General features: G+C 37.5%; 44 protein-coding genes, 6 tRNA genes and 1 pseudogene (1 of these 51 only partly in view). 24 read left to right on the forward strand and 27 right to left on the reverse strand.

All coding sequences use genetic code 11. The features are described from left to right. Positions 1 to 299: 299 nt before the first annotated feature. Together fadJ and fadI are read right to left on the reverse strand one after the other, a co-directional pair. The gene (fadJ, locus tag D1094_RS14255; RefSeq protein ID WP_118960789.1) at positions 300 to 2,483 is read right to left on the reverse strand and encodes a fatty acid oxidation complex subunit alpha FadJ; all 2,184 of its coding nucleotides are present in this window, start codon (positions 2,481 to 2,483) and stop codon (positions 300 to 302) included. Then, positions 2,483 to 3,790 carry an acetyl-CoA C-acyltransferase FadI gene (fadI, locus tag D1094_RS14260; RefSeq protein WP_118960790.1) on the reverse strand — a complete coding sequence of 436 codons (1,308 nt, stop codon included), beginning with the start codon at positions 3,788 to 3,790 and terminating at the stop codon, positions 2,483 to 2,485. Before fadI ends, fadJ begins: the two co-directional genes overlap by 1 nt. A gap of 388 nt (positions 3,791 to 4,178) precedes the next feature. On the opposite strand from fadI, the gene D1094_RS14265 reads away from it, so the two are divergent. From D1094_RS14265 to D1094_RS14290, 6 genes are all read left to right on the forward strand, one after another. After that, positions 4,179 to 5,156, forward strand: a complete 978-nt coding sequence (locus tag D1094_RS14265) for a MoxR family ATPase (protein ID WP_118960791.1) — start codon at positions 4,179 to 4,181, stop codon at positions 5,154 to 5,156. Positions 5,157 to 5,226: 70 nt separating this feature from the next. Further along, positions 5,227 to 6,276, forward strand: a complete 1,050-nt coding sequence (locus D1094_RS14270; protein WP_118960792.1) for a DUF58 domain-containing protein — start codon at positions 5,227 to 5,229, stop codon at positions 6,274 to 6,276. Continuing rightward, the gene (locus D1094_RS14275; RefSeq protein WP_118960793.1) at positions 6,276 to 6,875 is read left to right on the forward strand and encodes a DUF4381 domain-containing protein; all 600 of its coding nucleotides are present in this window, start codon (positions 6,276 to 6,278) and stop codon (positions 6,873 to 6,875) included. Before D1094_RS14270 ends, D1094_RS14275 begins: the two co-directional genes overlap by 1 nt. Next, a complete protein-coding gene (locus D1094_RS14280; protein WP_118960794.1) occupies positions 6,868 to 7,929 on the forward strand; it encodes a VWA domain-containing protein in 1,062 nt (353 codons plus the stop codon). The genes D1094_RS14275 and D1094_RS14280 overlap by 8 nt, the downstream gene beginning before the upstream one ends. 1 nt (position 7,930) lies before the next feature. Further along, the gene (locus tag D1094_RS14285; protein ID WP_118960795.1) at positions 7,931 to 9,985 is read left to right on the forward strand and encodes a VWA domain-containing protein; all 2,055 of its coding nucleotides are present in this window, start codon (positions 7,931 to 7,933) and stop codon (positions 9,983 to 9,985) included. Further along, positions 9,979 to 11,742, forward strand: a complete 1,764-nt coding sequence (locus tag D1094_RS14290) for a BatD family protein (protein ID WP_259337971.1) — start codon at positions 9,979 to 9,981, stop codon at positions 11,740 to 11,742. Before D1094_RS14285 ends, D1094_RS14290 begins: the two co-directional genes overlap by 7 nt. Positions 11,743 to 11,798: 56 nt before the next feature. On the opposite strand, the pseudogene D1094_RS18985 reads toward D1094_RS14290, so the two are convergent. After that, positions 11,799 to 11,987, reverse strand: a pseudogene (locus D1094_RS18985) (hypothetical protein). 222 nt (positions 11,988 to 12,209) lie between these two features. Here D1094_RS18985 and D1094_RS14300 point away from each other — a divergent pair. Next, positions 12,210 to 12,725, forward strand: coding sequence for a sigma-70 family RNA polymerase sigma factor (locus D1094_RS14300; protein ID WP_118960796.1), 516 nt, complete (start codon positions 12,210 to 12,212; stop codon positions 12,723 to 12,725). Beyond that, on the forward strand, positions 12,718 to 13,431 hold the full coding sequence (locus D1094_RS14305; protein WP_118960797.1) for a DUF3379 family protein: 714 nt from the start codon (positions 12,718 to 12,720) through the stop codon (positions 13,429 to 13,431). The genes D1094_RS14300 and D1094_RS14305 overlap by 8 nt, the downstream gene beginning before the upstream one ends. Before the next feature lie 89 nt (positions 13,432 to 13,520). On the opposite strand, the gene putP is transcribed toward D1094_RS14305, so the two are convergent. Next, positions 13,521 to 15,008, reverse strand: a complete 1,488-nt coding sequence (gene putP, locus D1094_RS14310) for a sodium/proline symporter PutP (protein ID WP_118960798.1) — start codon at positions 15,006 to 15,008, stop codon at positions 13,521 to 13,523. 181 nt (positions 15,009 to 15,189) lie between these two features. Between putP and D1094_RS14315 the strand changes: the two genes are divergently transcribed. Further along, complete coding sequence (locus tag D1094_RS14315; protein WP_118960799.1) at positions 15,190 to 16,410, forward strand: EAL and HDOD domain-containing protein; 1,221 nt, start codon at positions 15,190 to 15,192, stop codon at positions 16,408 to 16,410. Positions 16,411 to 16,549: 139 nt separating this feature from the next. Here D1094_RS14315 and galE read toward each other — a convergent pair whose 3' ends face one another. The 7 genes from galE to D1094_RS14350 all read right to left on the reverse strand — a co-directional run bounded on the left by galE (position 16,550) and on the right by D1094_RS14350 (position 24,011). Then, positions 16,550 to 17,572, reverse strand: a complete 1,023-nt coding sequence (gene galE, locus D1094_RS14320; RefSeq protein ID WP_118960800.1) for a UDP-glucose 4-epimerase GalE — start codon at positions 17,570 to 17,572, stop codon at positions 16,550 to 16,552. Positions 17,573 to 17,612: 40 nt separating this feature from the next. Beyond that, positions 17,613 to 18,572: a DHH family phosphoesterase gene (locus D1094_RS14325; RefSeq protein ID WP_118960801.1), complete on the reverse strand. Its 960-nt coding sequence runs from the start codon at positions 18,570 to 18,572 to the stop codon at positions 17,613 to 17,615. 91 nt (positions 18,573 to 18,663) lie between these two features. Then, positions 18,664 to 19,266 carry an adenylyl-sulfate kinase gene (gene cysC, locus D1094_RS14330; RefSeq protein ID WP_118960802.1) on the reverse strand — a complete coding sequence of 201 codons (603 nt, stop codon included), beginning with the start codon at positions 19,264 to 19,266 and terminating at the stop codon, positions 18,664 to 18,666. Between the two features lie 23 nt (positions 19,267 to 19,289). Beyond that, entirely contained in the window at positions 19,290 to 21,017 is a 1,728-nt protein-coding gene (locus tag D1094_RS14335; protein ID WP_118960803.1) for an SLC13 family permease, read from the reverse strand. 47 nt (positions 21,018 to 21,064) lie between these two features. Beyond that, positions 21,065 to 22,468: a sulfate adenylyltransferase subunit CysN gene (gene cysN, locus D1094_RS14340; protein WP_118960804.1), complete on the reverse strand. Its 1,404-nt coding sequence runs from the start codon at positions 22,466 to 22,468 to the stop codon at positions 21,065 to 21,067. A gap of 111 nt (positions 22,469 to 22,579) precedes the next feature. Further along, the gene (gene cysD / locus D1094_RS14345) at positions 22,580 to 23,479 is read right to left on the reverse strand and encodes a sulfate adenylyltransferase subunit CysD (RefSeq protein WP_118960805.1); all 900 of its coding nucleotides are present in this window, start codon (positions 23,477 to 23,479) and stop codon (positions 22,580 to 22,582) included. 205 nt (positions 23,480 to 23,684) lie between these two features. Next, a complete protein-coding gene (locus D1094_RS14350) occupies positions 23,685 to 24,011 on the reverse strand; it encodes a ComEA family DNA-binding protein (protein WP_182440199.1) in 327 nt (108 codons plus the stop codon). A gap of 555 nt (positions 24,012 to 24,566) precedes the next feature. On the opposite strand from D1094_RS14350, the gene mfd reads away from it, so the two are divergent. The 4 genes from mfd (at position 24,567) to D1094_RS14370 (ending at position 33,443) form a co-directional block, all read left to right on the forward strand. Further along, the gene (mfd, locus tag D1094_RS14355) at positions 24,567 to 28,124 is read left to right on the forward strand and encodes a transcription-repair coupling factor (RefSeq protein WP_118960807.1); all 3,558 of its coding nucleotides are present in this window, start codon (positions 24,567 to 24,569) and stop codon (positions 28,122 to 28,124) included. Between the two features lie 83 nt (positions 28,125 to 28,207). Beyond that, a complete protein-coding gene (locus D1094_RS14360) occupies positions 28,208 to 29,932 on the forward strand; it encodes a CsiV family protein (RefSeq protein WP_118960808.1) in 1,725 nt (574 codons plus the stop codon). A gap of 73 nt (positions 29,933 to 30,005) precedes the next feature. Then, the gene (locus D1094_RS14365) at positions 30,006 to 30,296 is read left to right on the forward strand and encodes a DUF1244 domain-containing protein (RefSeq protein ID WP_118960809.1); all 291 of its coding nucleotides are present in this window, start codon (positions 30,006 to 30,008) and stop codon (positions 30,294 to 30,296) included. 483 nt (positions 30,297 to 30,779) lie between these two features. Continuing rightward, positions 30,780 to 33,443: a collagenase gene (locus D1094_RS14370; RefSeq protein WP_182440200.1), complete on the forward strand. Its 2,664-nt coding sequence runs from the start codon at positions 30,780 to 30,782 to the stop codon at positions 33,441 to 33,443. A gap of 107 nt (positions 33,444 to 33,550) precedes the next feature. Here the strand turns inward: D1094_RS14370 and D1094_RS14375 are convergent, their stop codons facing one another. The 3 genes from D1094_RS14375 to gltX form a co-directional block, all read right to left on the reverse strand. Continuing rightward, positions 33,551 to 34,900 carry a DEAD/DEAH box helicase gene (locus D1094_RS14375; RefSeq protein ID WP_118960811.1) on the reverse strand — a complete coding sequence of 450 codons (1,350 nt, stop codon included), beginning with the start codon at positions 34,898 to 34,900 and terminating at the stop codon, positions 33,551 to 33,553. Positions 34,901 to 35,015: 115 nt separating this feature from the next. Next, on the reverse strand, positions 35,016 to 35,537 hold the full coding sequence (locus tag D1094_RS14380) for a hypothetical protein (RefSeq protein WP_118960812.1): 522 nt from the start codon (positions 35,535 to 35,537) through the stop codon (positions 35,016 to 35,018). 121 nt (positions 35,538 to 35,658) lie between these two features. Further along, on the reverse strand, positions 35,659 to 37,071 hold the full coding sequence (gltX, locus tag D1094_RS14385) for a glutamate--tRNA ligase (RefSeq protein ID WP_118960813.1): 1,413 nt from the start codon (positions 37,069 to 37,071) through the stop codon (positions 35,659 to 35,661). Positions 37,072 to 37,368: 297 nt separating this feature from the next. Here gltX and D1094_RS14390 point away from each other — a divergent pair. The 8 genes from D1094_RS14390 to D1094_RS14425 all read left to right on the forward strand — a co-directional run bounded on the left by D1094_RS14390 (position 37,369) and on the right by D1094_RS14425 (position 40,266). After that, positions 37,369 to 37,444, forward strand: a tRNA-Val gene (locus D1094_RS14390). Between the two features lie 30 nt (positions 37,445 to 37,474). Further along, positions 37,475 to 37,550: transfer RNA gene (locus tag D1094_RS14395), tRNA-Val, on the forward strand. A gap of 30 nt (positions 37,551 to 37,580) precedes the next feature. Next, positions 37,581 to 37,656: transfer RNA gene (locus D1094_RS14400), tRNA-Val, on the forward strand. 31 nt (positions 37,657 to 37,687) lie between these two features. After that, positions 37,688 to 37,763 (forward strand) — tRNA-Val (locus tag D1094_RS14405). Between the two features lie 31 nt (positions 37,764 to 37,794). Further along, a tRNA-Val gene (locus D1094_RS14410) sits at positions 37,795 to 37,870 on the forward strand. Between the two features lie 31 nt (positions 37,871 to 37,901). After that, a tRNA-Val gene (locus D1094_RS14415) sits at positions 37,902 to 37,977 on the forward strand. Between the two features lie 654 nt (positions 37,978 to 38,631). After that, the gene (locus D1094_RS14420; protein WP_118960814.1) at positions 38,632 to 39,720 is read left to right on the forward strand and encodes an ISAs1 family transposase; all 1,089 of its coding nucleotides are present in this window, start codon (positions 38,632 to 38,634) and stop codon (positions 39,718 to 39,720) included. Positions 39,721 to 39,852: 132 nt separating this feature from the next. Further along, a complete protein-coding gene (locus D1094_RS14425) occupies positions 39,853 to 40,266 on the forward strand; it encodes an RNA-binding S4 domain-containing protein (RefSeq protein ID WP_118960815.1) in 414 nt (137 codons plus the stop codon). 13 nt (positions 40,267 to 40,279) lie between these two features. Here the strand turns inward: D1094_RS14425 and D1094_RS14430 are convergent, their stop codons facing one another. Beyond that, positions 40,280 to 40,765 (reverse strand): GNAT family N-acetyltransferase, encoded by a 486-nt coding sequence (locus D1094_RS14430; protein WP_118960816.1) that lies wholly within the window; start codon positions 40,763 to 40,765, stop codon positions 40,280 to 40,282. 69 nt (positions 40,766 to 40,834) lie between these two features. On the opposite strand from D1094_RS14430, the gene D1094_RS14435 reads away from it, so the two are divergent. The 3 genes from D1094_RS14435 (at position 40,835) to D1094_RS14445 (ending at position 45,109) form a co-directional block, all read left to right on the forward strand. Further along, entirely contained in the window at positions 40,835 to 41,833 is a 999-nt protein-coding gene (locus D1094_RS14435; RefSeq protein WP_118960817.1) for an ion channel, read from the forward strand. A 141-nt stretch (positions 41,834 to 41,974) separates the two neighbouring features. Continuing rightward, a complete protein-coding gene (locus D1094_RS14440) occupies positions 41,975 to 43,675 on the forward strand; it encodes a proline--tRNA ligase (protein ID WP_118960818.1) in 1,701 nt (566 codons plus the stop codon). A gap of 213 nt (positions 43,676 to 43,888) precedes the next feature. After that, a complete protein-coding gene (locus D1094_RS14445; protein WP_118960819.1) occupies positions 43,889 to 45,109 on the forward strand; it encodes a pyridoxal phosphate-dependent aminotransferase in 1,221 nt (406 codons plus the stop codon). Positions 45,110 to 45,403: 294 nt separating this feature from the next. Here D1094_RS14445 and D1094_RS14450 read toward each other — a convergent pair whose 3' ends face one another. The 12 genes from D1094_RS14450 to D1094_RS14505 form a co-directional block, all read right to left on the reverse strand. Beyond that, positions 45,404 to 46,438: an IS110 family transposase gene (locus tag D1094_RS14450; RefSeq protein ID WP_118960820.1), complete on the reverse strand. Its 1,035-nt coding sequence runs from the start codon at positions 46,436 to 46,438 to the stop codon at positions 45,404 to 45,406. Between the two features lie 280 nt (positions 46,439 to 46,718). Then, positions 46,719 to 48,005 carry an acetyl-CoA hydrolase/transferase family protein gene (locus D1094_RS14455; RefSeq protein WP_118960821.1) on the reverse strand — a complete coding sequence of 429 codons (1,287 nt, stop codon included), beginning with the start codon at positions 48,003 to 48,005 and terminating at the stop codon, positions 46,719 to 46,721. Positions 48,006 to 48,166: 161 nt separating this feature from the next. After that, positions 48,167 to 48,757 (reverse strand): NapC/NirT family cytochrome c, encoded by a 591-nt coding sequence (locus tag D1094_RS14460; protein ID WP_118960822.1) that lies wholly within the window; start codon positions 48,755 to 48,757, stop codon positions 48,167 to 48,169. 24 nt (positions 48,758 to 48,781) lie between these two features. Continuing rightward, a complete protein-coding gene (locus D1094_RS14465) occupies positions 48,782 to 49,237 on the reverse strand; it encodes a nitrate reductase cytochrome c-type subunit (protein WP_118960823.1) in 456 nt (151 codons plus the stop codon). Positions 49,238 to 49,239: 2 nt separating this feature from the next. Next, entirely contained in the window at positions 49,240 to 50,100 is an 861-nt protein-coding gene (gene napH, locus D1094_RS14470) for a quinol dehydrogenase ferredoxin subunit NapH (RefSeq protein ID WP_118960824.1), read from the reverse strand. Beyond that, complete coding sequence (gene napG, locus D1094_RS14475; protein WP_118960825.1) at positions 50,101 to 50,862, reverse strand: ferredoxin-type protein NapG; 762 nt, start codon at positions 50,860 to 50,862, stop codon at positions 50,101 to 50,103. A gap of 45 nt (positions 50,863 to 50,907) precedes the next feature. Beyond that, positions 50,908 to 53,397: a nitrate reductase catalytic subunit NapA gene (gene napA / locus D1094_RS14480; protein ID WP_118960826.1), complete on the reverse strand. Its 2,490-nt coding sequence runs from the start codon at positions 53,395 to 53,397 to the stop codon at positions 50,908 to 50,910. Beyond that, on the reverse strand, positions 53,394 to 53,684 hold the full coding sequence (locus D1094_RS14485) for a chaperone NapD (RefSeq protein ID WP_182440201.1): 291 nt from the start codon (positions 53,682 to 53,684) through the stop codon (positions 53,394 to 53,396). The genes napA and D1094_RS14485 overlap by 4 nt, the downstream gene beginning before the upstream one ends. 93 nt (positions 53,685 to 53,777) lie before the next feature. Then, on the reverse strand, positions 53,778 to 53,915 hold the full coding sequence (locus tag D1094_RS14490) for a TIGR02808 family protein (RefSeq protein ID WP_118960828.1): 138 nt from the start codon (positions 53,913 to 53,915) through the stop codon (positions 53,778 to 53,780). Position 53,916: 1 nt separating this feature from the next. Next, complete coding sequence (gene napF, locus D1094_RS14495) at positions 53,917 to 54,438, reverse strand: ferredoxin-type protein NapF (protein ID WP_118960829.1); 522 nt, start codon at positions 54,436 to 54,438, stop codon at positions 53,917 to 53,919. Positions 54,439 to 54,854: 416 nt separating this feature from the next. Beyond that, positions 54,855 to 57,449: a glycoside hydrolase family 3 C-terminal domain-containing protein gene (locus tag D1094_RS14500; protein ID WP_118960830.1), complete on the reverse strand. Its 2,595-nt coding sequence runs from the start codon at positions 57,447 to 57,449 to the stop codon at positions 54,855 to 54,857. Positions 57,450 to 57,660: 211 nt separating this feature from the next. Next, a protein-coding gene (locus D1094_RS14505) for a sugar-binding protein (RefSeq protein ID WP_118960865.1) crosses the window boundary here: on the reverse strand, positions 57,661 to 57,671 show its 3' portion. The gene runs 742 nt beyond the window's last position; 11 of the gene's 753 nt are visible here — the last part of the coding sequence; the start codon falls outside the window, past its right edge; the stop codon is at positions 57,661 to 57,663.

Consider the following 57,671-nt stretch of genomic DNA (forward strand, 5'->3'; position numbering starts at 1 on the left):
TAACATTTTCAGCAATAAGCTGTTTTATCAATAGCAAAGATAAACAGATCCTAAGTCAACACAACACAGTTAATAAATGAAAAATTTATAACTGTAACCCAAAAAACACGGCAATATAAAGAAAAATCAACCTGCTTGCAAGGTTAAATCACAAGCAATACCCTTTGTATTATTTGCCCTTTTTAATCTTATTATACTGAAATAAACAAGGGGCAAATCAATGCCCCTTGTAAGGTTTGAAAACTTTATGTTTTGGCAAAAATTTACCCTAATATCCATAAAGTTATATAGTAAATTAGTTAACTATAGTATTTTTCACCTTTTTCAGCCATGGCAATTAATGCTTCACATGGAGCAAAACGTTCACCCTGCTCTTTTGTCCATTGATTTAGTTGGCTCACAATATGCTGAGCACCAAGGGAGTCAATATATCTAAATGGTCCACCTAAAAATGGAGGGAAGCCAATACCAAATATCGCACCTATATCGCCATCTCTCGCATTGCGAACAATACCTTCATCTAAACATCGAGCAGCTTCATTAAGCATCATATACGTACAGCGCTTGGCAACTTCTTCTGAATCGAGTTTACCTGATGGGGTAATGTTTAGAAGCGTGTAAATTGACTCATCAACTTGTTTACCTGATTTCTTTAATAGTTTTTTCAGTGGTGAAACTTTCGCTGTAGAATAGGTATAAAAACCTTTGCCTGACTTTTTACCTAAACGACCATCTTCAAGTAACTTACCGAATGCATCTGGTGGTGAAAATCTGTCACCTAAATCAGCTTGTAAAATTGGTCCTATTTTCGCGCCTACATCAATACCTACTTCATCTAATAATTGCATTGGCCCAACAGGGAACCCAAATGAAACTAGCGCTTTATCAAGCTTATCAATCGGCTCACCAGATAACAGTAATATAGCCGCTTCATTCATATAAGGAGCCAGAATACGGTTCACATAAAAACCAGCCTTATCTTTGACAACTATCGGCGTTTTCCCTTGTTTTTTAGCGAAAGCAACAGTGCTTGAAATGGTTTTATCTGACGTCCCTTCATGCGGAATAATTTCTGCTAATGGCATTTTGTCGACAGGAGAAAAGTAATGCAACCCAATAACATTTTCAGGTCGAGATGCTTTTGCAGCAATTTTTCCAATAGGTAAACTTGAGGTATTACTGGCAAAAATGGTACTTTCTTTAGCATTTTCTTCAACATCCGTTACCATTTTTTGTTTTAAAGATAAATCTTCAAATACTGCTTCAATAACAATATCTAAGTTTTTAAACCCTTTATAATCAACAGTACCAGTGATCATAGCTAATTGTTTTTGCATTTCGCTTTTAAGCATAAAGCGACGTTTAACTTTTTTATTTAATAGATCATAGCTATATTTTAATGCGTGACTAATCCCATTATGGTTAATATCTTTAATCCTAGCAGGTACATTCGCTTTTGTTGCGGTAACAAAAGCAATTCCACCTCCCATTAAACCACCACCAAGTACACCAGCATTAGAGATTTTATCAGGCATTACATCGGCAACACCCTGCTCTTTTTTCATGTCAGTCGTTGCAAAAAACAACTGCCTTAATTGTGCTGATACACTGGTCATTGCTAATTCACCAAAATGATCAGCTTCAACTTGATAACCTTGAGCATTTGAAGATTCAACACCTGTTCTAATACAGTCAATTATTTTGATGGGTGCAGGATAATTGCCTTTTGTTTTAGACAGCACTGATTTAGTCGCTTGTTTAAAAACGATGTTACGTCCTACACCATTATTTTCTAATAATTTATCAACGAGACTAACTTTACGAGCAGATGAACCTTGTGTTTTTTTAGATACTTTACCTGACAAGGCTAGTTTTTCAGCCGTTTCAAGTAAAACACTGCTCGGTACAACATCATTCACTAATCCCGCTTTTAACGCTTGTTTTGCACGTAACTGTTTACCTGTTAGCATCATATCAAGCGCTTTTTGTATACCAACAAGTTTAGGTAACCTTTGTGTACCGCCACTACCGGGTAGTAAACCTAATTGTACTTCAGGTAACCCTAATGCGGTTTTAGGATTATCACTACATACTCTTCCATGACAAGCTAGAGCCAACTCTAAACCACCACCTAAACATGGGCCGTCAATTGCTGCAACTACAGGTATTTCTAACTGTTCAAGTTGAGAAAATATCATCTGCCCTTGTCTTGATAACGCAACGACTTCTTCTTGAGATTCACAGCTATCTATCATATTGATATCGGCACCCGCCACAAAAGAGCCTTTTTTGCCGCTACAAATAACAACGCCTGTAATCGTTTTATCCGCTTTAATTTCTGCTAATACTTCAGCAACTTGTTCAGCAAATTCTGCTTTTAGTGTGTTCATTGTTTCACCGACAACATCCATCACTAAATGCACTACTCCATTTTCTTGCTTTACTAATGTAAAAGCACTTTCTACCGTATTATTATCAGTCATTAATCTGTCTCCACAACCATTGCAGCACCAAGGCCACCTGCAGCACAAGCTGTTGTTAAGCCTACACCACCACCACGTCGTTTAAGTTCATTCAAGGTTTGTGTTATTAATCTTGCACCCGTTGCCGCAAAGGGATGGCCGTAAGCGATAGAGCCCCCCATTACGTTAAATTTTGTCATGTCAATTTCACCAATGGCTTTATCTCTACCTAAATGCTCCTGAGCAAACTTTTTACTAGCAAACATTTTCACATTCGCTAATGCTTGTGCTGCAAAAGCTTCATGCATTTCAACTAAATCTAAATCAGCTAATTCCATACCTGCTCTTTTTAAAGCAATAGGTGTCGCATGGCTAGGTCCCATTAGCATGTCTTGCCACACATCAATCGCTGCAAAACCATAACTGCGGATATAACCTAATGGTTGATAGCCTAACTCTTTGGCTCGACCTTCTCGCATTAACATAATCGCAGCAGCGCCATCGGTTAACGGTGTACTTGTTGCGGCAGTAACTGTGCCGTGCTTTCTATCAAACACCGGTCGCAATTTACTATAACTTTCTAGTTCTGAGTTTTCACGAATACAGTTATCTTTTTCTATAAAGCCTTTATACGGTTCACTGTGAGCAACCATGACTTCGTCAGCTAATTTTCCTTCAGCCCAGCTTTGTGTTGCCAATGTATGAGAACGATGCGCCAATGCATCTTGATCTGCGCGTGATATTTGATAAGTTTTAGCCATTTGCTCTGCTGTTTGACCCATTGATATTCCCGTTGAGTATTCTGCTACAGCAGGGGCAACAGGAAGAATATCTTTAATGCCAAGCTTTCGTATTAACGCTATTTTTTGCCCTAAGGTTTTTGTTTTACTTAAATCTAATAATGTTTTAGCAAACTTTTTAGAGACACCGATAGGCGCAACAGAAGATGAGTCAGCACCACCAGCAATACCAACATCGACAATACCCGCCATAATAGACTCAGCAACATTAACCGTTGATTGAAAGCTCGTTGCACACGCTCTTGATACACTATATGCGTCAGTATGAACGTTCATACCTGTACCTAAAACAATTTCACGAGCAATATTTGGTGCCTCAGGCATTTGCACCACTTGACCAAAGACCAACTGCTCTACAATGTTAGGGTCTATATCATGCTTTTTCATTAATTCATTAACAACAATTTTACCAAGGTCTACTGCCGGCACACCATGAAAGGCTGTTGCTTGCTTAGCAAATGGGGTTCTAAGCCCTGCTACAATAGCAATGCGTTCCCCATTTGAAGTGGTTAGTTTATTTACTGTCATCAAATACTCCGTTATGCTTTCATGGCCAGGCCATACCTTAGCGTTAAGTTACAAGGCTTTGGTCATTTAGACTCTTAAATTTATGTAAATGAATGTCACAAAACAAGAGGTCTGACCTGTTAATTATCATTGATTCTATCTAATTGTCAGAAAAATACAATCCCCTTTTTGTTTCAAAAGTATCTTGATAACCTAAAGCCACATCATAGCAATGAGTTATTTACTTCCCTGTCTTTAAGTAAAGTGTTGTTACAAAATACCAATTAGTGTCTTATTTATACTTGTTTTTTTTAATTTCGGTCCTATGTATACTGGTACATCATTCATTAATGATTATACCTTGACGTTTAACACAGTAATTAGCTCCTAATAGAAAGATAGAACAAGTATGGCAATAGAACACTTTTCCGCATTAAAACAACATTTATCAACACAAATTATTGGCCAACAAGCGTTAGTTGAAAACCTATTAATTGCTTTACTCGCTGATGGTCATCTTATTGTTGAGGGGCCACCAGGACTTGCTAAAACGAGAGCCGTCAATGCACTTGCACAAGGCCTTGAAGCAGACTTTCATCGTATTCAATTTACACCTGATCTATTACCTGCTGATTTAACCGGTACAGATATATACCGCCCTGAAGATGGCAGCTTTGTATTTCAGCAAGGCCCTTTATTCCAAAACCTTGTTTTAGCCGATGAAATTAACCGTGCTCCGGCAAAAGTTCAATCAGCTCTTTTAGAAGCGATGGCAGAAGGACAAATCACGGTTGGCAGAAAAACCTATCAATTACCTGAGTTGTTTCTTGTTATGGCAACTCAAAACCCTATTGAACAAGAAGGGACTTATCCTCTTCCTGAAGCTCAGTTAGACCGATTTTTAATGCATCTGGAAATTGACTACCCAGACGCAGAAAGCGAATTAGATATATTAAAGTTAAACCGTGGAGAAGCAGTTTCTAACAATAACTCAGATGACGATGATAAAAATACAGCTTTACGCGTACTAAGCCAAGATGAAATATTTCTAGCCAGAAAAGAAGTGTTAAATATTCATATGGCGCCTTCGCTTGAAAAATATCTCGTTGATTTAATTATTGCTACACGACAACCAGAAAAATACGACGATAAATTAAAGTCATGGTTAGCCTTTGGTGCAAGCCCACGTGCAACGATAGCGCTTGATCGTTGTGCTCGTGCCAGAGCATGGTTACACAATAGAGACTTTGTTAGCCCAGAAGATATTCAAGCAGTATTTCATAATGTACTTAGACATAGAATATTACTGAGCTATCAGGCTGAAGCCGAAGGCATAACAGCCAACCAGTTATTAGATCATTTACTTAACTTAGTTGCCGTTGCATAACGATACCTAACCTAATTAATGTTATTTTTTTCAAATAAGTAAAGTATGTCAATTGAGATAAAGTATCTTTATGTGGTTTAAGCAGTTTTTTTCTAATAGACAACACAGTGATAATCAAAACAACCATTGTGATCATATTTTAGCGAGCATCCAAAGTAACGGTGTCGACTTGTCGATGTCGGAGTTGCTGCAGTATCAATCTAAAAGTGCATTAATAGACTTAACTGCTCGAAAAAATATTCATGGTCGTCAATCAGGTAATTACCTCTCTCGTAGTAAAGGACGAGGTATGGAGTTTGATGAAGTAAGACATTATCAAACAGGTGATGACATTCGCGCTATTGATTGGCGAGTAACAGCAAGAACCGGTAAAACACATACCAAGTTATTTCGTGAAGAAATAGAGAGACCTGTTTTAATCGCAACCGACTTATCTACTAATATGCATTTTGGTAGTAAGCTATTATTTAAATCAGTTCAAGCCGCCCATTTAGCTGCACTAGTAGCATGGCATGCAAAAGAGCGTGGTGATAGATTAGGCGGTATTGTTTTCAATCAAAATCAACACAAAGAGTTAAAACCACGTAGTAGAAAAGAAGGCGTTTTGCATTATCTGCATGCGCTTACATCAGTTCACCAAAGCTCAACTGAAATAATTAATAACATCACAACAAGTGATAATTTAGTTAATAAACCTTTACCAAGTGAAACTGTTTTTACAGAAAATTGCGCTCGTATAAGACAACTCGCCAAACCTGGCTCACTGGTCTACTTTATTACCGATGCAAGTACGCTAAATAACCACTCTAAAAATAGCCACACAGTTTTAAGACATTTAAGCCAAATTTCTCAACATTGTGAACTGGTTATTTGTTTAATTAGCGATCCTTTAGAGCATAACTTACCAAGCAGTGATGTTAAATTTTCCGTTAATATTACTGATGGCCAAGACAAGCAACAGTTAACACTAGGTGATGAAAACACATCTGAACAATACCACCAAGTTGCAACAAGTATTATGAATGATAAAAAGCAACAACTAATTGAGACAGGCGCTAGAGTCGTTGAACTCAGCGCTGGATTACCTCTTGAATTACAACTTAGAGCGGGAGGTAATTAATGAATTATTCTAAAAAATTAATATCTTTTATGCTTTATGTATTCTTAGGTTTTACGATACAAACAAACTCAGTATTCGCTAGTGGATTTCAACAACTACCTACAGGAAATAATCCTGCTAATACTCCATTACAGCTAAATGATATTCACTTACCTGAACAAGTGAGTCAATTGCCTACAGCATATGGCTGGTGGTTATTACTCCTTTTAGTTGTTCTTTCTTCTTATGTTGCAGTACGAAAATATATTCTGCATAAACGTAAAAACAGGCAAAAAACCAAAGCCTTAAGCACTCTCTCAAAGTCAATGACGAGTGAAGAGGTAATGACGTTATTGAAGTGGGTCGCAATGCAGTATTTTCCACGTACACAGCTAAGCAAACTTTATGGCGAGCAATTACAACAGTTTTTAGTTAAGCAATTACCTGAAAAATACCAGCAACAGTTTTCTAGTTTATCTTCGGATAGCTTCAACAGCCATTACCAAAAAAATCCGTCCATAAAGAGTAATGAACAGTGTTTTCAAGCCGCAAAACTTTGGATAGAACACGCACTTCCCCTTAAAAACACAAGCAGTATCGGGGGGGGGGTAAATGATTAGCTTTGCATGGCCTTGGTTATTGGTATTGTTACCACTTCCCTTTCTTATTTATTTACTTCCTGCTAAAAAATCAGTGAAGACAAGTAGTGCTTTAAAAATGCCAACACTGATTAAAATATCAGGGCAAGCTGTCACGCCGACAAAAAGTAACAAACTTCCTATTATTTTGCTCGCTGCATGTTGGATACTCACTGTAGTTGCTCTAAGTCGACCACAATGGTTAGGCGAAGCAATTGACATTCCTACAGAAGGAAGAGAAATGATGATTGCAGTCGATTTATCAGGCAGCATGCAAATTGAAGACATGCAGTTAAATAACAGTACAGTAAACCGATTGACAATGCTCAAAGTTGTTTTAGGTAATTTTATCGAAAGACGTGTAGGTGATCGCTTAGGCTTGATCCTTTTTGGTGATGATGCCTATATGCAAACGCCGATGACTTTTGATAGAAAAACAGTACAACAAATGTTGAACGAAAGTGAATTAGGTCTAGTAGGAAGGAAAACGGCGATTGGTGATGCAATAGCATTGGCTGTAAAAAGGTTCGATCAAAAGAAACAATCTAACAAAGTGCTACTTTTATTAACTGATGGTCAAAATACCGCAGGTAAAATAACGCCAGATCAAGCACTAGAACTTGCCGTCGCTAAAAACATTACCATTTATACTGTAGGTATTGGTGCAGAAGTCATGATTCAGCAATCTTTATTCGGTAGTCGTCGTGTTAATCCTTCAAGCGAATTAGACGAACAAAGTTTAGCAAAAATTGCAGAAGAAACAGGTGGAAAATATTTTCGTGCCAAAGACAGTCAAGGTATGAGTGAAATATACAATCTACTTGATAAACTAGAGCCCATTGAGCAAGACCAACAACAAATGCGTCCACTCACAGCTTTGTTTTATTGGCCTTTATCTATTGCAGCTGTTATTGCTTCTTTAGCAATATTTATGATGAGCTTTCCCAGATTTATACCTTTTACTAATACAGGTAACTCAAAATCTACTATCGATTCACAATCTACAAATTCATATTCAACCATAGGTAAACGTTAATATGAGCTTTGAATTCAACCAATTTTTAGAGCATTTTCACTTTGTAAGACCTTGGTGGTTACTTGCTTTTTTACTATTATTTATCATAGTGAGGTTACTCAAAAAGCAGCAGCACTTTAACTCACCATGGCAACAATTATTACCTAAACATTTAGCAAATGTTGTCTTAGAAACATCTAACGGTAATGTCAGTAAGCAGCAAAACTCTTCAGCGTTTAGCAACGTAATGCTAAAACCTTTTATTATAGGTAGTTGTGTGATTTTGGCGTTAGCAGGGCCTGCTTGGCAAAAAGTTCCTCAACCAGTCTATCAACTGGAACGAGGCGCTGTACTTATTATGGATATGTCATACTCTATGTATGCCACCGATTTAAAACCAAACCGTCTAACCCGAGCAAGGTTTAAGGCTGTAGATCTTCTTAAAACACTCAATGAAGGTGAAATAGGTTTAATTGCCTACGCAGGTGACGCATTTACTATTAGCCCACTCACTCAAGATATTAAAAATATCGAGTTATTATTACCTTCATTATCTCCAGAAATTATGCCTGTACTGGGTGCAAATGCTTTTGCTGCATTATCGATGGCTCATGAGACACTTATTAATGCTGGCCATGTTAATGGCGATATTTATTGGTTTACTGACGATATTGATAATGAAGAAATGTCGGACGTATATAACTGGGCTAATGAATATGGTCACCGAATAAATATTTTAGGTATTGGTACTGCAAATGGTGCACCTATAAAGTTAAGTTCTGGAGAGTTACTTAAAGACAAATCTGGCGCTATTGTTGTACCTAAATTACCCGAAGGAAAGCTGGCATCTATCGCAAAACGTGCTAGAGGCCAATACAGTACAATTACTCATGGTGATGCAGACATTCGACTATTAGTACAATCGTCAGTTAACCATAATAATGATGACATTAACCAAGATAAAGAAGAGCAACAATTACTACAAGGTGATCAATATTACGAACAAGGGCCATGGCTTATCATTATTATGTTGCCATTATTATTAAGTTATTTTCGTCGTGGTGTGCTTATCTCTTTCTCACCAGTATTACCATTACTTTTAGTGACAGGTCTCTTAAACTCGCATAATGCAATAGCAAACAACGAAGTAATTCCGCAAGTTTCTGAATCAACCTCGACAACCGAAACTAATGCAGCCACAAGTCTGCAGTCTTCAAGTGAATCAAAAGTAAAATCGTTTTGGAATAACCTTTGGCAGACACCTGATCAGCAAGGACAAAATCATTTTGAACAACAGCAATATCAGCAAGCCGCCAATCAATTTGATAATACCCAATGGCAAGGTAGTGCCCACTATAAAGCAGGTAATTATCAGCAGGCACTAGAAGCTTTCCAACAAAGCGATAGCGGCGAAGCTTTATATAACCAAGGTAATGCTTTAGCTCAATTACAGCAATTTGATCAAGCTATCGAAGCCTATAAAAAAGCGTTAGCAAAAGATGAATCCTTAACAGATGCAAAAGAAAACCTTGAAAAAATTGAAGCATTAAAGAAACAACAAGAACAGCAACAAGGCGAACAGCAACAAGGCGAGCAGCAGCAAGGCGAGCAACAGCAAGGCGAACAACAGCAAGGCGAACAGCAACAAGGCGAACAGCAGCAAGGTGAGCAGCAACAAGGCGAGCAGCAACAAGGCGAGCAACAGCAAGGCGAGCAACAGCAAGGTGAGCAGCAACAAGGCGAGCAACAGCAAGGCGAACAGCAGCAAGGTGAGCAGCAGCAAGGCGAGCAGCAACAAGGTGAGCAGCAGCAAGGCGAACAGCAGCAAGGTGAGCAGCAGCAAGGTGAGCAGCAACAAGTCGCTAAAGAAGGTGAAGAATCAGTTCAAGAGCCCGATGAAAAAACTGCCGCAAGCACGATGCTAGATAAACAAGCAAAAGAGACAGAACAAAAGCATCAACAACTATTAAATAAAGTAACTGATGACCCCTATTTGCTACTGCGTAATAAAATGAAATTAGAGTATCAAAAAAGACAGCAAGGCGGTTCAAGAAAAGGAGCAGAGAAACAGTGGTAAACTCGAAGTTAACACACGTAATACGTTTTTGTATTTTTACTTTTTTAATGGTTTTTAATCATTCAGCAAATGCCTTATCAAGTGTCACTGCCACGGTTGATAAAAACCCTGCAATGCTAAATGAATCAATCGTATTAACAGTGACTGCAGATGATGATATTAATCGCAATAAACTCGATACATCCCCATTATTGAAAGATTTCATTGTGGGTCAAACATCGGTTAGCTCTCAAACAACCATGGTCAACTTTAAAACCAGTAGAACAACCAACTGGCAGATTTTACTTATTCCAAGAAAAGTCGGGAAATTAGCAATTCCGGCATTAGAAATAGAGGGAAAATTTAGCCAACCCATATCACTCGAAGTAGTAGACCAAGCGCCTCAAGATAACAATAATTATCAGGATATATTTATTACCAGTGAGTTATCTAATAATGAAGTATTTGTTCAACAACTCACAACATTGACCTTAAAACTTCACTTTTCAGTTGAACTAAAAAGTGGCAACTTAACTGAGCCTGAATTAGCTGGCGCTACCGTTGAAAAAATAGGACAAGATCAACAATCTGATACCATCATTAACGGTAAGCGCTACCGAGTTATTGAACAAACTTATGCCATTACACCACAGCAAAGTGGCACATTTACTTTAGCAGCACCGATGTTTTCAGGTGAGATAATGATGCCATCAAGAAGGCGCTCTAACTTTCTAAGTTTTGCTGAAACTAAGCCCGTCAGTATTTTAGGCGAAAGTATAAAGCTGGTTGTTAAATCAATACCAGACAGTTTCATTAATTATGACCCAAATAACCCGCAAAATACTTGGTTACCCAGTGAACTTTTAACATTACATCAAGAATGGCAATCAAATGGGCAGGATTACATGGTTGGTGAGCCTATAACCAGAACAATTACTTTAACAGCTGCGGGCTTATCTAAGGCACAACTCCCCCCTATTATCATGAAGGCAACTAAAGGGTTAAAAGTTTATCCTGATCAAGCTCAGCTCCATTCAAATTTATCTAAAGAGCGTCTTGTTAGTCAAAAGGTGCAAAATTTTGCGTTAGTGGCAAGTCATGCTGGACGTTTTATCCTGCCTGAAATTCGTATCACTTGGTTTAATACTGTTACTAACAAAATTGAGCATGCCACCTTACCTGAGCAAGCGATTATTGTTAAAGAAAACCCTGATGAGCCTAATTCAACAAGAATGGATGTTAGCAACTCTCAACAAGTGGACAGTATTACAACGGACTCATCGACACTGACAAAAGCCGAAAACCTTAAACAAGATTCTCCGCTTACACAAACTAACCATTTACATTGGGTATACCTTGGTTTATGGATAGCGACTTTACTCGCTTGGTTTTTTCATGTCAGTCTAATTAAGCGAAAATCTGCGACATTACCTCGAGTAGAGAAAAAACACGATAGCGGGCAAAGTTACATTAAGTTACTGGCTGCTTGTAAAAAAGGTCAAGCCCAACAGGCGCTTGACTTAATATTACCTTGGCTAAATCACAGTTTACAGTTATCTGGTTCTGCACAAATAACCACTTTTGCTAAAGCACAAGAAATTGTTTCAGAACAAAGCTTTTCAAATGCAGTAAATGAATTACAGCAACATTTATTTGGTAAAGATTCTGATTCAGGATTGTCAAATTGGCAAGGTGATACCTTGTTAAATGCTGTACAAGCCTATAACAAGAAACAACAACAAGTATCATCTTCTACATCGATAAAATTAAACCCTTAACGCCTTAACCTTAATACCTAACCTAAATACCTTATAAGAAAGCTAGGGGCTGTTGATCATTCGGGGTTGTTTTTGCAGCTTTTTGTTGGATATTTGTACAAGGCAGAGCCTTTGTCATGTGGTTATTCCACATAAAAAGGCGATAACGCCGTAAAAATGACCAACAAACGCTGTCCGAAGGATTAGGCTAAAAGCATTTTATGCTTTGTTGAGTAGTATTTGCTTAGAATGACTAAGCTACACACTACTCGCCGCGAATAAAACGCTTTTAGCTCTTACAAAATTTAATCGCGAAAGATCAACAGACCCTAGTACTTTGTTTATCACACTAGCTTTCTTTTGCGGTTAGCTTAATTGTTTCATTCTTACTTCCACTGCCTCACAAAGCTAGTTCATTGAATTTTTGCTACGATGAAATAAATTATTTATTTTGAAATTGATTTGGTTAAGAGCAGGTCTTTACTTACATGATTACTAAACAAGTTAGATACGAAGCGCTGGTAAAGGCGCTACACGGTGATTTATACCGTTATGCTTATTGGCTCTGCCATGAAAAACAGGTGGCTGAAGACCTTGTGCAAGAAACTTTTCTTCGAGCATGGCGAGCCTTAGACTCATTAAAAGATGAGAAAGCAGCAAAATCATGGTTAATCACTATATTACGAAGAGAGAACGCGAGACGATTTGAGCGTAAGCGTTTTGATATGGGAGAGTTCGATGAAGCATCGATTACAGACAATCAATCTTTAAGCAATGAGCAAAATATTGAAAATGCTTGGTTAAGAGAAAAAATAGCTCAGCTGCCTGCTGAATATTCCGAGCCATTAGTTTTACAAGTGCTAGGAGGGTTTAGTGGTGAAGATATTGCTTCAATCCTCAACTTAAATAAAAACACAGTCATGACCCGCTTGTTTAGAGCGAGAAATCAATTGAAAGAAGCACTAGAAGCAGAGCCAGAAAAACGAGGTTTATACAATGGATGATTTACAATTTAGACGTAGCATTTACGCCGATCCAAAAAGCCAAGATGAAGCTTTACTTGCTGCGCTTCAAGCTGACCCGTCGAAAAGGCAATTTGCTCAAGAGCTCAATCATCTTGATGATAAAATCGCTCAAGCATTAAACATTCCCGTGCCCGAAGATTTATCTGATAAATTAATTTTGCGTCAAACTTTAGCTAGCCACCAAATACAAAAGCGTAAAAAGCGCTTCCACCTTGCTTTAGCAGCATCTGTTGCCATAACGGCAGGACTACTTGTTAATTTCACACTTTTCTCGAGTGCGCATTCTAATTTAGGAGATTATGCATTAGCCCACGTTTATCATGAGCAAGGGCACTTTTCTAATGATGCTAACACAAGAGTTGATCTTACATCGCTCAATAAAAAAATGGCGGCATTTAATGGTAATTTCACTAACACGATTGGCAAGTTAATATTTGCTGATTACTGTCGCTTTGATGGCATGAAAAGTCTCCATTTAGTTTTTCAAGGAAAAACAAGCCCGGTTACTGTTTTTGTTGTACCTAAAAACGATCAAATCAGCTTTAGTGATACATTTTCTGACAGCAAACTTATTGGCCAATCTGCCGCTTTTGATAAAGCTAACATCATTGTTGTAGGTGATAAGAATGAGCCTTTATCAGCTTGGCAAAAAAAATTAGGCAATAATATTTCTTGGTCAATTTAGCCATTTCATTTCGCTGAAAATAAGACATAACGCCATCAAAAAAGGCTAGGACATCAAGCCCTAGCCTTTTTACATTTAAACAGCTTTATTTATTTATGATGACTTAGCATTTTATTGAATAAAGTCTTCATTTCACTAGAGACATTTTTATCCATAACACTAACTATATAAATAGCTAAAGAACACATTATAAACCCTGGTACAATTTCATAAACAACAGAGCTTAATGAGTTGCCGTTAATTGTGACAGGGGCATAAATCCAAAATAATACAGTCGCAGCACCTGCAACAATACCTGCTAATGCTCCATTTTTAGTCATCTTAGACCAGTATAAACTACCAATAACCACAGGTCCAAAAGCGGCACCAAACCCAGCCCACGCATTACTAACTAGACTTAATATGGTGCTATTGCGATCGTACGCTAAGAAAATGGCCACTAAAGCAACAATCAACACAGATATACGACCAACCAAGACTAACTGTTTTTCACTCGCCTCTTTATTTAAAAAGGCTTGATAAAAATCCCCCGTTAACGAGCTAGATGTCACTAAGAGTTGCGAAGAAATAGTACTCATAATCGCCGCTAATATTGCTGCCAATAAAAAGCCAGCCACAAGAGGATTAAATAAAAGCTGTGACAACACAATAAAGATTGTTTCGGCATCATCAAGTTTCAACCCTGTTTTTTGAACATAAGCGATACCAGCAAAACCTGTTGCCATAGCACCGATGAGTGATACTATCATCCAACTCATGCCTATACGCCTTGCTGTTGGCATATCTTTCACACTACGTATCGCCATAAAACGTACGATAATATGAGGTTGACCAAAGTAACCTAACCCCCAAGCCATCGCAGAAATTATTCCTAGTAAAGTCATACCACTAAAGGCATTAAGTAACTCAGGGTTTATCTGCTTGACCGCTGTATGTACTTCCTCAATCCCGCCCACTTCATTTAATGTAACAACGGGTACTAACACCAAAGCTACAAACATGATGCACCCTTGAACAAAGTCTGTCAGGCTAACAGCAAGAAAGCCGCCAAACAAAGTGTACGCAACCACAACACCCGCGGTGACATATAGCCCTATTTCGTATGATAGTCCAAATGAGCTTTCAAACAGTTTACCCCCAGCAACAATACCGCTTGAAGTATATAAAGTGAAAAACACAACAATTACAATAGAAGAGACTACTCTCAATAGTCGCGTTTTATCTTCAAATCTATTTTCAAAAAAGTCAGGTAAGGTAATAGAATTATTAGCAATCTCTGTGTAAGTTCTTAACCTTGGCGCAACAATTAAATAATTTAAGAAAGCGCCTAAAATAAGGCCTATACCAATCCAAAGGCTACTAACTCCTGATAAATACATTGCTCCAGGCAGGCCCATTAACATCCAGCCACTCATGTCAGAAGCGCCAGCAGATAATGCGGCAACACTAGGCGTTAAACTTCTTCCTCCCAACATATATCCAGAGACATCACTGGTCGATTTTTTATAAGCATATAAACCTATACCTAACATAGCGATAAAATAAAGGGCTAACGAAAACAGTGTACTAAATTCCAAAACATCTCCAACAAATAACAAAAATTAAGTCGTCTAACCTAGCAAAAATGGCAAAAAAAAGATACCGCTGTACCTAAAATGTATAAATTATAAAAATAAACAACAAAACTAATGAAAAATAACGCGCTATACCATATATTCAATAGTATGAACCTTTTACGAAGTAGACAGTCAATAATTTATGATTTTTTATGCCGCTAGACAGCCAATTTTAGATAAGAGCAAAAAGCTTTTTGCCTATGAATTATTATTTCGCGACAGTATTGATAATGTTTTTCCTGATATAGATGGCGATGAAGCAACCAGTAAAATGATAGAAGCTAGCCAATTCAATATGGGGATTAGTGAATTTACTGGAAGTAAGCCTGCTTTTATTAATTTTACTCAAGATACACTGACGCAAGGCTACGCTGAAATGCTTGCGCCTGAAGAAGTTGTTATAGAAATTCTTGAAACGGTAAAGCCAGGTAAAAAACTACTGGCACAATGTAAAGATCTTCACAGTAAAGGCTATACCATTGCCCTTGATGATTACGAACATCAAAGTGTTTGGGCACATTTTTATCCTTTTATTAAAATTATTAAAGTCGATATACAATCAACCAGCCTTGATGAAATTAAAACGATTATTACCGCAACAAAAGGGCATGAACATATTCAGTTACTTGCTGAAAAAGTAGAGACTTATGAAGAATATAATCAACTCCTTCAAATGGGTTTTGAGTTTTTCCAAGGCTTCTTTTTTGCTAAACCTGAAATCGTCAAAACTAAAACGCTCTCGCCATCACAATTAGCTATGGCTGAACTTCTTTATGAAACATCTAAAACTGAATTAGACTTGAATAGCATCACCAGTGTTTTTGAACGTGATGTTTCTCTTTCATACAAGTTATTACGTTATGCTAATTCTGCCATTTTTAGGCGTAGAAGTGAGATATCAACAATAAAACAAGCCTTAGTCATTTTAGGCTCAGGCGAGCTTAAGCGCTTTTTGGGAGTAATGTTTGCTATAACTGCAAATCCTGACAAACCAACAGAATTAATTAAATTGGCAATGACAAGAGCCAAATTCTGCGAATTAGTTGCACAAGATATCAGATCCCAGTTAGATGTTTCTATCGCCTTTTTAACCGGTTTATTATCAAAAATTGATGCCATTCTCGATGAACCGATGGAAAGTGTGATGGAAAAGCTACCCCTGGCTCAAGAAATAAAAGACCCCCTACTAACGAAGAAAGGCCCTATGGCTGCGTTAATTAAGTTAGTTGAGTTGATAGAGCTGGCTGAATGGGATAAAACCAATATTGTCATCGAGAAATTAAAGCTTAATAAAGACAAAGCGGTTGAACATTACAATCAAGCGCTTACTTGGGCTGACGAACAAACTGACCTAACAACATAATAATACATTCAAAATAATACATTCAAAATAATATACTCAAAATAAAGTTTAACCCGTACTAAAACAATAAAAGGAGCTTTACAGCTCCTTTTATTGTTTTAGTACGGGTTAATAACAAATGAACTTAAATTTAGTTTAGTTAATTGTACCCATTAGGATTTTTTGACTGCCATCGCCACGTATCAGCAATCATATCTGTAATAGAATATTGAGTTTTCCATGCCAGTAATTCATTAGCAAGTGATGCATCAGCATAAACGGTTGCTAAGTCTCCTGCTCTTCTAGGCACAACTTTGTAAGGTATGCTAACACCGCTTATTTCGCTAAAGTTATTCACTATTTCTAATACAGAAGTTCCGTTTCCAGTACCTAAATTGATTGCTTTACATCCCTTAATTGCCTCTAAGTTTTGTAATGCTTTTACATGCCCTAATGCTAAGTCAATAACATGGATATAATCTCTTACGCCTGTGCCGTCAATCGTATTGTAATCATCACCGAAAACTTGCAATTCTTTTAATCGCCCTACCGCGACTTGAGATACATAGGGCAATAAATTATTTGGGATGCCGTTAGGGCTTTCACCTATAAGACCTGATTGGTGTGCTCCAATCGGGTTAAAATAACGTAAACAAGCAATTGACCAATCTGCATCACTTTTCGCTACATCAAATAAAATATTTTCAACCATTAGCTTTGTTTGACCATAAGGGTTGGTTGCCGAAGTTGTCATTCCCTCATGTAATGGAGATTCGTTATCACCATATACAGTTGCAGATGAACTAAAGACTAACTTTTTAACTTGATGTTTTTTCATCACTTGCAATAAAGTGACCGTACCTGAAACATTATTATCATAATACGCTAATGGAATCTCATTTGACTCACCAACAGCTTTTAACCCAGCAAAGTGAATCACAGCTTCAATAGTGTGCTGAGTAAAAATTCGCTCTAATGCTGATTCATCTCGAATATCAGCTTCAATAAAGGTAACGGTTTTATCCGTGATTTGCGTTATTCTTTCTAGTACCTTGGTTGATGAGTTAGATAAGTTATCAACAATCACAATATCCTGTTCTATATTCCCATCTGTTAACTGTAATAACTCAACAACAGTGTGGCTGCCTATATAGCCAGTACCACCGGTAATTAATAAACTCATTTAATATCCTATAAATACACTTTAATTATTATCTTATTCCCTACTGTTGATAATATTTTGCCACAGTATCGAAAAACTGACCAAGCATTTGTTCTGGTAATGCATTAATACCTGCCGCTGCAGCTCTTCCTCCACCTGTTGGAAATTGTGCACAGACATCACCAGCACCATGCTTATTATTGAGTGGAGCTCTTAAACTTACGGTATAAGAACTATCAATATTTTGTGTTAAAACTGCATGTGCTTTTTCAGGTGATTCATTGGCTAAGGCATTACCAAAAACACCACTTATTCTGCGTGCCCAAGGCTCATCGGCTAATAAAACCGCTTTAACATTAGCTTGATCGGTTAATACGTCAGCTTCTTGAGCATTGTTCATATCTGAATGATAACGCTCTTTAAGCTGGGCAAATGCAGAGCCTTGTTCTGCAATTAAACTAAATGGATCGGGATAATTTAATAATAAGTTAAATAAATCTGCAGGTGCGTAGTATAGATCATCTATATCACGGCCATATCCGTTATAATTAATATATGTTCCCAGTTCACACAACAATGCTTGTTTTTCTTCTGACAAATCATATTTTTCAGCTAATGATTGCGCTGATACTATCATATTATCGCCATATGCAGCGGCAATAGCCCAATAAGCATACTGTCCTTCTAAATACTCATTTACAAGAAGACTAGTGCAAGTATTGGGATCCGTATTAATAATGCTTTTCAGATGTTCTGAAGTAGGAATATGCCCACTTCGATGGTGATCAACATAAAAGACGGGGACTTTCGCTTGCAATAAATCTTCTAGTGGTTGGTGATTTTTCTCAAGTGATATATCTAAAACCGTAACAGAGGTCGCTTCCTTCGCAGATACTTGCTTTAGTAAACTGATATCACGTTTAACCCCTGTGATTAATTGACTCTTTTTTGGGGTATTTAATCTAAGTTGTAATAGTGCAATGATGCCATCAGCATCACCGTTGAAAACATCAAAATGCATAATTATCTCTTTTGGGCATTACGTAAATAGAGGTCACTACCGAGCTGATTAATTGGTGAGTTTTCCTCTAGCTAAAAATTTTATATTGCTATTAATCACTAATAAACTGATGTTCAATTAAGTAATTAACAATTTGCTGAGCACACGCTTCTATTGACTTCTCTGCAGTTTTAACATGTATTTGTGGTGATACAGGTACGTCATAAGTAGAGTCAATACCAGTAAAGTCTTTAATTTCACCAGCACGTGCTTTTTTATATAAACCTTTAGGGTCACGTTGTTCACACACTGCTATTGGCGTATCAATAAACACTTCAATAAACTCACCTTGTTCAAGCTTTTCTTTTGCCATCGCTCTATCAGAAGCAAAGGGCGAAATGAAAGCCGTAGAAACAATAATGCCTGCATCTAAAAATAACTTAGCCACCTCAGAAATTCGACGAATATTTTCAATTCTAGCCTCATCAGTAAAACCTAAATCACCATTAAGTCCGTGCCTAACATTGTCTCCGTCTAGTAAGTAGCTATGACAAGCGCGTTGAAATAAAAGCGCATCAACGGCATTAGCTACTGTTGATTTTCCTGAGCCGCTCAATCCGGTATACCATAGTAAACAAGGTTTTTGCGATTTAAGAGAAGCTCTTTGCTGCTTTGTTACCTGTTGGTCATGCCAAACAGTATTATCTGTTTTCATTAATATTTACTCGACTCGCACTATTAAAATGGAAAAATAATTGGGATCATAATCATAACAGTTATGCTATAAACCAAAGAAATTGGCAGCCCAAATTTTATAAAATCCGTAAGTTTATAATTACCCGCATTATAAACCATAACATTGGTTTGATATCCGTATGGGCTGATAAAACTACCACTAGCAGCAAATGCAACCGCCATAACAAAAGGAATAGGATCAACATTTAAACCAAGTGCTATGTTATAAGCTACAGGAAACGATAAAGCAGCCGCAGCACTGTTAGTTACCAACTCGGTCATAATTAACGTTAAAACAAAAATAACGATAAAAGCTAAATAGACACTTTGACCGTGTAATAATGACTCTATTCCTGAGGCTATATTGGCAGCAATCCCGGTATTTTCAATAGCGGTTGCTAATGTTAACGCCCCCAGCACTATCATCCAAATCTCTAACGGAAAGCGCCTTTTAATTTCATTAACGGTAAGCGAACCACTGAAGATTAAAAAAGCGACATAGACAAATAACGCACTTAAAAGCGAAACGGGTGTGAAAACTGAAACGCCAATAGCTACGATAAAGCCCCAAACGGTGGTATGATCTCGCCAGCCACTCAGCATATTTTCTGTTTGACGACCTGACAGAATAAAGAAGTTTTTACTTAAATTGGTTCGAGTTGAAAAATCTTGCCCTACCGCTAACACTAAAAAATCACCTGATTTTAAAACTATATCACCAAGCTTTCCTGATAATGCACACCCTTCCCTTCTAACGGCAACGACAGCCGCATCAAAGCGGGCACGAAAACCTGCTTTTTTAAGTGTTTTCCCCGCGATGGCTGAATCAGGCTTTAACAAGACCTCTGTTAAGTTATCTTGTAATAAGTCATCTTGCTGAGCAAAGAGTGTTAAACCATCAAATTGTTGTAAGGTTAACACTTTGGAAATATCACCACTAAAAATTAACTTATCTTTGGCTTGCACACTTTCTTCAGGAGTGACAGGAGAAATCAATTTGCCATGCCTGACAATTTCAACTAAAAACAGTGAATCTAAATTTCTTAACCCGTTATCCTCAATACTTTTACCTATTAGTGAAGAAGTCGATGACACTTTTGCTTCAAGTAAGTAATCATTAGTTTGTAGTTCGTCTTCTTCTATAGTCGGTAAAGAATTAGCTCTTAGTAAGATAATAAATAAACAACTTAGTAGGGCTACAAGACCAATCGTTGTAAAATCAAAAAAACTAAAACCAGGGTTACCTTGTTTCAACATTAAACTATTTACGATTAAATTAGTGGATGTCCCCACTAGAGTCAATGTACCACCTAAAATGGCAGCAAAAGATAACGGCAGTAATAACTTACCTGAATTAATGAGTTTATTTTTTTTAACTGTATTGATTAATGTTGCGACAACCGCAGTATTGCTCATTAAAGCGGAAGCAAATGCAGTTCCAAGCAATAACCTTAAAGTAGATTTTATTTTTGAACCATTAAAGACACGTGTAGATAAGCGCCTAAGGATACTGGTTCGTTCAAAAGAAAAAGAACAGATAACCAGTAAAACTAACGTTACTAACCCTGGATTAACTGCGTTGGCTAATATGTCATCAACAGAAACAAAAGATAACGCTAAACAAAGTAAAATTGTGACAGAGAACACACGCTCTGGTGCTCGTTGAAATTTAACCAAACTTGCGAAAGTGGCGATAAACACACCGATCATCAACCACTGTTCAACTGTCATTAATTATTCCTAAAAAAGCGCTATCTTTAATTACGCGTGCTAATTACTTACGCTTTCGTAATATCGCGAGCACCCCAATGAGGGAAATGCTTACGTACTAAGGTATTAAACTCAAGTTCAAAAGCTGAATACTCGTGTACTTGTTCATCTAAGGCATGATTTATCATACCTGCACCTACCGTAATATTACTTAAGCGATCAACAATAATAAAAGCGCCTGTACCTTTGTTATCTTGGTAAGCATCAAAATGCAATGTTTCGCCAACAACAAAATCAACAGTACCAATGTCATTTACCGCCAGCTGAGAGCTTGGTAGTTTCTCCATAGTATTAACATCAAACTTGTTTGTTATGGTATCAGCGTGACCTGTTGTTACTTTACTACCATGCTTAATAAAATACTCTCGACCCGGTTCAAGTTCATTTTCATGCATCCAAACAACGGTTGCATTAAACTCTTTGGCTGAGGTGGGTAAATTACCCTTTTTAACAATAATTTCACCGCGAGAAATATCAATCTCATCTTCTAAGGTAATTGTAACCGCCATACCTTTATCAGCTCGTTCTAGGTTGCCATCAAAGGTGACAATCTCTTTAACAACACTCTCTTTACCTGAAGGTAAAGCAACAATAGTATCGCCTACTAAAACGTGTCCCGACGCAATTGTGCCTGCAAAGCCTCTAAAGTCGAGGTTCGGACGATTTACATACTGTACTTGGAAACGAAATTGTGTGAATTCATCCTGTTCTTTAACATCAATAGTGTTTAGTAGCTTCATTAATGTGGCACCAGGGTACCAAGGCATATTTTCACTTTCTTCAACAACATTATCGCCATTTAACGCTGACATTGGCACAAAACGAACATCATTAAAATTTAATGAATCAGCAAACTCACGATATTCCTTTTTAATCTCTTGATAGCGCTCTTGCGAATAATCAACCAAGTCCATTTTATTAACCGCAACAACAATATGTTTAATGCCAAGTAACGAACAAATGAATGAATGTCGTCTGGTTTGTGTTTGAACGCCATACCTTGCATCAATCAAAATAATCGCTAAATCACACGTTGAAGCACCAGTAGCCATATTACGAGTATATTGCTCGTGACCTGGCGTGTCAGCAATAATAAACTTACGCTTATCCGTTGAAAAATAACGATAGGCAACGTCAATGGTAATACCCTGCTCACGCTCCGATTGCAAACCATCAACAAGTAAGGCTAAATCAACAGCTTCACCGGTAGTACCTGATTTTTTTGAATCATTTTCTATAGCGGCCAATTGATCTTCAAAAATCATTTTCGAATCATGTAATAAACGGCCAATTAAGGTACTTTTACCATCATCAACACTGCCACAGGTTAAAAACCTAACCAGTTCTTTATTTTCATGTTGCTTTAAATAAGCTTGGATATCACTTTCTATTAAGTCTGATTGATGACTCATTTCATTTCCTTAGTAAACCAAAGCAAAAGTTGCATTGGTTCATTATCAAATTAATGTCTACTGTTAATTGTTTTAAGCCATTTAATAAAGTAAGTGGCTATAAAGATCAGCTTAGAAATAACCTTCCATTTTCTTTTTCTCCATCGAACCAGCGGAGTCATGATCAATCACTCGCCCTTGTCGCTCAGAAGTTTTAGTTAACAGCATTTCTTGAATAATTTCTGGTAATGTTGCCGCATCAGACTCAACAGCTCCCGTTAACGGATAACAGCCTAATGTTCTAAAGCGAACATTTTTCATTTGGATTTCTTCATCATCAGCAATAGGCATGCGATCATCATCAACCATAATTAACGTACCATCACGCTCTACAACAGGGCGCTTTTCTGATAAATACAAAGGCACAATTGGAATACTTTCTAAATAGATATATTGCCAAATATCAAGCTCAGTCCAATTTGATAAAGGGAATACACGAATGCTTTCGCCTTTATTTACTTTACCGTTATATACATTCCATAATTCTGGGCGTTGGCTTTTTGGATCCCAGCGATGGTTAGTATCTCTAAACGAGTAGACACGCTCTTTAGCACGCGACTTTTCCTCATCACGGCGTGCACCACCAAAAGCCGCATCAAAACCATATTTGTTTAATGCCTGTTTCAACCCTTGAGTTTTCATGACATCAGTATGCTTTGCACTACCATGGGTAAATGGCCCTATACCCATAGCTAAGCCTTCTGGGTTTTTATGCACTAATAATTCAAAGCCATAATCTTTAGCCATTTGATCACGAAAGGCGATCATCTCTTTAAATTTCCAATCTGTATCAACATGTAAAAGAGGGAAAGGGATTTTACCTGGTGCAAAGGCTTTTCTTGCTAGGTGTAATAACACAGCAGAGTCTTTACCCACTGAATACAACATAACGGGGTTATCAAATTCAGCAGCAACTTCACGAAATATATGGATTGATTCAGCTTCAAGCTTTTTTAAATGGGTTAAATTCATTTGTCAGTACAAACTATTATGAAAAATTATGGCGCTAATATTGCCACACCTCTGTAGAGGTTTCCATATAATAAACAGCTTCGATATAACCAAAGCGAATAAGGATAGTGGTTTTTATAGGGGTTACTCTACAACACCTATAAAAATAACGTTCTATATGAAAAAACCAGCCACAAAGCTGGTTTTTAAGGGTAAGCAAACACAGTTAAAGAATTATTCTTTCTTTATTATCTTCAATAATTTTTGGCCCTATACCTTTCACCGCAGTAAGTTGCTCTATATGGGTATATTTACCTATCTCATTCCTATATTGAACTATTGCTTTAGCTCGATGACTTCCAACACCTTTTAATGTTTCCAATTGCGCTACAGTGGATACATTTATATTCACCTGTTGTAGGTTTTCATCTTGAGTATGATTAGAGCTCGTCTGTTGACTTGCTTTACTGTCGGTATTAGCAAGAGCTGAACCATTAAGCGCAATCATTGCGCAAGCTAATAAAGCGATCGAAAGTTTTTTTGATACATTCATATTTAATCCTTGTATTATCCATTTAATAATCCATGTATTTTGATAAGCGGTAATCATTTCATATAATCATCTACTGATAATAATTACTCACTAAATACTCTTAGTAATAACTTTTCTTTCATCATCATGATTTAAGAACATCAAAGTCATTACTATTATGTCTAGTAAAATAAATGCATGTTGTCAAAACCTGCATACAAAATAAAAAATACAAGAATAGAGCATATTGACCCTTGTTGATATTTTCAGTTATTGTCTGGGAAGTTATCAAGGCATAACTTTTAACATTTAGTTATTCCACATAACAAGCGATAACACGGTTAAAATTTCCTACGACATTGCCAAAAAGATTGATAAAAAATATCGGCACAAATACTAGCGCTTTATCGCCAGCTTATTTAGAATATTGATTACTTAAAAAGTTTTAATTTTCATCAACTACTATCTACATGGACACTAAATATTCATTAATACGTCAAACTATGCGTATTGTTCATGCATTTTATCTTCATAGTAGCCAGCTAATTTAAATATAATCAAAGCGTAAAGAGTAAAATGACCAGTCTGTTAACCCCTGTAATTGCAAAACGTCGTGGAAATACTGCCGATAAAAAAAATTGGCATAACCTCTTTGGTAGCAGTACTACCTTTGCAATATTCAATGCCGCTAAAGCAGCTGAAAAGCCAGTCGTAATTATCACACACGATACACCTTCAGCTTTGCGTTTAGAGCAAGAGTTATTAAGCTTACTATCAAGCGAAGAAAAAACGTTAACCATTTGCCTATTTCCTGACTGGGAAACATTACCCTATGATACCTTTTCTCCTCATCAAGATATCATTTCACAACGACTAGCGACCTTATATCAATTATCAAGAATGCAGCATGGTATTGTAATCGTCCCTGTAACCACATTGGCACAGAAACTTGCGCCTAAAGAATATATTGAAGCAAACAGTTTGCATGTAAAAACGGGGGATAAAAAAGACTTGCATCAATTACGTCAAGATTTAGAAGCTAATGGCTATCGCTGTGTTGAGCAAGTCATGGAACATGGTGAATTTTCAGCACGTGGCGCTATTTTAGATTTGTACCCTATGGGTAGTAATAGCCCATTTCGTTTAGACTTTTTTGATGATGAAATTGATGAAATAAGATTGTTTGATCCCGAGAATCAACGCTCTAAAGACAAAATTAACACGATTAATTTATTGCCCGCTCACGAGTTCCCTACAGACAAAGAAGGGATTAATTTATTTCGTAGTCAATACCGTGAACAATTCAAAAGCAGCATAGATAAAGAATCAATATATCATCAAGTTAGCAATGGAATTCTCCCACCAGGTATTGAGTACTATTTGCCGCTATTTTTCAATGAGACAAGTACACTTTGTGATTATTTAGCAGAAAACACGTTAACGATTATTTATGGCGACTTAGAAAAATCACTCTCACAATACTGGCTTGATATTGAATATCGTTATGAGAATCGTCGATACGATCCAACACGTCCTTTGCTACCACCAGAGCGACTATTTTTAACGACAGAATCGTTATTCAGCGCATTAAAGCCTTTTGATCGTATAACAATAAAAGAGCCTATCGCTAAGTTACCTGAGGTAAATAAAGAAAAACATATCGTTGCTGAAGAAAATGAGGAAGCACCTGAAAAAACAAGACGTAAAGCAAGTGATGTTGAGTTTGATGTAAAACCTCTACCTGATTTAACTATCGACCATCAACTAAAATCGCCGTTTGAACTTATCAATGAGTTTATTGCCAGTAAAGAAACACCTCAAAAAGTACTATTTATTGCAGAAAGCCAAGGGCGAAGAGAAAGTGTCTTAGAGCTGTTACAGCGCGATAATATAAAACCCACAATTTTTGACAGCATAGAAAGTTTTATTCATAGCAATGAAACGTTAGGTATTACTGTTAACGCATTAAGCCAAGGGTTTATTTTTCAAAGTAAAGGGAGTGCGATCAAAAATGCGATTGCTTTAGTTACCGAAGCAGAGCTACTAGGCGACCACGTTAGGCAAGAAAGACGTAGTGCAAAATCTCAAGATATACAGGCCGATGCGCTGTTTAAAAATTTAGCAGAATTAACTATTGGTCAACCCGTTGTTCATATTGAACATGGTATTGGACGTTACTTAGGTTTACAGACATTAGAAACGGGTGGCATAACCACTGAATTTTTAATGTTAAGTTATGCTAATGATGCCAAGTTATATGTACCTGTTGCTTCATTACACTTAATTGGCCGATATTCTGGCAGCGATAATGATCACGCGCCTCTTCATAAGTTAGGTAACGATACATGGAGTAAAGCAAAACAGAAAGCGGCTGAGAAAGTGCGCGATGTTGCGGCTGAATTACTCGATATTTATGCTAATCGAGCCAATCATCACGGCCATAGCTTCAAACGTAATAAAGCAGATTATCAAAGTTTTTGTGACAGTTTTGGTTTTGAAGAAACGTTCGATCAAAAACAAGCTATCAACGCAGTGATCAGTGACATGTTATCACCTAAAACTATGGATAGATTAGTTTGTGGTGATGTTGGCTTTGGTAAAACAGAGGTGGCAATGCGTGCTGCATTTGTTGCTGTGAATGACTCAAAACAAGTCGCTATTTTGGTGCCCACCACATTACTAGCGCAGCAACATTACGAAAACTTTAGAGACAGGTTTGCCAATTGGCCGGTAACTATCGAAGTATTGTCACGCTTTAAAACCACCAAGCAACAAAATGAAGTCATTGCAAAAGTTGAATCGGGTCAAATAGATATTTTAATTGGCACTCATAAGTTACTGCAAAATAGCATTAAATATAAAGACCTAGGGTTACTTATAGTAGATGAAGAGCATCGATTTGGTGTCAAACAAAAAGAAAAAATTAAGAAATTACGCAGTAACGTCGATATTTTAACCTTAACGGCTACCCCTATTCCACGTACTTTAAATATGGCAATGGGCGGCATGCGAGATTTATCCATTATCGCAACACCACCAGCAAAACGCTTAGCCGTAAAAACCTTTGTTAGACAACGTGATGATGCCCTTATACGCGAAGCAATACTTCGTGAAACCCTACGTGGTGGTCAAGTTTACTTTCTTCATAACCACGTTGATAGTATTGAAAAAACAGCAGCAGATATTCAAGCACTAGTGCCTGAAGCGCGAGTGGTAACTGCTCATGGTCAAATGAGAGAGCGTGAACTAGAACGTATTATGAGTGATTTTTATCATCAACGCTTCAATGTTATTGTTTGTACTACGATTATTGAAACAGGTATCGATGTACCTAGTGCCAATACTATCATCATGGATAGAGCTGACCATCTTGGCCTAGCGCAATTGCATCAACTTCGTGGTCGCGTTGGTCGCTCACATCATCAAGCGTATGCTTATTTACTTACTCCTCATGAAAAACGAATGACCAAAGATGCTAAAAAGCGTTTGGAGGCTATCGCTTCTCTTGAAGATTTAGGTGCTGGCTTTACCCTTGCTACACACGATTTAGAAATACGGGGCGCAGGAGAACTACTTGGCGAAGATCAAAGTGGCTCTATGTGCCAAGTAGGTTTTAGTCTTTATATGGAAATGCTAGACCAAGCTGTCGCAGCATTAAAAGAAGGCAAGCAATTATCACTCGATCAAGTAATGTCAAATCAAACAGAAGTTGATTTACGTATACCTGCACTTCTTCCTGATGATTATATTTTTGATGTAAGCCTTCGATTAAGCCTTTATAAACGTATTGCCAGTTGTAAAGACAAACAAGCTCTCGATGATATACAAGTAGAGCTGATTGATAGATTCGGTTTACTTCCGCAAGCAACTAAAAACCTTATTCATGTTGCTAAACTTCGCCTAAAAGCACAAAAACTTGGGATCTCGCGGATAGAAGCCAACGCAGCAGGCGGGTCTATAGAGTTTTCTAATAATACCGAGATTGATCCAATGAAAATTATTGGACTGATCCAACAACAACCAGCGATGTATAAAATGGGCGGACAAAGTAAATTAAAGTTTGTAAAAAACAGCGAAGATAGCCAAGAACGTTTTACTATTGTGACTAATATATTGAACCTGTTAGCAAAATAACGATACTATGTAAGCTGGATTTATGCCTGTTTTTACTTAACAAGTAAACTCACAATAATGTTTTAAAAAGAGCTATTAACTCAATGAAATTACCCTTAAATAAGCTGTCACTACTTATTAAATCAACATTATGTACAAGCTTGTTGTGTATAGCTTCGCCAAGCGTTGCTGCAAAAGAAAATGCCCCTCGATGGTTTGAAATTGAAGTCATACTCTTTAAACAATTAGGCGATAAAAGCCTTTTAAAAGAGCACTTTCCAGATGACGTAACACAAGCGACATCTAATCGTTCATTCGATTTGTTGTCTGATTATTTACAACCTGATATTAGTTCGCTAAAACAACAATTACCTTATTGCCAAACACTTTCATCACCTGAAAAGTTTTCAACAAGTGATTTTATTGCAAAAGCGAGTCATACCAGCCTTTCTTTATATGAAACACAAAGCAACTTTACAACAAAATCGTTAGTTGAAATCGCAGCAACCGCTTTTGATGATGAAAAGAGCTTTGAACAAGAAACTGAAAAGCAGGACGTGACAAAGGCAGCAAACACAGAACCAAAAGACAATAGTTCTGACACGTTAGTTAATCACAATACTAATGCTGACATTGAAACTGAAGAAGCATTAACCGGCTTATCGGCACAGCAAATACAATTAATTGCGGCAGCTGAACAACAATTTTCACCTATTCAATTCAAGAATTATAGCTATTATCCAAAACAACTTAAGCAATCAAAGCCCGCTTTATGTCAAATTCCTGAAAGCTTTTTTGAACAGGTTTTAACACCAGAACAATTCACATCATTTAACATCGATGCACTTAATGTTGAACGCTTATCCGGAAAAGTAGCCGCAAGTGGGATCAGAAATATTGATAGCCCATATCTTATTAGCAAAGACTCTTTAAGGCTTACAGATGTTACTCAGAGACTAAGATGGAGCAAAAACTTCAAACCGCTGTTGCATTTAGGTTGGCGTCAAATAGGTGTAACACGTACTAAAGCTGCACCAATGAAGCTTTTCGCTGGCAAACACTTTGCTCTTGAATACCAAGAACAATTAAAAAAATATCAAAACTATATTAATGCGTTGAATGCTGATGAGTTAAAAGCATCACAAATAAATGCGCTTAGCGAACAACTGGCTAGTGACTATCCTTTTGACAATAATACCCGTGAACTCAATGAACAATTTAATCAGCAAAGTAATCCGCTGCACGCTGAAAATACTTTATTAGAAACGTCGGTAAATCAACGTACTAATGTCTATGATTCACCAATAGAAAACGATGCCATGATTAAAGGGGTTTCAACAGAAGCAGATGAAAATGAGTTAGTTAAACAAAAGCAGATCAATGCCATCGTTGAACGAGTAAATCAACTCGATACTGATAATATTGAACTCGTTATTAGCCAACTAAATCAGCCTATTAACTTTGCTACCCCTCCTGCAATTGGCGAAAGTTCGCCAATGACACCAACGATACCATCTATGCCTACAGCTCCTAAACAAGATTGGGAATTAGCAGGTTTATTTAAAGTCCATTTAGATCATTATTTATATATAACAGCTGATTTAACTTTACTGACAGATGATTTGAATACGCAAAGTCAGCCTTCTGTAAACATTGATGACACTCATAATACAAAAGTAACAAAGCAAATTAGTTTTCAACAAAACAGACGAGTAATTAGTGGTGAAGTACATTACTTTGATCACCCTTATATCGGTATGTTAGTACAAATTAGACGATTCGACCCTAGCAAATCAGATGATGAAGCTGTTACTCAAGCCATTAGATAACATTTAATAAAATACCTCTATATCAAACTTTCGATATAGAATGAAATTAACTCCATCTCAACAAGGTTTATTTATGGAAAAAGACATTGAAATACAAGCCGCGGTTTTTCGTCGCTTACTTGCTCATTTAGATAATAGAAAAGATGTTCAGAACATCGAGTTAATGAATCTTGCAGGTTTTTGCAGAAACTGTTTTAGTAAATGGACTGTCGCCGAAGCTGAAAAACTTGGTGTTGAAGTAGACATTGATACAGCCCGAGAACAAGTTTATGGCATGCCTTATAGTGAATGGAAAGAAAAACATCAACTTCCTGCAACTGAAGAGCAATTAGCTAAATTTAATCAACTCAACAAAAAGAAATAAAAACAACTCACCCTATTATTTCTACAATAAGTTTTTTACAAAGGTAGCTCCAAAAAAATTATAGCAGTTACCTTTGCTTTATATCTGCTCTTCAACATCTTCACTCTCAGATCTACCAATAAAATAAAATAAGCCTTTAATAGTTACTTTAGTTGCTTTATATTTTATACCATATACAAATTTGGTTTTAGTTACCTCAATATAGCTAAAAGCAAGTTTTTAAATAAGTCATTTAGCTAGGCCGTATTTATTTTTGTTTAATAATTCAGCTGAGAGATATAACCCCTTTACTCTCAGTCCAAAGGGCAATGGCTATTTCTAAAACTAGCAGCATTAGTATTCACTTATTTGGAACAACCAAATTGCGTTCATACTGCTTTGCTAATGATAAAAATAGCGCATTGTTTAAAATATCAACAAAAGTCAACACGCTCTAATCTATAAAAGATCATCACCCATATTATGGTTACCCAAGGAATATACATGCGCAGTACTCGATATTTGTTATACCCCTTAACTTCCCTACTTTTTGCTTGCTCAACCTCTAATGAAATTGACAACAGCACTAAGCAAAACATGTCTAATAGTGATGTCGAATTCGTGCAAAACGCACCTTTGGGCACAATACAAAACCCTATTAAATATCAATTGGGGATACCAGTAAGAAACATTAATACTAATAAGCCTCTTTACTATACCGTTGAGGTACCTAGTGAACAGTCGTCTTTGGTCTTTAGTTTAGCTTGGGGGAAAGATTCAAAAGTATTTGGCAATCCTGATATTTATGTCAGCCACGAACAAATACCTACGGTTGATAATTATGATTGTCGCGGTACATGGAAAAAAGGCGATTCAGAACTATGTGTCTTTGATAAACCCAAAGCTGGCAATTATTACTTACTGATAAACCCTGTAATAGATAAGAGCGACAAAGAGCACGAAAAACCTGGCAAATATGAAGTTAACGATGGCTTGTTATACACATCAACAGAGATTTATTCGATTAATTATTCTTGCAAAAATGCACTAGCAGATATTCGCGCTCAAGCATTAACCGAGAAACAAAAATCTTTTGTTTGTCAACGACTCGCTATGACACAAGAGCGTTTTATTAACGATTGGACAAAGATAGATCCTTATTTTGCTCAACCCATAGAAGGTGACCTAAATCATAGAGTTGTTGCTGAACTTTATGACAGTATAAAAAGTCATAAAACATGGATGAGTTATTTGCAAGACAGCAGTAATAGCAGTGGTATATTCCATGAAGAGTCGCCTGAAGATCCAAATTCACCACAAGCAACTTTCCGTACTTTTAACGGTATCCATTGGACAGGAGGTTTAACCCATTACTGGAACCTAGAACATGAATTTGCCCACTATCTAGATGGTAGGTATCTTAAGAAAGGTACTTATTCTACAGCCGTCAATCATATGATTAGTTGGTGGTCTGAAGGTCTAGCTCAACATTTTGGTTTTTGGAATGGACCAGAAAGACAATTTACTACAGCGCACTCGGCTTTCTATCCAAAAAACATTTTAAGTTGTGACACAGCGCTTGCTCCCTATAATGAAAACACGAGTAATAAGTCTATCAAAGACTTCACTATTGTGAATGAATCTAAACAAACGGTTTTCTTAAAACGCGTGAATTATAACGGTAGTGTTTCAAAAAACAAAAAAGCGATTGAGCTACAACCTAACGAAAGCTGGAATGGATTTAACAAAGGTAGCTGGCATCAAGATGACAGATTTATCATACGTAATGAAGACAAGTCTTGTCTTGGCGCTGCATCTCTTTCAGAAAAGTCTGTCTTAGCTTTTGAAAATAACCAGTTAATTGCCAAACATAATACCGCAAGCTTGTATGAAGTTTTTCATAAAGAGGTTAATCCCTACTCGTGGGGACATCTCGCTTTTACTTTCTTATTTGAAGAAAAGTTAGACGACTTAAAACAGTTTGTGAACCTAACCAAACAAGGTAAATACACAGAATCAGATGCATTTCTTGAACATTTAGCCCAAAGATACGAAGCTGATTTCCAAGCCTGGTTATATTGGGGCACTAAAAAAGCCTTCTTAGATAGCTTTGAACTACCAGAAAGTGATTTACCTTTAAACAGCTATACAACACTTTACGGTGCTGGAGATTGGGGCTTTAAACTACATATCGAAAAAGACCTAGATGAATTAACCATTGGCTCTGCAGGAGGGGTTGGCGAATATGACTTACTAATTGGTAAAGGCAAACCTGTTCACAGTATCGGGTCACTAAATCAAGAAGCACTTGTGTGTAAAACAAATATACCTGTTGAAGAACAACCTAAACAAGCGTGTACACTAACGAACGTAACAGCTGGTGATTACTACATCACGATTGATAATGTATCAGCTATCGCTGTACTAGCTGATACTCATATTTATGCGTGCGAAGGTGAAAACTGTATAAACAGCGTAAACTTACCAAAAGATCCCGAGCCTGAAACGGTAGCGGTACTAGAGCCTCCTCGTATCATTGAATCGGCAGCAATTGATAGTTGTGTTCAAAAACAACCTTATGAGTTAACTCAGAACGATAAAAATCAACTTCATAGCTTTAAAATCACTAACCATGCTAAAGAAAACATCAACTTACAAAGGATTGATGCCACAACAGGTAATGCTTCATCAACAAGCATTCAACTTAGCCCTAATGACTCGTGGCAACCTAAAGATACTATTTATAACAGTGAGCGTGTCTTAGTGTCTAATGCACAAGGCCAATGCTTAGGTACCATCACCGCTAAAAAGTACCGTCACATTGGGTTTTATGACAGAACACCAATTTCTGACGATACCTGTAAATTAAAAGAAAGCTATACCAGCACGGGTATCACCGCTAAAAATGCCTCGTTAAGAAATGAAAGTAATCAGCACATTTATGCCTTTTGGGTGTTTCCTGAACAAGCTGCAAACCAAAAAACTAATGGCTTATTACGACGCAGTTATTACGCAAGCTTAGCTCCGGGTGAGACGTGGGATAATATAACATGGAGGCATGACGACAGAATTATGCTAGGAAATAGCGATGATCCGAAAACGGCCAAATGTTTAGCTATTTTAGAAGTAGATAGCGATAAACATAGTGCATTTACCCTTAATAAATAATCAACTCAATAGTTAAACTAAAAAACGCTGGTTTTATCATAAAGCCAGCGTTTTTATTTTCAAAATTACTTTTTAACGACCAAATAAATAAACTATTAGATAACGATTTACTCGACTTCTTTAAGATTATCGCCTTCAAGTTGCTCTGCTGATACAGGTTTCTTTTTCTTCACTATCATCATGTCACCAACGTCCTCTCCTTGCAGGAAAGTTTTCTTAGTTGTCTTTTTCTGTTTTACAACTTTCTTGTTCGCTGTTTTAGTCACTGCCTTTTTATTAGGTTTAGCTTTACTCTTCTTAGGCTTAAGCCCTTTAAATTTAGCCACTAGCCCCTTTATTTGGTCAAAAGAAATAGTTTGTTGCAAAAAGGCTTCAACATTTTTAAAGCTTAACCAATCTTTTGGCCCGACAAAAGAAATAGCATCTCCCTTGCTCCCTGCTCTACCTGTTCTACCAATACGATGCACAAACTCTTCTGTATGTTTGGGCATATCAAAGTTAATAACATGAGAAACATTCACCAAATCTAAGCCACGAGAAGCTAAATCAGTCGTCACAAGAATTTTATGCTGACCTTTACTAAAGCTTTCCATTATTTGATTTCGTTGACTTTGATTCAGCTCACCACTCAACGCTACAGCATTTAAACCTTTTTCTATAAGCACAGTGGCCAATCTATCAGTGTCTTGTCTTGTCGCTGCAAATATAATGACTTGCTGATAAGATTCATTTTCAAGAACATGACCTAATAAAGCTTCTTTATGATCTAAATGATCTGCAAAGTAAAATCGTTTGGTAATATCTTTATGCTCGGTATAACCCGAATCAATCGCAATGCGTTTTGGTTTTTTCAATAAATGAGCTGCAAATTCATTTACTTGGGCATGATCTAATGTTGCCGAAAACAACAATGTTTGGCGTTTTCTGTGATCTGCCGCTTGATTAATTTTTCTCAACTGTTCAGCAAAGCCTAAATCAAGCATTCGATCGGCTTCATCTAAAATAAGTAACTCTAAACCATTTAAGTAAAAGTGACCTTGAGAAAGGTGATCAGCTAAGCGCCCTGGTGTCGCCACTATAAAGTGTGGATCTTTTTCTAAAACTTTAACTTGATCATTAAAATTTTCGCCACCTAAAATAAGTACTGACTTAAACTGACTACCAGACGTGAATAATCGTAATTGACTAAATACTTGTTTAGCAAGTTCACGTGTAGGAGTTAAGATAACTACGCGAGGATCTCGTTTAGATAACGCTCTATTTCGGTTTAACCTTTGCATAGCAGGAATGAGAAATGCCAAAGTTTTACCTGAACCCGTTTTAGATGAAGCAATAAGATCATGACCTGCTATTGCAGCAGGAATAGCTTGTTGTTGAATTTCTGTTGGCTCAGTAAACCCCAAATGCTCAACGGCATTCATTAAACGCCTTTCTAAGGCGAAATCACTAAATTGCAAACGAAACTCCAATATATCTATATAAAGTCGATATTATAGCGAATCTAAGCTAGATAAGGCTAAATATTTTGCAAAAGAATATAACCCTAATAAATATGTTCAACTTGAGTGTTTATTATTCAAGTACATCAAGACTAGCCCATTGTTCATAATTACCTGTCGATTTTTGATACTCCATCACAACTCGCCATTTTCCATTAACTTTCATTGATAAAGCTTCTAAATTAACATAGTGCACTGTTTTATCTCCATGCTCATCAACAAGCTCGTGATAATACATCCCCGTTTCATGAGCTGTAGAATGATCATAGATTCTTTTAGAGAAACGAAATTCAACTTTAACTTTATGTTGGCCAGATTTAACTTTATCAAAACCTGATTTCCATCGTTTAAACGCCTTATCAATATGGTAACTGGTTTCTTTTTCGCCCAAAACAAGCGTCGCATCTTGATGAAAAGCAGTACGATAACCAACAAAATCACCAGCAGCTATCGTTTTTGACATCTCTTGCCACATAGTATTTAATTCTGCTTTTATTAGCTTCTCAGCAAATGCACTTTTAGTAAGTAAAAATAAGGCCAATAAAGTTGTTGTTCTAGTCAAAACGTGTAATTGACGTACTTTAGAAATTTGCATGTATTCTAAATCCTATTAATGTTAAAACGCAAAAAAAGAATACAATATACACTGCTTGTTACACATAAAAAAGCCACTGTATTTTTACAGTGGCTTCTACGCAGAATTAACTCAGCTCAAGTTAGCTGCTAGCAATGCGCTCTTCTACAAGAGCTAAAGCAAGATCTATTCGCGCTAAAACTTTATCTTTATCGAGTAAAGCTAAAGTCACATCAAGGGAAGGTGAATTTCCACCGCCTGTGGCTGCTACTCTTAGTGGCATACCAACTTTCCCCATGCCAACATCTAACTCTTCAGCAGTGGCGTTTATTGCTTCATGAATAGCATCGGCTTGCCAGTTTTCCAGCGCTGATAGTTTTTGTTTCACTAATTGTAATGGCTCTTTTGCGACACCACGTAAGTGCTTTTTAGCCGCTTTTGCATCAAATTCACTAAAGTCTTGATAAAAATAGCTAGAAATTTCTGCCATTTCTTTTAATGTTTTAACACGATCCGCTTGAACTTTAACAATTTCAGCGAGTGCTGGACCATTTTCAGTTTGTATTCCTTGATCATTCATGTGCCATGCTAAATGCTCAGCGACATAAGCTGGATCCATTGTTTTCATATAATGCTGATTAACCCAAATAAGTTTTTCAGTATTAAAGCCTGAAGGTGCACGGTTACAGTCTTTTAAATCAAACAGCTCAATCATTTCATCACGAGAAAAAATTTCTTGGTCGCCATGTGACCAACCTAAACGGACTAAATAATTTAATAGTGCTTCAGGTAAGTAACCGTCATCACGATATTGCATAACACTAACCGCACCATGGCGTTTAGATAAACGTTTGCCGTCATCACCTAAAATCATTGGAATATGAGCATATTCAGGAACGTCTGCACCAAGCGCTTTTAAAATATTAATTTGTTTAGGGGTATTAGAGATATGATCATCACCGCGGACAACATGAGAAACTTTCATATCCCAGTCATCAACAACAACAGTTAAGTTATATGTTGGAGAGCCGTCAGAACGCGCGATAATTAAATCATCTAACTGTTCGTTACTAATAGTAATGTCACCTTTGACCATGTCCTTGATAATAACATCACCCTCAAGCGGGTTTTTAAAACGAATAACATAAGGTTCATTTTCAGGGTGATCCGTACGATCACGCCACAAACCATTATACTTTTCGATTTCACCTTTTTCTTTTGCCGCTTCACGCATCGCTTCAACTTCTTCTGCGCTACAGTAACAGCGGTAAGCATTGCCTGATTCAAGTAATTGGTCGATAACTTCTTTGTATCTATCGAAACGCTTAGTTTGAAAATATGGACCGTGAGTCCAAGCTAAGTTCAACCAATTCATGCCGTCCATGATGGCATCAACAGATGCCTGAGTTGAACGTTCTAAATCAGTATCTTCAATACGAAGAATAAAGTCTCCACCATTTTTCTGTGCATATAACCAGCTATATAAAGCGGTACGAGCACCACCAACATGGAGGTAACCAGTAGGGCTAGGAGCGAAACGAGTTGTTAAAGTCATAAGAGTCTCAAATATAAAGACTAAATGAAGGTAAATTCATTTAGTAAAGTATTGGCTTAAAATTTTGCGCATTTTATCACTGTGATCAGCTTAATTCACCTACTAGATGAAATTAACTCCTAACTGCCCCATTATTATTTATTCAAATAATTCGATTACATTAAAATGATGAATGCAAAACCACCGTATTGCCCAAAAATAAAACAAACGTTAAAAACATTGAAAAAAAATACCTTATTTACTTGTTTTTCGGTTGACAGCTTTACTGATCTGCCTATAATACGCCCCCACAGAGACGGACGATTAGCTCAGTTGGGAGAGCACCGCCCTTACAAGGCGGGGGTCACTGGTTCAAGCCCAGTATCGTCCACCATCTTTTTCCATAAAGATGTAAAACTCTAATGGACGATTAGCTCAGTTGGGAGAGCACCGCCCTTACAAGGCGGGGGTCACTGGTTCAAGCCCAGTATCGTCCACCATCTTTTTCCATAAAGATGTAAAACTCTAATGGACGATTAGCTCAGTTGGGAGAGCACCGCCCTTACAAGGCGGGGGTCACTGGTTCAAGCCCAGTATCGTCCACCACTTCTATGTCATATAGAAGCAAAACTAAAATGGACGATTAGCTCAGTTGGGAGAGCACCGCCCTTACAAGGCGGGGGTCACTGGTTCAAGCCCAGTATCGTCCACCACTTCTATGTCATATAGAAGCAAAACTAAAATGGACGATTAGCTCAGTTGGGAGAGCACCGCCCTTACAAGGCGGGGGTCACTGGTTCAAGCCCAGTATCGTCCACCACTTCTATGCCATATAGAAGCAAAACTAAAATGGACGATTAGCTCAGTTGGGAGAGCACCGCCCTTACAAGGCGGGGGTCACTGGTTCAAGCCCAGTATCGTCCACCATCTTTATTTCATCTATAGCAACTATTATCTTAATTTCATTCTAGTTTTATCTCAATAAAGCACACTATAGTGAAAGCACCTTCTGTTCTTTACAACCCGCACCGTATCACTAATTCAAGCCCAGTATCGTCCACCATCTTTATTTCATCTATAGCAACTATTATCTTAATTTCATTCTAGTTTTATCTCAATAAAGCACACTATAGTGAAAGCACCTTCTGTTCTTTACAACCCGCACCGTATCACTAATTCAAGCCCAGTATCGTCCACCATCTTTATTTCATCTATAGCAACTATTATCTTAATTTCATTCTAGTTTTATCTCAATAAAGCACACTATAGTGAAAGCACCTTCTGTTCTTTACAACCCGCACCGTATCACTAATTCAAGCCCAGTATCGTCCACCATCTTAATGCATTTCATGTAACATTCTAGCTAAAACACACCTTCTCCTCTTTACAACCGCACCGTATCAATGATTCAAGCCTGCATTTATAGTAATGTCTGCCTCCTTTATTTTTACACCTACTCCCCAATTTCATCTGAAATTCAAAGTGAAAACCACCTTCTGTTCTTTATAACAGGGCAAGATCATACTTTTACTTGCCCTACCTAACCGATTTATGATCAAATCTAGTCCTTTAGGCTAGGCTATGTCATTTATCAAACATTTCGATAACCTTGAGGACACTCGTTCTCACATTAATAAAAAGCACGAACTACTCGATATCATCTTCCTAACCGTCGTCGCAATACTATCAGGTGCAGAAGGCTGGAAAGACATCAAACAGTTTGGTGACAGTAAATTAGAATGGCTGAGAAAGTTCAGAGATTTTGAAGCTGGTATTCCTGTCGATGACACCATAGCTCGTATTATTAGTGCTATAGAGCCAACTGCATTGCTAAGCTGCTTTATGAGTTGGGTTAACGAAATACGAGAGAGCAATGGTCAATCAATTATTGCCTTTGATGGTAAAACGCTTCGTCACTCATTCGACGGTGATAGAAAAACTGCCCTGCACAGTGTTTCAGCTTATGCTGTTGAGCAAGGGTTAGTCCTTGCGCAATGTAAATCACTGAGTAAGAAAAATGAAGTATCCACCGTAATGGAGCTCATCGAACTACTAGAGCTCAAAGGTAATGTCATTACAGCCGACGCAATGCATTGTTTAAAGAAAGTAACAAAAGCTATCGATAAGAAAGATGGGGACTATGCGCTACAAGTAAAGAATAATCAGGGGAAACTATCGAATGAAATTAAAGCGTACTTCCACAAAATTCGCCGCGATGAGCCTCAGTTAATTGACTCTAATACCTTAGAGCTCACTAATGATGGTCATGGTCGCATTGAACATAGGCAATACGTTCAACTTCCGGTCACTGATTGGCTAAGCCAAAGAGAAGGTTGGAGTAAGTTAAACTCTGTCATTGAAGTGACTAGAAAACGGTATATCAATGAAGCCGAAAGCTCTGAGACGGCTTATTATATTAGTTCATTAGAGATTGACCTGCCACGAATAGCCAAAGTCATTCGAAGTCATTGGGCAATAGAGAATTCATCACACTGGGTATTAGATGTCACATTTAAAGAAGATGAGTCGCGTATTCGTCGGGGTGATGCCCCTGAGAATATGGCTACCTTCAGACGTTTTGCTATGAACCTTGCCCGCTTGAGTTCGATTAAGGACAGTATAAAAGGTAAATTAAAACGGGCAGCTTGGTCTGATGACGTTCGAGAGTAACTTATTTTTGGTTAAAATTCATTCAAGTATGATTCTGCCCTGTTCTTTATAAGAATTTTTGAGCTTAAAATATTCTGCTCAACGCTATTAACTGTTAATATTCCACTTCACAAATCAATAAGAATACTATTTATGTCAGAACAAGAATTAATAATAGAATTAGACCAACAGCCCATTGAATTATATAAATTACTTAAAATTGCTGATTTAGTCTCTGGTGGCGGTGAAGCTAAGGTAGTGATCAGTGAAGGCTATGTCTTTTTAAATGGCGAAGTCGAGTACCAAAAAAGAAAGAAAGTATATCATCAAGATATTATCGAGTTTAATGGTAACGTTTTACATATTGAAGTAAATGAAAACCTGTCTTTAGCTCAAGAGGAGTCTGACGAACAAACTGATGTTGAAGTCGCTTCTAAAGACGAGCACAATATTTCACCATCAAAAAAACAAAAACAAAATGAAGCAACACGAATTGAAAAGAACACTAGTGCTTCGGAACTCAAAAGCACCAGTGGTGGTAGAAAGAGACGACCAATTTCATTTTAAACCATTACTTTTTCTAAGAGATTTTTTTCTCCCAAAACATCGCTTTGCCCATTTTTTCATCAAGTTCATAACCAGCAAAACCAAGTTTTTTATAAGCATTTTGAGCAACAACGTTACCTTCAAGTACTTCTAAGGTTAATTTACAGCACCCTTTGGCTTTTGCTAATTCTTCAACTTTTGAAAATAGAAGGCCGCTTATACCTAACCCTCTAAATTCAGGTAGCACACCACAATCATGAATATTAATCAGCGGTTTACATTTGAACGTTGAAAAACCTTCAACACAATTAATTATACCTGCGGGTTTATTATCGACATAACATAATATAGAGAACACATCAGAGCGCTTAGCTAGAGTAGTCACTAAATTTTTTTTCACATATTCTGCTAGCTCTTCTCCTCCGCCCATTGGATCTAAGGCATAAGCATTTAATAACATAACTAAATCTGTAGCATGTTGTTCATTTTGATAATCAGCTTGGATTAATTCAATTGCCATAGAGGCTCCTTCAAAACAAAATATTAGGTGAACTTTTCAATTTACAATTAAGCACACTATACTCTAAAAATGAGTGATAAAAAGCAAACCTGTCAATATAAAGACCCTGAAAATACGGATCATTCATCATTTTACTGTACGGAAGCAGCCACCAGTTCAGGTTATTGTTTTTGGCATGATAAAACTATCGATAAATCAACACCTGACATTAAAGGTAAACTAGAGCTGCACGCAAAAAATGGCGGTATGCTGCGTGGTATTCAGTTAAGTCAATCGCAACTAGAGGGTATCGATCTTGTAAACCATGGTAAAAAAGAGGGTTATGATTTCTCTTATGCTGACTTTTACCATGCAAACTTAAAAAATGGTCACTTATTTAATATTAACTTAACCAATGCCAGTCTAATGAAGGCCGATTTGCGAGACTCTAATTTGAACTGTGCAAATCTAGAAAAAACCAATATGTTGGGCGTAAAGTGGTCTGGCAGTAAATTTGAAAATGTTAAAATAGGTACGAAACTTAAGCAAGAATTTGATGCAAAAACCGCTCAAATCAACAAAGATATACCGTCATCAATTGATTATTTAGAACAAGCAGAAGAAATTTATCGTGACCTAAGAAAGCACGCAGAGCGTGAAGGTATCTTTAGCTTATCAGGCTTTTTCATTCAAAAAGAATTAACAATGAGGCGATTGCAGTTACCTCGTTATAGTATGGCTAGGTTTCTATCTAAAATAGTCGATATTTTTTGTGGATATGGAGAAGCACCATTAAGAATCATTGGCTTATCTATCATCATAATTATCCTTTGCGCCATTATGTATTCGTTTACTGGACTAAATTACCAAGATACCATCCAAACCATTAGCAGTGAGCAAAGTTTACAACAAAATATACATTTCTTTTTGTCTTCTCTTTATTACTCCGTAGTGACCTTTACCACACTAGGCTATGGCGATTTTACTCCGGTAGGTTTATCGCGTGCTATTGCAGCAATTGAAGCTTTTACGGGTAGTTTCACTATAGCCTTATTTGTCGTCGTTTTTGTCAAAAAAATGACCAGGTAAGTTTTTAAAAGGTTTATCATTTAACTCTTTTATATGAACATTATTTTTTTAATATCTTTGATAATAGTTCTTCTGCTAAATACTAAGCCCTGATAGAATAGCGCCATTATTATCAATGCCATATTACGGAATTTTTGTTCAATGCGTACGAGTCAATATTTACTGTCTACTTTAAAAGAAACGCCTGCCAGTGCAGAAGTGATCAGTCACCAGTTAATGCTGCGTGCTGGTTTAGTTAGAAATGTTGCTTCTGGTTTATATACTTGGTTACCCACTGGTTTAAAAGTACTTAAAAAAGTTGAGAACATTGTACGTGAAGAGATGCAACGAGCAGGCTCTAATGAAGTGTTAATGCCGATGGTTCAACCCGCAGACTTATGGGAAGAATCAGGTCGCTGGGACGATTATGGCCCTGAATTATTACGATTAAACGATCGCCACAAGCGTGATTTTGTTTTAGGCCCAACTCACGAAGAAGTTATCACCAAGTTAGTTGCCAACGAATTAAGTAGCTATAAACAGTTACCTTTAAATGTTTTTCAAATTCAAACAAAGTTTCGTGATGAAATACGCCCTCGTTTTGGCGTAATGCGTGGTCGTGAATTCTTAATGAAAGATGCTTACACCTTCCATTTAGAAAAAGAATGTTTAGAAAAAACTTATCAAAAAATGTTTGATGCATACTGCCGTATTTTCGACAGGTTAGGTTTGGATTACCGCCCTGTTATTGCAGATACCGGCTCTATTGGCGGAGATACGTCTCATGAATTCCACGTATTAGCGGATTCAGGCGAAGATGATATCGCATTTAGTGATGCAAGTGATTTTGCCGCTAATGTCGAAAAAGCAGAAGCACTTGCTCCTTCAGGAGAAAGACCGGCACCAACTCAAGAAATTCAAAAGGTTGAGTTAAAGCTTGAGCGCTTAATCAAAACAACAGAAACAGAACTCAATACCAGTGTAAAAACGGTACTAGTACTTGGCTCAGTTGCTGAAGATGAGCCTGAAAAATTAGTAGCGCTTGTACTGCGTGGCGACCATGAACTCAATGAAGTCAAAGCTGAAAACCTTCCAAGCGTTGCTGCTCCTTTAACATTAGCAACAGAAGAACAAATATCAGCGCTTGTTAACTGTCATAGTACTTCATTGGGTCCTAAAGATTTACCCATTGAAGTAATTGTCGATAGAAGTGCCGCCCATTTAAGCGACTTTGCTTGTGGTGCCAATGAAAATAATTACTCGTTCACCGGTGTTAACTGGCAGCGAGATTGTGGTGATATTACTGTTGCTGATATACGTAATGTTGTTGAAGGCGACCCTAGCCCATGCGGCCAAGGTAATATCATTATTAAGCGTGGCATTGAAGTTGGCCATATTTTCCAATTAGGTCAAAAGTATGCTGAGGCGATGAATTGTGCTGTACTTAACGAAGGTGGAAAAAACCAAACGTTAACTATGGGGTGTTATGGAATCGGTGTTTCTCGTATTGTTGCTGCCGCTATAGAGCAAAACCACGATAAATACGGTATTAAATGGCCGAAAGCTATCGCACCGTTTCAAGTGGCTATTGTGCCAATGAATATGGCAAAGTCAGCTCGTGTAAAAGAAACGGCTGAAGCCTTGTATGAGCAACTACAACATCAAGGTGTTGAAGTCATATTTGATGATAGAAAAGAACGCCCTGGTGTCATGTTTGCTGATCATGAGCTTATGGGAACGCCTTTATTATTAATTGTTGGCGAACGTAATTTAGACGAGAAAAAAGTAGAACTGAAAAACCGTATTACGGGCGAGAAGTCTCTAATAGCTATTGATGATGTTAACGCTTTGTTTTCTCAATAAAAACTGAGTGAAAAGCATTTCTTTAATCAGGGGGCGTTGAGCCCTCTTTTTATTTTTGTGAGATTGTATACCGTTTTATATAGCTAAATGTTTCATATTTATATTATTTTTCATTTAAAAAAAGCAAATTAACGGTTTCAATCATTAACAAAATTGGCAACAATGGAGTCATCAATCACCCTGAAATTCATATTTTAAAGAAGTGCCTAACTCATGAAAGCTATTACTAAGTCATCTAAATTAAACAAGGTTTGTTATGATATTAGAGGTCAAATAGCCGCAGAAGCCCGTCGTCTCGAAGATGAAGGACATAAAATTCTCAAATTAAACATAGGCAACCCTGCCCCTTTTGGATTTGCAGCCCCTGACGACATTTTAAAAGACGTTATACACAACTTACCAAGCTCTCAAGGTTACTCTGAATCGCAAGGTATCTATTCAGCTCGTGTTGCAGTAATGCAATACTTTCAACAACAAAATATAAAAGAAGTTAGCGTAGATGATATCTACATTGGTAATGGTGTCAGTGAACTTATTGTCATGGCTATGCAAGCACTTCTTAATAATGATGATGAAGTATTAATTCCTGCACCAGATTACCCGCTTTGGACTGCTGCTGTTGCCTTATCAGGTGGTACACCTGTTCATTACCATTGTGATGATGAAAATTTTTGGTACCCAAACCTTGAAGATATGGAAGCCAAAATATCTAAAAAAACCAAAGCAATTGTATTAATAAACCCGAACAACCCAACTGGCGCTGTTTATCCAGAAGAAGTATTACAAGGTATCATTGCCCTAGCCCGTAAACATCACTTGATCATCTTTAGTGACGAGATTTACGATAAAATCTTATACGATGAAGCTACACATATTCCTACTGCGAGTTTAGCTCAAGATGTGCTCATTATTACTATGGGTGGTCTGTCTAAAAACTATCGAATTGCTGGTTTTAGAGCTGGCTGGATGGTGGTTTCAGGGCCAAAAATACACGCTGAAGATTATTTAGAGGGTTTAAATATTCTATCATCAATGCGACTCTGCGCTAATGTTCCATGCCAGCACGCTATTCAAACAGCACTTGGCGGTTATCAAAGCATAAATGAGTTAATTACTGGTGACGGGCGCTTATTAAAACAACGTAATATCGCCGAGAAAATGATCAATGATATTGATGGTCTCTCTTGCCACCCAGCAATGGGAGCACTGTATTTATTTGTTAAAGTTGATAATGCTAAATTTAATATTACCGATGATGAGAAGATGATCTTAGATCTGCTCAAGCAAGAAAAGATACTTTTAGTGCATGGTCGTGCATTTAATATTAAAGATAATAATTATTTTAGATTAGTCTTTTTACCGCATGTTGACGAACTAATTCCAGCACTTGAGCGATTGAAAAACTTTTTCTCGACTTACAAACAAGTTAAATAACCTCAGCTCGGGATAATAAATAGCTCCCTAGCAGCTATTTTTCCTTACTTCTGTGTTAAATTCATAAACAATAGAATAACTTATGTGGACTCCCTCTTGTCAACAATAAAAACTTCTTTGAAGAATTAAACGCATACTTATGTTCGAGCTCTAATTGAGTAGCTAACTCTGGCTCATTGATATTTTCGCGAACAGGTAACCAAATCTATAAAGCGAGCTCTAGGCTCTTAGTTATTCACTGGTTTTACCTGCTGGTTTTTATCTTCAATTGGGCGTTTTTATTGTATGAACCTCTTAAGCTGTAATTAATACCGCTTTGTATTCTGTGCCTTGGGTCAACATTGCAAAGGCTGTTCTTACTGTTTTGTTCGCTAAGGCTACCGCTGCACAACGTTTTCCTCTGCGAGCAACCAATGCTTGTATCCATGCCTCTTTTTGGGTGACGGCTTCTCGTGTCATTATCCGGTTAATCGCTGACATTGCTCCTACGATAAGGTTACTGCGTAACATACTGTTTTTCACGTATTTACCAATACTGCCCAGTTTTACTTTTCCACCCGTTGAATGCTGAACTGGGGTTAACCCTATACAAGCAGAAGCCTCTTTGCCTTTGTGAAACAGCTCGGGTTGACAACCCAAAGCAATATATAAATTCACCGCATTGATGGTGCTTACTCCTTCTAACTGTAGTAACCTTTTACATTCAGTATGTTGTGTCGATATGTTAGCCAACACCTCTTCATAATGCACTATCGATTTTATTAAACCGCGATATTGTGTCCAGGCCATTTGTAATGCGCTTCTAAATTCAAAAGATAGGTCATTTTCACCATCTTCTAATGTTGCTTGAATGACACCTTTTAACCCACCATCACGGTTGGACACCCGAATATTCAATTCCAATAACAAACTTTTTAGTTGGTTGCCTAAAGCTGTTTTCTGTTTAATTGCTAATTCTCTAAAACGCATGATGGATTGCAATTGTTGCTGTTCAATATTTTTACCTGAGATAAAATTAACATCCGGTAGTAAAGCTGCTTGCACAACCGCTAACGCATCGTTTTTATCTGTCTTTTGGTTTTGGCGCACTGAATGGACAAGTTTAGGGCAAATGAGACGAGCATCATGCCCTAAACTAGTGGCTTTTTGTTTCCAATAGTTCGAGGTACTACAGGCTTCGAAAATAACTGTCGCTGATTTAAGGTTGGCTAAGAAGATTAAAAACTCCCTCGTTGTCATTTCTGTATTAGAACGCACGCTTTTGTTTGTATATATACAAACTTGGATAACTTCTTTTGCTAAATCTACACCAATGATAGTATTATTCATGTTATGGACTCTTTTTAATATGTTTTGTGTGGTAACAAATATATTACCTCACATCTTTGGGTGTGAGGGAGTCCAATTATCTATTCTTAATGAATTTGCCTTGAATTAAGAAAAACTATCAAGCTAGTGAGTTGCTAAAACCACAAGTCTAACAATTTCAAACGATTAACTTATCTCTTAACCCGAGCTGAGGTTAAATAAATAGTCAATAGTGAGTAAAATATTACAATAAAAACGATTAATTAACTTAATCGTTTTTATATTGCTTTAAAATAAAGCTTTAACAATTGATGTGCCAAAGCTTTTTCGCTTGCTCTGCTAACTCTGCTCGAAAGTCAGGGTGGGCGATAGCAATAAGTGCCTGCGCTCTTTCCTGTAAACTTTTACCCCGTAAATTAGCTACCCCATACTCAGTAACAATATAATGAACGTGCGCTCTAGTCGTTACCACACCTGCACCACTATCGAGTGTGGCAACAATTCTTGAGAGTTCACCTCGTTTAGCCGTTGAAGGTAATGCAATTACGGCTTTCCCCCCTTTTGATAAATTAGCGGCACGAATAAAGTCCATTTGTCCACCAACGCCTGAATATATCGATGTACCAATTGAATCGGCACAAACCTGACCAGTAATATCAACTTGTAGTGCGCTATTGATTGCTGCGACATTATCATTGCGCCTGATAATAGACGTATCATTAACATACTCAATATCTAAAAAAGCTACTTGTGGGTTATCATCAACAAAATCATAAAGTTTTTGAGTGCCTGCTGCGAACCCCGTGACAATTTTACCCGGGTGTACTTTCTTTAATTTATTATTAATCGCCCCTGCTTCAATTAACTCAAGAACACCATCAGAAAACATTTCTGTATGAATACCTAAATCTTTTCTATCTTTTAAACAGGCTAATACTGCATCAGGGATAGCTCCAATGCCCATTTGTAAACAGTCGCCATCTTTAATCAACGCAGCAACATTTTCACCAATGGCTTTAGTCACCTCATCAAGATGTGCTTTTGGATGTTGCGGGAGTTCATCTTCTTGCCAATAAACGCTATGAAACCTATCGTAAGCAATAAATGCATCACCATGAGTTCTCGGCATTTTCGGGTTGATATGTGCGATGATTTTCTTAGCCATTTGACAGGCTGAATTGGTCGCTTCTACTGAAACACCCATTGTACACATGCCATGTTGATCAGGTGGAGAAACTTGAATGATAGCAGTATCTATTGGCTGTTCTTTTGAACGAAATAATTTCGGCAATTCAGAGAGAAAGATAGGTACATAATCAGCTTTACCTTGCGCGATTAAAGGACGCGTTGAGGCACTAGTGAAATAGCAACGATGCCGTAAGTGAGGCGTTAATGATTCATCAGCTAACACTTCTCCCCTTTCGGTATGAAGCTGCATCAATGTTAAGTTGTTGCGTTTTTTAGCGTGCGTCGCAAGTGCAGAGAACAAAACTCTTGGTGTTGCAGCCATAGAGTGAGTCCAAATGTATTCATTATCTTCAATAATTGAAACCGCTTCTAAGGCGGTTTTACAGACAGTAACTGACATATTTTTTTCCAACATAATATAACCCTACACAGTGTAATCAATCAGTAGATAACCACTTCTGATTTACATCAAATAGCATTAACTCATTAAAAATTTACATATAAAAAAAGCGACAATAATGTCGCTTTTTCGTTACAGTAATTTAAGCTAGCTAATTACTGTTACCAATTTTCCACGCCTTTCATGTCAGGTAAGGTATGTGCAATACCTTTATGACAATCAATACACGTTTTCTCACCAGTGCCTAATGCATCTTTATGCATTTTAACACTACGATTACCTTGTTCTGAGAAATCCATATATTCAAAGTTATGACAATTACGACATTCACGTGAATCATTTTCTTTCATTCGTTTCCATTCACGCTCAGCCATTGAACGGCGGTGTCCATTAAACTTTTCAGGCGTATTAATAATACCTGTTAGTTTGCCCCAAACTTCTTTACTGGCTGCAATTTTACGGATTATTTTATGAGTCCACTCTTTAGGTACATGACAATCAGGACATGTCGCCCTAACGCCCGATCTATTTGAGTAGTGAATCGTTTCACGATATTCCTCATAAACATTGTTTTCCATTTCATGACAGCTGATACAGAATTCTTCTGTATTTGTTACTTCTAAAGCAGTGTTAAAACCACCCCAGAAAATAATACCGCCGGCAAAACCAATCAACAATATAAACCATAATCCCGCGCTATTTGGCGACTTAAGGTATTGCAAAAAGCCTTTTTTATTATTTGCTTTCGTCATTTTTTTCCCCTTTCACATTAGGACTTATTCATTACCCAATGACTCAACAGGCTCAAAGGTATTATCTACCAATGGTTTTGCATCTGCTTGAGTTACATGACATTGAGAACAAAAATAACGACGCGGAGAAACATCTGAAAGTGTTTTACCGTCGCGAGTTTCAAAGTGAGTTAAGCTCACTTTTGTTGCACCCGTTTCTGCCGCATATTTCCAACCATGACACGTAAGACACTTGTTAGAGTTTAAATCAACACGGTAACCACGAGTTTGATGTGGAACCATAGGTGGTTGATGCACATAGTTACGAGCAATAGGATTTTTATCCTTAATCACACGTTTCATTGTTTCTGCTTTTTTAGTTTCATCAAGTGTTGCTGTGCCACGAAGTGATTCAACGCCACCAGAGTTAACCTCTTGTGCATGTAATGTTGTTGTGCAGGCTAAACCTAAAACCATTACAACATATGATAATCTTTTCATAATTATACCTCTGCCTTTCTAGGCAAAATTGTCGTTATCTTAAATACATCTTGTGAGCACACATCAATGCAACGACCACAGTTTGTGCAATCGGCTGCTTTAATGAGTGGGCCAAAGCCTTTGCTTTCTCCAAACAATGGCATTTTCAATATCTCAGGCTCGGGACAAATAGCGAAACAATCCATACATTTATCACAGTTGTCTCTTTTAGTTGCTGATATCTTAATTGGACTAAAACGACCAATTAAATTATATAGTGCCCCTTGCGGACAAATATGACCACACCATCCCTGCTCTACGAGTAATAAGTCAAACAAGAAAATACCAACGAGTATTATCCAAGCCATTCCCATACCAAATATCACACCACGATGAAATATTGATACCGGGTTAATTAACTCCCATGCCATCGTACCTAAAAAAATAGGTAGAATAAGTGCCATGGCTAAAACCCAAAAACGAGTTTTACGAGATAGCTTCGTTGACGTTCTAATTTTCAATTTCCGTCTTAACCAATGTGCTGCATCACTTATCATATTGACAGGGCAAACCCATGAACAAAATACTCGACCTCCTACCAAGAAATAGCCAGTAGTGATAATCAAAGCGCCTATTATTGCTGTAGTTTCAGGAATATGTCCTGCTGCAAACGCTTGCAACAAAACAAAAGGGTCAGTCATCGGTACTGTGTCTAATAAAACACTAGCACTTAAATTGCCCTTAATAACCCAAACACCAAAAAGAGGGCCAAGCATGAACAAACTTAAAATAGTAAGTTGGCTAAACCTTCTTAATAATAAATACTTATGTGCTGATAACCAGCCTTTACTCGCTATTGCTTCTTGACCTACAGGGTGTTTCATTTATTGAAGCCCTTCAGGTACACGATCTGGAAGATCTAATACTTCATCAATTAATGAACCACCAGCATTGTCTTTTTCAATCCAACCCCAGCGATAATGTTTACCTAACTCACCTTTTGCAAGTTCTAAAGGAAGTACTTTAATTGCTGCTTCAGGTAATGGGCACGCATGTTCACATTTACCACACCCCGTACATGCATCTGAATGCACCGTAGGAATAAACATGGCATGATGCCCTGTTCTGACATTACGTTCTACTTCAAGTGTAATTGCTTCATCCATTAAAGGGCAAACCCTTACACAAATGTCACAACGCAAACCTTGAGTGTTTAAACATGTTTCGCGATCCAATAAAACGGCCAGCCCCATTTTAGCGTCATCAATTGACGCTAAACTAGGTGATATCGCGCCTGTAGGGCAAGCCTCTTGACAAGGAATATCATCACACATTTCACAGGGAATAATATTCGCATCAAAGTAAGGCGTACCTGTTGTAACAGGCTCAAATAACTTACCAAGTTTTAACGTATCATAGGGACATGCTTCAACACATAACCCACAACGAACACACGCAGCTAAAAAGTCTTCCTCGCTCAATGCGCCAGGAGGTCGTAAACATTGAGCAGCAATGCTTTGAGATTGCTTGGCATAACCAGCAAGCCCTGTAGCTAACAAACCTACACCACATATACCACGGCTAGCATCAGTAATTAACTGACGTCTAGACATTTTCCTTGGTTGGTAAGTATTTTTACTGCTCATCATTAACTCTTGATTTCTGTAAATATAAAGTAATGGCTAAAGTCGTTAAACTTTAGCTATTTTCACGGCACACTTTTTAAAGTCAGTTTCTTTTGACAATGGATCCGTTGCATCTAGCGTTAACTTATTTGTCAATTGCTTCGCGTCAAACCATGGCATGAAAACTAACCCTTTAGGTGGGCGGTTTCGGCCTCTTGTTTCTATTCGAGACTTCACTTCACCACGACGAGAGGTAACAATACACTCATCTCCTCGACGTAAATCACGCTTACGTGCATCATCTGGATGCATAAATATTACCGCATCAGGGAATGCTTTATGCAGTTCAGGTACACGAGCTGTCATCGAACCTGAATGCCAATGTTCAAGTACACGACCAGTGCTTAACCATAAGTCATATTCTTCATCTGGTGATTCTGCTGCTGGCTCATAAGGTAAAGCAAACATCACAGCTTTTTTATCTGGCTTACCATAGAATTGAACACCTGAGCCTTTTTCTACATAAGGATCATAGCCTTCTCTAAAGCGCCACAATGTTTCTTTGCCGTCTACTACAGGCCAACGTAGGCCACGAGCTTCATGATAAGTATCAAAATCAGCTAAATCATGTGCTTTCCCACGACCAAAGATTGCGTATTCTTCGAATAAACCTTTTTGGATATAGAACCCAAAATCTTCAGCTTCTTGGTTAGCATCACCTTTACAATCACTAGTAGGGAATTTATTAACCTGGCCATTAGCATATAGCACATCATATAAAGTTTTATCTTTATACTCAGGCGCTTTAGCCATTAATTCTTCAGGCCATACTTCTGATACTTTAAAGCGTTTTGAAAACTCAACTAACTGCCATAAATCAGACTTTGCTTCACCGGGAGCTTGCACTTGTTGATGCCAGAACTGTGTACGACGTTCTGCATTACCATATGCTCCTTCTTTTTCTACCCACATTGCTGTTGGTAAAATAAGATCGGCTGCTTGAGCAGTAACCGTAGGGTATGGGTCAGATACCACAATGAAGTTTTCAGGATTACGATAACCCGGTAAACCTTCCTCGTTCATGTTTGGCGCAGCTTGCATGTTGTTATTACACATAACCCAATACGCATTTAACTTACCGTCTTTAAGCATACGGTTTTGTAAAACTGCATGATAACCAGGTTTAGGTGGAATAGTACCTTCAGGTAATTTCCAAATTTTTTCAGAAAACGCTCTATGCTTAGGATTTTTAACGACCATATCAGCTGGCAAACGGTGGGCAAAAGTACCTACCTCACGTGCAGTACCACAAGCAGATGGTTGACCTGTTAATGAAAACGGACTATTACCAGGCTCTGAGATTTTGCCTGTTAATAAATGCACGTTATACATTAAGTTATTAGCCCAAACACCACGAGTATGTTGGTTAAAGCCCATAGTCCAGAATGAAGTAACTTTGACTTTAGGGTCGGCATACATTTTAGCCATTTCAAGTAAGTTAGCTTCAGGAACACCAGAAAGTTTCGACGTATACTCAAGCGTATAAGTACTAACAAACTTACTAAAGGCTTCAAAGCTCATTGGCTTAGAACCGCCTTTACCTGGGTTTTTAGCCGCTTGTTCTAATGGATGTGTTGGACGTAATCCATAACCAATATCTGTCACACCTTCACGAATATTAACGTGTTTGTCTAAGAAGTCTTGGTTAACCGCATCATTTTGAATAATATAATTCGCAATAAAGTTTAAAATAGCTAAATCGGTTTGTGGCGTAAATACCATACCGTTATCAGCTAATTCAAAACTTCTGTGCTTGAAAGTAGACAGTACATGTACTTTAACATGTGGTGCACTTAAACGACGGTCAGTTAAGCGTGACCATAGAATAGGATGCATTTCTGCCATGTTTGATCCCCAAAGGACAAACGCATCTGCATGCTCTAAATCATCATAACAGCCCATTGGCTCATCAATACCAAAGGTACGCATGAAGCCACCTACCGCTGACGCCATACAATGACGAGCATTTGGATCAATATTATTGCTTAAGAAACCTGCTTTCATCAATTTAGATGCAGCATAGCCTTCCCAAACTGTCCATTGACCTGAGCCAAACATACCAACTGAGGTAGGGCCTTTTTTCTTAATAGCTTCTTTAAACTTATCAGCCATTACGTCAAAAGCGGTATCCCAGCTAACCGGTGTAAAATCACCTTCTTTATCGTACTGACCATCGGTCATACGTAATAAAGGTTGGGTTAATCTATCCTTACCGTACATAATTTTAGATAAGAAATACCCCTTGATACAGTTTAACCCTTTGTTTACGGGGGCATCTGGATCACCTTGGGTGGCGACGACTTTACCGTGTTGAGTCCCGACTAGTACACTACAACCTGTACCGCAGAATCGACATGGCGCTTTATCCCACTTTATTTTGCTCTCAGATGATTTTGTAATCAAATTCGAAGCTGAAGTAGGTATTGATACGCCTGCTGCAACGGCAGTTGCGGCGATAGCGTTTGCTTTTATAAAATCCCGTCTTGTCAGTGTCATTTTTGCCCTCCTGAAAACTGTGCTAGTCCAGCATCATTATGATGAAAAATTAATGATGAGGAAATCACACCTGGGATGTTGCTCATAGTTGTTATTGTTTCAATTAAGCGTTGATCTTTATTGTCTTCTTCTATTGTTACTACCATGTTACCGCTTTCAGTAATTTCATGGACTTCAGCGCCTGGGAACTCGCCTAGTTTTATCGCAACTTCATCAGCCTTTTCAGGATAAGCAGCAAATAAAACCCCCGCGATATTAACAGGGTTTTCTTCAAGTAGATTGATCACAATAATTGACCTCTGTTTAATTCGTTTGTGTAAGGCTTCTCAGCCTTGATTTTCATTTTGATAGTAAAATTTTCAATTAAGTTATTAATGCTTTTATTCCTTCGCTTCAGCACCAGTCATTTTAAGCAATAAAACAGCAAAAACGGCTGTTCCGATAAAACCACTTAAAAAAATAACGGGCATTGAAGAGTAACCTAATACTGTCCAAATTAAGGATTCAAGTGCACTCACGTTAATCTCCTATTGTTATTGTTGAGGTATCTAAAAGCTTTATTTCTATTGCCGCTTGAGGGCAAACTGAAACACAGGCACCACAACCAGTACAATCATCTTGATTAATACGCATTTGTGGTACTGAAGACTTTAGATATTGAAATGAAATAGCTTGGGTATCACAACTATCTTGACAGCTCTGACACATAATTTGATTTTGTGCTAAACAACTGCTCTTAACCGTCGTTTCTATATGCCATGGCGCTTGTGATAAATCATCGGAAAAAACATCTTCGTGACACGCAGCAACACATTTTTGGCAAAAGGTACACTCACCTAAAGAAAAATCTATTTGAGGAAAACCACCGTCACCTTTTTTAATGATTTGCGTTTCACAGGCTGAAATACACTCTGTACATTGCGTACAGTTATCATACAAAGACTGCTGACTTTTAAGCCAAGGTAAGCGTAGAGCTGATTTTTCACTAGGTCTTTTACCTCGGAAAAAATTGCGTCGCGATTGATCTACACCTACAGTCATTGACTTGCCTTTTAAATGTTGAAAAATGGTATTTATTCATTTACTCGTTCATTAGTTTTAATGAGCTTGCAAGCGAATGCTCTTGTTTTCGCTTCAATAAATAAAGAATAACCCTTTTTCTTTTAATGAATTGATTATACACCGATTAAAATGACAAACATCAAGTAGCGTTCTATATACCTTGATATAGATCAAGGTATTTCTCAAATCTTTTGACATATATCAAAATGAGAATAGCAGGTAAACCTAATCGCTGCTTATGCTATAATCAAAAAAGCAGCATCAACAAACATAAACAACTGAATATAAAGAAAAACATAGATTATCACATTCATCTCAGTTTAAGGTGATTGCAAATTCAATCATGAGATCATGCTTTGACAAGTAGGTTACACCTCATGATTGAATTAGGGGATTTATTGATAAGTAAATTGTTCTGATAATTGGATATTATCTGAAGATGTTCCTAACAGCACGGTAAATTGGCCTTTTTCAGCAAGCCAAGTATTTTCTTTTATATCCCAAAACGATAAATCTCTAGTCGTGAGTTGTAATGAAACTCGCTTACTTTCGCCCGGTAATAACCATACTTTTGTAAAATCTTTTAATTCTTTCGCTGGCCTTTCAACGCTAGAGTCGACATCATTCAAGTAAAGCTGAATCACCTCTGCACCAGCAACTTTCCCTGTATTAGTCACAGTTAACTGAACGGTCTGTGTTTCTTTTTCGCTTAGTGCTGTATGCGAAATAGCTAAATCTGAAAGTGAAAATTTAGTGTAGGAAAGACCATGCCCAAATGAAAATAACGGTTTAATATTTTGTTTTTCAAACCATCGATATCCAATGAATACTCCTTCCAAATATAATGATTCTTGTGCATTGTAGTCATTCAGTTTTATGGGCGCAGTATCTTCAAGATATTTAGGTAACGTAATAGGCATCTTACCACTCGGGTTCTTATCTCCCATCAAAATATCAGCAAAAGCATGGCCTGCTTCCATACCGCCATACCAGCCCCAAACGATAGCGTTGACTTTGTTTTCCCAAGGCATTTCTACGGCTGAACCTGCAACCAAAAACACGACAGTTTTGTCATTGACACGAGCAAGCTTTTCAATGATTTCATCTTGCGCAAAAGGCAACTTCATACTAGTTCTATCAATAGACTCTCTATCATCACTGTGACTTAGTCCACCAAAATAAATTACGGCATCAGCTTTTTTAGCGGCGTCGATGTATTCTTTTTCACTGGCAAATAATTCTCCTGGCGCGTCCCAACCTAAAGTAAAGTGTTCACGTCCGTCGTATTGAATCTCAAACTGATAAATTTCACCTTCTTTTAACGCAATATCATGTGAAACTTTTTCAATGATATCAGGTTTATTTGCATCACTTTTATGAGAAATAACCAATTGATTGTTAATCTTCAATCGAAAATCACCCAATGTTTTCAGGTTGAGTTTATGGCTACCTGTTTGAAGAGGTTTAATCTTAGCGGTCATCGTTATATGTTGCATTGTCGATGAACTATTAGCGTCAAACATAGAATCTACTATCCAAGATTCTTCAAGCAACTTTTCTCTCAAAGGCTCCGCAAAGTAAGATATATTCCATGCTGGCGTTCCTGTCCAATGTCTACTGACGATGTAGTCACCGGCAATTGCCGTTAGTTCACTACTTCGAGCACGCATTACGGTAATATTTACATCATTTCCCAATTTGGTTTTCAATCCTGCTAGAGGTGTTATTTCATATAAAGATTTAACTTCTGAAGAGCCTCCTCCTGTTCCATGTTTTTTATCAGCATTGGGACCTAACACTAAAATATTTTTCAACTGTTTTTTATTAAGGGGTAAAATGGGTTTATTATTCACATGGCTATTTTTAAGAAGAACGATGCCTTCTGTTGCGATCTTTCTTGCTGCTAATTGGTGAGCGCGTGTATTTCTTTCTCCTTTTTTTCGGTTATCATCATACATGCCAATTTTATGCTGAACCCTTAAGATTCTTCGAGCCTTATCGTCAACAATAGCTTCAGGTATTTTCCCTTCTTTAATTAGCTTAAGAAATGGTTTCGCAAAAAAGTAATCTTGGTAATCATCAACTTTTGTGCCCATCTCTAAATCTAAGCCATGCATTGCTGCTTCATAAGTATTTATATCAACATGCCAATCGGTCAATAACACTCCTTGATACCCCCACTCTCCTTTTAATATATCATTAACTAAGTGCTTACTCTGATTTGCATTGGTACCGAAGTATTCGTTATAGGCTCCCATCATTCCTAATACTTGACCTTCTTTTACTGCGGCTTCAAAAGCAGGTAGATAAACTTCTCTCAATGTACGCTCATCAGGCTTTGCATTAACTCCCGTACGATTTAACTCCTGAGTATTCAAAGCATAATGCTTGACCGTTGCTGCTACATCATTCGCTTGAATACCTTGAATTTGAGGGACAACTAGTTTTGCTGCAAGCACAGGATCTTCGCCCATATATTCAAAATTTCGGCCATATAAAGGTAGACGAGCAAGGTTGACGCCAGGCCCTAAGATAAAGTCCTTTTGTCGCTCTCGCGCTTCAGCGCCAAGTACCTCACCATGCAATCTAGCAATATTTTTATCCCAACTTGCAGCAACAGAAGTTAAATGAGGTAAATATGTAGCATGATCATCTGTCCAACCAGCAGAATCCCAACTATGACGTTCTATTTGATGTCTTACACCATGAGGACCGTCAGAAAGCCACATCTCTGGAATACCTAACCGCTCAATCGCATTAACATGAAATTTACCACTGGCGTGAGTTAATGATACTTTTTCTTCAACTGTCATTTGCTTTAAAAGAACTTCTACTTTTTGCTCTGCGTCCGCTAGTCTTTTTTGCTTTACTTTTTCTTTTGTTATTTTCGGGATGTTTTTTTGTGTCGAAGTTAATGCTTCTTGATTTTGGCATCCGCTAAAAATAACTACAAAAGCAAGCACTGTTAATAAGTTGACTGATATTTTCATATAAGGCTCTATGTTACTCATTGATAAACAATAATTTTCGTTATTGCATTTAATTTTCTAAAGCAAATATTGCTTTAGCGCTCATTTTAAGAGGCATGTGCCCTTAAAACGCTTTGAACTTTTCTGTGCGTTTTCACCACAACTTTTTCCATACTCCTACAGCGGTGAGCTTATATCTTTAGGTTGCTCCCCATAAACAAGTGAAAACGCCTTAGTCAATCA

This window comes from Colwellia sp. RSH04 (assembly GCF_003545765.1).
Classification (GTDB): Bacteria; Pseudomonadota; Gammaproteobacteria; order Enterobacterales; family Alteromonadaceae; genus Colwellia.

Excerpts from the sequence above, each read along its gene's own strand:
- fadJ (WP_118960789.1), bottom strand. The coding sequence starts at position 2,483 with ATGACTGATAATAATACGGTAGAAAGTGCTTTTACATTAGTAAAGCAA.
- fadI (WP_118960790.1), bottom strand. The coding sequence starts at position 3,790 with ATGACAGTAAATAAACTAACCACTTCAAATGGGGAACGCATTGCTATT.
- D1094_RS14265 (WP_118960791.1), top strand. The coding sequence starts at position 4,179 with ATGGCAATAGAACACTTTTCCGCATTAAAACAACATTTATCAACACAA.
- D1094_RS14270 (WP_118960792.1), top strand. The coding sequence starts at position 5,227 with ATGTGGTTTAAGCAGTTTTTTTCTAATAGACAACACAGTGATAATCAA.
- D1094_RS14275 (WP_118960793.1), top strand. The coding sequence starts at position 6,276 with ATGAATTATTCTAAAAAATTAATATCTTTTATGCTTTATGTATTCTTA.
- D1094_RS14280 (WP_118960794.1), top strand. The coding sequence starts at position 6,868 with ATGATTAGCTTTGCATGGCCTTGGTTATTGGTATTGTTACCACTTCCC.
- D1094_RS14285 (WP_118960795.1), top strand. The coding sequence starts at position 7,931 with ATGAGCTTTGAATTCAACCAATTTTTAGAGCATTTTCACTTTGTAAGA.
- D1094_RS14300 (WP_118960796.1), top strand. The coding sequence starts at position 12,210 with ATGATTACTAAACAAGTTAGATACGAAGCGCTGGTAAAGGCGCTACAC.
- D1094_RS14305 (WP_118960797.1), top strand. The coding sequence starts at position 12,718 with ATGGATGATTTACAATTTAGACGTAGCATTTACGCCGATCCAAAAAGC.
- D1094_RS14315 (WP_118960799.1), top strand. The coding sequence starts at position 15,190 with ATGATTTTTTATGCCGCTAGACAGCCAATTTTAGATAAGAGCAAAAAG.
- galE (WP_118960800.1), bottom strand. The coding sequence starts at position 17,572 with ATGAGTTTATTAATTACCGGTGGTACTGGCTATATAGGCAGCCACACT.
- D1094_RS14325 (WP_118960801.1), bottom strand. The coding sequence starts at position 18,572 with ATGCATTTTGATGTTTTCAACGGTGATGCTGATGGCATCATTGCACTA.
- cysC (WP_118960802.1), bottom strand. The coding sequence starts at position 19,266 with ATGAAAACAGATAATACTGTTTGGCATGACCAACAGGTAACAAAGCAG.
- D1094_RS14335 (WP_118960803.1), bottom strand. The coding sequence starts at position 21,017 with ATGACAGTTGAACAGTGGTTGATGATCGGTGTGTTTATCGCCACTTTC.
- cysN (WP_118960804.1), bottom strand. The coding sequence starts at position 22,468 with ATGAGTCATCAATCAGACTTAATAGAAAGTGATATCCAAGCTTATTTA.
- cysD (WP_118960805.1), bottom strand. The coding sequence starts at position 23,479 with ATGAATTTAACCCATTTAAAAAAGCTTGAAGCTGAATCAATCCATATA.
- D1094_RS14350 (WP_182440199.1), bottom strand. The coding sequence starts at position 24,011 with ATGAATGTATCAAAAAAACTTTCGATCGCTTTATTAGCTTGCGCAATG.
- mfd (WP_118960807.1), top strand. The coding sequence starts at position 24,567 with ATGACCAGTCTGTTAACCCCTGTAATTGCAAAACGTCGTGGAAATACT.
- D1094_RS14360 (WP_118960808.1), top strand. The coding sequence starts at position 28,208 with ATGAAATTACCCTTAAATAAGCTGTCACTACTTATTAAATCAACATTA.
- D1094_RS14365 (WP_118960809.1), top strand. The coding sequence starts at position 30,006 with ATGGAAAAAGACATTGAAATACAAGCCGCGGTTTTTCGTCGCTTACTT.
- D1094_RS14370 (WP_182440200.1), top strand. The coding sequence starts at position 30,780 with ATGCGCAGTACTCGATATTTGTTATACCCCTTAACTTCCCTACTTTTT.
- D1094_RS14380 (WP_118960812.1), bottom strand. The coding sequence starts at position 35,537 with ATGCAAATTTCTAAAGTACGTCAATTACACGTTTTGACTAGAACAACA.
- gltX (WP_118960813.1), bottom strand. The coding sequence starts at position 37,071 with ATGACTTTAACAACTCGTTTCGCTCCTAGCCCTACTGGTTACCTCCAT.
- D1094_RS14420 (WP_118960814.1), top strand. The coding sequence starts at position 38,632 with ATGTCATTTATCAAACATTTCGATAACCTTGAGGACACTCGTTCTCAC.
- D1094_RS14425 (WP_118960815.1), top strand. The coding sequence starts at position 39,853 with ATGTCAGAACAAGAATTAATAATAGAATTAGACCAACAGCCCATTGAA.
- D1094_RS14430 (WP_118960816.1), bottom strand. The coding sequence starts at position 40,765 with ATGGCAATTGAATTAATCCAAGCTGATTATCAAAATGAACAACATGCT.
- D1094_RS14435 (WP_118960817.1), top strand. The coding sequence starts at position 40,835 with ATGAGTGATAAAAAGCAAACCTGTCAATATAAAGACCCTGAAAATACG.
- D1094_RS14440 (WP_118960818.1), top strand. The coding sequence starts at position 41,975 with ATGCGTACGAGTCAATATTTACTGTCTACTTTAAAAGAAACGCCTGCC.
- D1094_RS14445 (WP_118960819.1), top strand. The coding sequence starts at position 43,889 with ATGAAAGCTATTACTAAGTCATCTAAATTAAACAAGGTTTGTTATGAT.
- D1094_RS14450 (WP_118960820.1), bottom strand. The coding sequence starts at position 46,438 with ATGAATAATACTATCATTGGTGTAGATTTAGCAAAAGAAGTTATCCAA.
- D1094_RS14455 (WP_118960821.1), bottom strand. The coding sequence starts at position 48,005 with ATGTCAGTTACTGTCTGTAAAACCGCCTTAGAAGCGGTTTCAATTATT.
- D1094_RS14460 (WP_118960822.1), bottom strand. The coding sequence starts at position 48,757 with ATGACGAAAGCAAATAATAAAAAAGGCTTTTTGCAATACCTTAAGTCG.
- D1094_RS14465 (WP_118960823.1), bottom strand. The coding sequence starts at position 49,237 with ATGAAAAGATTATCATATGTTGTAATGGTTTTAGGTTTAGCCTGCACA.
- napH (WP_118960824.1), bottom strand. The coding sequence starts at position 50,100 with ATGAAACACCCTGTAGGTCAAGAAGCAATAGCGAGTAAAGGCTGGTTA.
- napG (WP_118960825.1), bottom strand. The coding sequence starts at position 50,862 with ATGAGCAGTAAAAATACTTACCAACCAAGGAAAATGTCTAGACGTCAG.
- napA (WP_118960826.1), bottom strand. The coding sequence starts at position 53,397 with ATGACACTGACAAGACGGGATTTTATAAAAGCAAACGCTATCGCCGCA.
- napF (WP_118960829.1), bottom strand. The coding sequence starts at position 54,438 with ATGACTGTAGGTGTAGATCAATCGCGACGCAATTTTTTCCGAGGTAAA.
- D1094_RS14500 (WP_118960830.1), bottom strand. The coding sequence starts at position 57,449 with ATGAAAATATCAGTCAACTTATTAACAGTGCTTGCTTTTGTAGTTATT.